Annotated in this window: 53 protein-coding genes, 1 tRNA gene and 1 pseudogene (2 of these 55 cut by a window edge); 47 read left to right on the top strand and 8 right to left on the bottom strand. The window is 38.8% G+C overall.

The window, feature by feature from the left end; all coding sequences use genetic code 11:
- The 21 genes and pseudogenes from FBF73_RS05545 to FBF73_RS05430 form a co-directional block, all read left to right on the top strand.
- On the top strand, positions 1-27 hold the 3' end of the coding sequence (locus FBF73_RS05545; protein WP_136937205.1) for a uracil-DNA glycosylase family protein. It extends 552 nt beyond the left edge of the window; only the last 27 of its 579 coding nucleotides appear in the window; the start codon falls outside the window, past its left edge; the stop codon is at positions 25-27.
- A 114-nt stretch (positions 28-141) separates the two neighbouring features.
- A complete protein-coding gene (locus FBF73_RS05535) occupies positions 142-429 on the top strand; it encodes a rhodanese-like domain-containing protein (RefSeq protein WP_136937204.1) in 288 nt (95 codons plus the stop codon).
- Between the two features lie 169 nt (positions 430-598).
- Positions 599-1,924, top strand: a complete 1,326-nt coding sequence (gene brnQ, locus FBF73_RS05530) for a branched-chain amino acid transport system II carrier protein (protein WP_169435177.1) — start codon at positions 599-601, stop codon at positions 1,922-1,924.
- Between the two features lie 96 nt (positions 1,925-2,020).
- A complete protein-coding gene (locus tag FBF73_RS05525) occupies positions 2,021-3,058 on the top strand; it encodes a M42 family metallopeptidase (RefSeq protein ID WP_136937203.1) in 1,038 nt (345 codons plus the stop codon).
- A 1-nt stretch (position 3,059) separates the two neighbouring features.
- Entirely contained in the window at positions 3,060-3,530 is a 471-nt protein-coding gene (locus FBF73_RS05520) for an HIT family protein (RefSeq protein ID WP_136937202.1), read from the top strand.
- 2 nt (positions 3,531-3,532) lie between these two features.
- Positions 3,533-4,249, top strand: coding sequence for an LD-carboxypeptidase LdcB/DacB (gene ldcB, locus FBF73_RS05515; protein ID WP_136937201.1), 717 nt, complete (start codon positions 3,533-3,535; stop codon positions 4,247-4,249).
- A 218-nt stretch (positions 4,250-4,467) separates the two neighbouring features.
- Positions 4,468-4,893, top strand: a complete 426-nt coding sequence (gene rplK, locus FBF73_RS05505) for a 50S ribosomal protein L11 (protein WP_001085807.1) — start codon at positions 4,468-4,470, stop codon at positions 4,891-4,893.
- 207 nt (positions 4,894-5,100) lie between these two features.
- Positions 5,101-5,790, top strand: a complete 690-nt coding sequence (gene rplA / locus FBF73_RS05500) for a 50S ribosomal protein L1 (protein WP_001085675.1) — start codon at positions 5,101-5,103, stop codon at positions 5,788-5,790.
- Positions 5,791-6,267: 477 nt separating this feature from the next.
- Positions 6,268-7,026 carry a class I SAM-dependent methyltransferase gene (locus FBF73_RS05495; RefSeq protein WP_136937200.1) on the top strand — a complete coding sequence of 253 codons (759 nt, stop codon included), beginning with the start codon at positions 6,268-6,270 and terminating at the stop codon, positions 7,024-7,026.
- An 86-nt stretch (positions 7,027-7,112) separates the two neighbouring features.
- Complete coding sequence (locus FBF73_RS05490) at positions 7,113-7,625, top strand: adenine phosphoribosyltransferase (protein ID WP_001049318.1); 513 nt, start codon at positions 7,113-7,115, stop codon at positions 7,623-7,625.
- A gap of 182 nt (positions 7,626-7,807) precedes the next feature.
- Entirely contained in the window at positions 7,808-8,752 is a 945-nt protein-coding gene (gene metA, locus FBF73_RS05485; protein WP_042750438.1) for a homoserine O-acetyltransferase MetA, read from the top strand.
- A gap of 8 nt (positions 8,753-8,760) precedes the next feature.
- Positions 8,761-9,438, top strand: a complete 678-nt coding sequence (locus tag FBF73_RS05480) for a DnaD domain-containing protein (protein ID WP_136937199.1) — start codon at positions 8,761-8,763, stop codon at positions 9,436-9,438.
- Between the two features lie 97 nt (positions 9,439-9,535).
- Entirely contained in the window at positions 9,536-10,294 is a 759-nt protein-coding gene (tpiA, locus tag FBF73_RS05475; protein WP_136937198.1) for a triose-phosphate isomerase, read from the top strand.
- Between the two features lie 96 nt (positions 10,295-10,390).
- Positions 10,391-11,016 (top strand): annotated as a pseudogene (locus FBF73_RS05470) (ABC transporter ATP-binding protein); the annotation flags it as partial.
- 160 nt (positions 11,017-11,176) lie between these two features.
- Positions 11,177-11,695, top strand: coding sequence for a Dps family protein (locus FBF73_RS05465; protein ID WP_136937197.1), 519 nt, complete (start codon positions 11,177-11,179; stop codon positions 11,693-11,695).
- Between the two features lie 207 nt (positions 11,696-11,902).
- Positions 11,903-12,241 carry a zinc ribbon domain-containing protein YjdM gene (locus FBF73_RS05455; RefSeq protein WP_001061584.1) on the top strand — a complete coding sequence of 113 codons (339 nt, stop codon included), beginning with the start codon at positions 11,903-11,905 and terminating at the stop codon, positions 12,239-12,241.
- A gap of 2 nt (positions 12,242-12,243) precedes the next feature.
- The gene (locus FBF73_RS05450; protein ID WP_125411028.1) at positions 12,244-12,873 is read left to right on the top strand and encodes a Pr6Pr family membrane protein; all 630 of its coding nucleotides are present in this window, start codon (positions 12,244-12,246) and stop codon (positions 12,871-12,873) included.
- A 239-nt stretch (positions 12,874-13,112) separates the two neighbouring features.
- On the top strand, positions 13,113-14,264 hold the full coding sequence (locus tag FBF73_RS05445; protein ID WP_125411029.1) for an MFS transporter: 1,152 nt from the start codon (positions 13,113-13,115) through the stop codon (positions 14,262-14,264).
- A 98-nt stretch (positions 14,265-14,362) separates the two neighbouring features.
- Complete coding sequence (truA, locus tag FBF73_RS05440) at positions 14,363-15,112, top strand: tRNA pseudouridine(38-40) synthase TruA (protein WP_136937196.1); 750 nt, start codon at positions 14,363-14,365, stop codon at positions 15,110-15,112.
- On the top strand, positions 15,102-15,875 hold the full coding sequence (locus tag FBF73_RS05435; protein ID WP_136937195.1) for a bifunctional hydroxymethylpyrimidine kinase/phosphomethylpyrimidine kinase: 774 nt from the start codon (positions 15,102-15,104) through the stop codon (positions 15,873-15,875). Before truA ends, FBF73_RS05435 begins: the two co-directional genes overlap by 11 nt.
- Positions 15,853-16,314: an ECF transporter S component gene (locus tag FBF73_RS05430; protein WP_136937194.1), complete on the top strand. Its 462-nt coding sequence runs from the start codon at positions 15,853-15,855 to the stop codon at positions 16,312-16,314. Before FBF73_RS05435 ends, FBF73_RS05430 begins: the two co-directional genes overlap by 23 nt.
- Before the next feature lie 254 nt (positions 16,315-16,568).
- Here the strand turns inward: FBF73_RS05430 and FBF73_RS05425 are convergent, their stop codons facing one another.
- From FBF73_RS05425 to FBF73_RS05410, 4 genes are all read right to left on the bottom strand, one after another.
- Positions 16,569-17,651 (bottom strand): M24 family metallopeptidase, encoded by a 1,083-nt coding sequence (locus tag FBF73_RS05425; protein WP_136937193.1) that lies wholly within the window; start codon positions 17,649-17,651, stop codon positions 16,569-16,571.
- Positions 17,652-17,778: 127 nt separating this feature from the next.
- Positions 17,779-18,561: a lipid II isoglutaminyl synthase subunit GatD gene (gatD, locus tag FBF73_RS05420; protein ID WP_112443988.1), complete on the bottom strand. Its 783-nt coding sequence runs from the start codon at positions 18,559-18,561 to the stop codon at positions 17,779-17,781.
- The gene (gene murT / locus FBF73_RS05415; RefSeq protein WP_136937192.1) at positions 18,561-19,904 is read right to left on the bottom strand and encodes a lipid II isoglutaminyl synthase subunit MurT; all 1,344 of its coding nucleotides are present in this window, start codon (positions 19,902-19,904) and stop codon (positions 18,561-18,563) included. The genes gatD and murT overlap by 1 nt, the downstream gene beginning before the upstream one ends.
- 98 nt (positions 19,905-20,002) lie before the next feature.
- Positions 20,003-21,319, bottom strand: a complete 1,317-nt coding sequence (locus tag FBF73_RS05410; protein WP_136937191.1) for an FAD-containing oxidoreductase — start codon at positions 21,317-21,319, stop codon at positions 20,003-20,005.
- Between the two features lie 192 nt (positions 21,320-21,511).
- Here FBF73_RS05410 and FBF73_RS05405 point away from each other — a divergent pair, with 192 nt between their 5' ends.
- From FBF73_RS05405 to FBF73_RS05305, 18 genes are all read left to right on the top strand, one after another.
- Entirely contained in the window at positions 21,512-22,738 is a 1,227-nt protein-coding gene (locus tag FBF73_RS05405) for an OFA family MFS transporter (protein WP_136937190.1), read from the top strand.
- A gap of 197 nt (positions 22,739-22,935) precedes the next feature.
- Entirely contained in the window at positions 22,936-24,510 is a 1,575-nt protein-coding gene (locus FBF73_RS05400) for a DEAD/DEAH box helicase (protein WP_049551343.1), read from the top strand.
- Positions 24,511-24,766: 256 nt separating this feature from the next.
- On the top strand, positions 24,767-25,555 hold the full coding sequence (gene codY, locus FBF73_RS05390; protein WP_000940721.1) for a GTP-sensing pleiotropic transcriptional regulator CodY: 789 nt from the start codon (positions 24,767-24,769) through the stop codon (positions 25,553-25,555).
- Positions 25,555-26,130 (top strand): cysteine hydrolase family protein, encoded by a 576-nt coding sequence (locus tag FBF73_RS05385; protein ID WP_136937189.1) that lies wholly within the window; start codon positions 25,555-25,557, stop codon positions 26,128-26,130. The genes codY and FBF73_RS05385 overlap by 1 nt, the downstream gene beginning before the upstream one ends.
- Positions 26,131-26,210: 80 nt before the next feature.
- Positions 26,211-26,296 (top strand) — tRNA-Leu (locus tag FBF73_RS05380).
- A 137-nt stretch (positions 26,297-26,433) separates the two neighbouring features.
- A complete protein-coding gene (locus FBF73_RS05375) occupies positions 26,434-27,711 on the top strand; it encodes an ABC transporter permease (RefSeq protein WP_136937188.1) in 1,278 nt (425 codons plus the stop codon).
- Between the two features lie 12 nt (positions 27,712-27,723).
- The gene (vex2, locus tag FBF73_RS05370; RefSeq protein ID WP_136937187.1) at positions 27,724-28,371 is read left to right on the top strand and encodes an ABC transporter ATP-binding subunit Vex2; all 648 of its coding nucleotides are present in this window, start codon (positions 27,724-27,726) and stop codon (positions 28,369-28,371) included.
- Positions 28,372-28,421: 50 nt separating this feature from the next.
- Entirely contained in the window at positions 28,422-29,801 is a 1,380-nt protein-coding gene (gene vex3, locus FBF73_RS05365) for an ABC transporter permease subunit Vex3 (protein WP_136937186.1), read from the top strand.
- A 142-nt stretch (positions 29,802-29,943) separates the two neighbouring features.
- Positions 29,944-30,600: a response regulator transcription factor VncR gene (gene vncR / locus FBF73_RS05360; RefSeq protein ID WP_136937185.1), complete on the top strand. Its 657-nt coding sequence runs from the start codon at positions 29,944-29,946 to the stop codon at positions 30,598-30,600.
- Entirely contained in the window at positions 30,597-31,931 is a 1,335-nt protein-coding gene (gene vncS, locus FBF73_RS05355; protein ID WP_136937184.1) for a sensor histidine kinase VncS, read from the top strand. Before vncR ends, vncS begins: the two co-directional genes overlap by 4 nt.
- Positions 31,932-32,065: 134 nt before the next feature.
- The gene (locus FBF73_RS05350; RefSeq protein ID WP_001018999.1) at positions 32,066-32,947 is read left to right on the top strand and encodes a class II fructose-bisphosphate aldolase; all 882 of its coding nucleotides are present in this window, start codon (positions 32,066-32,068) and stop codon (positions 32,945-32,947) included.
- Positions 32,948-33,188: 241 nt separating this feature from the next.
- Positions 33,189-33,494: a type II toxin-antitoxin system RelB/DinJ family antitoxin gene (locus tag FBF73_RS05345; protein WP_042900630.1), complete on the top strand. Its 306-nt coding sequence runs from the start codon at positions 33,189-33,191 to the stop codon at positions 33,492-33,494.
- The gene (locus FBF73_RS05340) at positions 33,491-33,823 is read left to right on the top strand and encodes a type II toxin-antitoxin system RelE/ParE family toxin (RefSeq protein WP_136937183.1); all 333 of its coding nucleotides are present in this window, start codon (positions 33,491-33,493) and stop codon (positions 33,821-33,823) included. Before FBF73_RS05345 ends, FBF73_RS05340 begins: the two co-directional genes overlap by 4 nt.
- Positions 33,824-34,173: 350 nt before the next feature.
- Complete coding sequence (locus FBF73_RS05335) at positions 34,174-35,106, top strand: alpha/beta hydrolase (protein WP_169435180.1); 933 nt, start codon at positions 34,174-34,176, stop codon at positions 35,104-35,106.
- Positions 35,107-35,585: 479 nt separating this feature from the next.
- On the top strand, positions 35,586-36,578 hold the full coding sequence (locus FBF73_RS05320; RefSeq protein ID WP_136937180.1) for an ABC transporter ATP-binding protein: 993 nt from the start codon (positions 35,586-35,588) through the stop codon (positions 36,576-36,578).
- Position 36,579: 1 nt separating this feature from the next.
- Positions 36,580-37,398, top strand: coding sequence for an ABC transporter permease (locus FBF73_RS05315; RefSeq protein ID WP_136937179.1), 819 nt, complete (start codon positions 36,580-36,582; stop codon positions 37,396-37,398).
- 1 nt (position 37,399) lies between these two features.
- Positions 37,400-38,185 (top strand): ABC transporter permease, encoded by a 786-nt coding sequence (locus FBF73_RS05310; RefSeq protein ID WP_136937178.1) that lies wholly within the window; start codon positions 37,400-37,402, stop codon positions 38,183-38,185.
- A 743-nt stretch (positions 38,186-38,928) separates the two neighbouring features.
- A complete protein-coding gene (locus tag FBF73_RS05305; protein WP_136937177.1) occupies positions 38,929-45,420 on the top strand; it encodes a S8 family serine peptidase in 6,492 nt (2,163 codons plus the stop codon).
- 73 nt (positions 45,421-45,493) lie between these two features.
- Here the strand turns inward: FBF73_RS05305 and FBF73_RS05300 are convergent, their stop codons facing one another.
- Positions 45,494-45,832 carry a helix-turn-helix domain-containing protein gene (locus FBF73_RS05300; RefSeq protein ID WP_136937176.1) on the bottom strand — a complete coding sequence of 113 codons (339 nt, stop codon included), beginning with the start codon at positions 45,830-45,832 and terminating at the stop codon, positions 45,494-45,496.
- A gap of 168 nt (positions 45,833-46,000) precedes the next feature.
- On the opposite strand from FBF73_RS05300, the gene FBF73_RS10120 reads away from it, so the two are divergent.
- The 4 genes from FBF73_RS10120 (at position 46,001) to FBF73_RS05275 (ending at position 51,824) form a co-directional block, all read left to right on the top strand.
- Complete coding sequence (locus tag FBF73_RS10120) at positions 46,001-49,270, top strand: LPXTG cell wall anchor domain-containing protein (RefSeq protein WP_240798245.1); 3,270 nt, start codon at positions 46,001-46,003, stop codon at positions 49,268-49,270.
- A gap of 3 nt (positions 49,271-49,273) precedes the next feature.
- Positions 49,274-49,915 (top strand): hypothetical protein, encoded by a 642-nt coding sequence (locus tag FBF73_RS05285; RefSeq protein WP_136937175.1) that lies wholly within the window; start codon positions 49,274-49,276, stop codon positions 49,913-49,915.
- 445 nt (positions 49,916-50,360) lie between these two features.
- A complete protein-coding gene (locus FBF73_RS05280; RefSeq protein ID WP_136937174.1) occupies positions 50,361-51,257 on the top strand; it encodes a DUF6287 domain-containing protein in 897 nt (298 codons plus the stop codon).
- A 249-nt stretch (positions 51,258-51,506) separates the two neighbouring features.
- Positions 51,507-51,824, top strand: a complete 318-nt coding sequence (locus FBF73_RS05275; protein ID WP_136937173.1) for a hypothetical protein — start codon at positions 51,507-51,509, stop codon at positions 51,822-51,824.
- 31 nt (positions 51,825-51,855) lie between these two features.
- On the opposite strand, the gene FBF73_RS05270 is transcribed toward FBF73_RS05275, so the two are convergent.
- A complete protein-coding gene (locus FBF73_RS05270) occupies positions 51,856-53,553 on the bottom strand; it encodes an N-acetylmuramoyl-L-alanine amidase (protein WP_124787783.1) in 1,698 nt (565 codons plus the stop codon).
- Between the two features lie 29 nt (positions 53,554-53,582).
- Positions 53,583-54,491: a LysR family transcriptional regulator gene (locus FBF73_RS05265; RefSeq protein ID WP_124787782.1), complete on the bottom strand. Its 909-nt coding sequence runs from the start codon at positions 54,489-54,491 to the stop codon at positions 53,583-53,585.
- A gap of 63 nt (positions 54,492-54,554) precedes the next feature.
- Between FBF73_RS05265 and FBF73_RS05260 the strand changes: the two genes are divergently transcribed.
- The 3 genes from FBF73_RS05260 (at position 54,555) to FBF73_RS05250 (ending at position 55,520) form a co-directional block, all read left to right on the top strand.
- A complete protein-coding gene (locus FBF73_RS05260) occupies positions 54,555-54,824 on the top strand; it encodes a YqgQ family protein (protein WP_169435176.1) in 270 nt (89 codons plus the stop codon).
- The gene (locus tag FBF73_RS05255; RefSeq protein ID WP_000259256.1) at positions 54,824-55,204 is read left to right on the top strand and encodes a rhodanese-like domain-containing protein; all 381 of its coding nucleotides are present in this window, start codon (positions 54,824-54,826) and stop codon (positions 55,202-55,204) included. The genes FBF73_RS05260 and FBF73_RS05255 overlap by 1 nt, the downstream gene beginning before the upstream one ends.
- Positions 55,205-55,292: 88 nt before the next feature.
- The gene (locus FBF73_RS05250; protein WP_153209014.1) at positions 55,293-55,520 is read left to right on the top strand and encodes a hypothetical protein; all 228 of its coding nucleotides are present in this window, start codon (positions 55,293-55,295) and stop codon (positions 55,518-55,520) included.
- 43 nt (positions 55,521-55,563) lie between these two features.
- Here FBF73_RS05250 and FBF73_RS05245 read toward each other — a convergent pair whose 3' ends face one another.
- A complete protein-coding gene (locus FBF73_RS05245) occupies positions 55,564-56,289 on the bottom strand; it encodes a 16S rRNA pseudouridine(516) synthase (RefSeq protein ID WP_136937172.1) in 726 nt (241 codons plus the stop codon).
- A 161-nt stretch (positions 56,290-56,450) separates the two neighbouring features.
- On the opposite strand from FBF73_RS05245, the gene typA reads away from it, so the two are divergent.
- On the top strand, positions 56,451-57,671 hold the 5' portion of the coding sequence (gene typA / locus FBF73_RS05240; protein ID WP_000164111.1) for a translational GTPase TypA. It continues 621 nt past the right edge of the window; the window shows 1,221 of its 1,842 coding nt (coding positions 1-1,221); the start codon lies at positions 56,451-56,453; its stop codon lies off the right edge, out of view.

Here is a 57,671-nt window from a genome sequence, read left to right as displayed (position 1 = left end):
AAAAAAAGAATTAAAACCATTTTATAGTCAATGAAAATCAAAGAGCAAACTAGGAAGCTAGCCGCAGGCTGTACTTGAGTACGGTAAGGCGACGCTGACGTGGTTTGAATTTGATTTTCGAAGAGTATTAGGAGAAAAAGAATGAAAGAAATAACCTTTGACGCATTTTACCAGCTTTACCAAAACGACCAACTTTCTCTAGTGGACGTGAGAGAAATGGATGAGTTTGAAACTCTGCATTTAGAAGGTGCCCACAATCTACCGCTGAGTCAATTGGCTGATAGCTATGATCAGTTGGACAAGGATCAGTTACATTATGTTATTTGTAAATCTGGAATGAGATCGGCGCGTGCTTGCCAATTCCTGTCAGAACAAGGTTATGAGGTTATCAATGTACAAGGTGGCATGATGGCTTTTGAAGAACTTTAAACATTACAATTTTCTCCTACTTGGTGTGATCTCGGTAGGGGATTTTTTTTTAGACAATTCTCATTTTTAAGAATCTTGAAAACATTCAATATTTAATTCGTGATGCTTTTTTCAGACTCCTAATCGTGGTATACTAGGTCAGTATTTTATAAATATGAAGGAGATTTTCATGGCTAAAAAAGGTGCCCTAACAGGTTTGCTCCTGTTTGGAATATTTTTTGGTGCGGGAAACTTGATTTTTCCGCCTTCTCTAGGTGCTTTATCTGGAGAACATTTTCTTCCTGCCATCGCAGGTTTTGTCTTTTCAGGCGTCGGTATCGCCGTCTTGACCCTTATTATTGGAACGCTAAATCCTAAAGGATATATTCACGAGATTTCAACAAAGATAGCGCCTTGGTTTGCGACTCTGTACCTCGTAGTTCTCTATTTGTCAATTGGCCCATTCTTTGCTATCCCACGTACTGCTACAACGGCTTACGAAGTAGGTATTAGCCCCCTTCTGTCGGATGCAAATAAAGGTCTAGGCTTGATTGTCTTTACCCTTCTTTACTTTGCGGCAGCGTATCTAATCTCGCTTAATCCATCAAAAATCTTAGACCGTATCGGTCGTATTTTAACACCAGTCTTTGCTATTTTGATTGTTATCTTGGTTGTTCTAGGAGCTATCAAATACGGTGGAACAAGCCCTCAAGCTGCGTCAGCTGCTTATCAAGCTTCTGCATTTGGTACAGGTTTCCTAGAAGGTTACAATACCTTGGACGCCCTTGCTTCAGTTGCTTTTAGTGTAATCGCAGTTCAAACCTTGAAACAGCTTGGATTTTCAAGTAAGAAAGAATACATCTCAACTATTTGGGTTGTTGGTATCGTTGTTGCCCTTGCTTTCAGCGCTCTTTACATCGGTTTAGGTTTCCTTGGAAATCATTTCCCAGTACCAGCTGAAGCGATGAAGGGTGGAACGCCAGGTGTTTACATCTTGTCACAAGCGACTCAAGAAATCTTTGGTTCAACAGCTCAACTCTTCCTCGCAGCTATGGTTACCGTAACCTGCTTCACAACAACAGTTGGTCTGATTGTGTCAACAGCTGAGTTCTTTAACGGCCGCTTCCCACAAATCAGCTACAAGGCTTATGCAACAGTCTTTACCTTGATTGGATTTGCTATTGCAAATCTTGGTTTGAGTGCAATTATCAAGTACTCAATTCCAGTATTGGTTATCTTGTACCCAATCACGATTGCTATCGTTATGATTGTCATTGTCAACAAATTTGTGGCTCTTTCAAAACCAGGTATGCAGTTGACAATTGCTGTTGTTACAGCTATTGCTATTGCAAGCGTACTAGGAAGCTCGTTTAAGGTTGAGTTTCTTGCAAACCTTGTCAACGCTCTTCCTTTTGCCAAGGCATCTCTCCCATGGTTGGTGCCAGCTATTGTTGGAATTTTGCTCTCATTGGTTCTACCAAACAAGCAAGAAAGCGATGTTTTTGAAATGGAATAATCATTAAAATCACTTTTGTAGTCAAGTCTACAGGAGTGATTTTCTTTTTTATCCGATGATAAATGTGTTATAATAGGTAGCAAAAGAGGTGAAGAAATGAATCAAACAGTAGAATATATCAAAGAACTGACAGCCATTGAGTCGCCAACAGGCTTCACTCGTGAGATTTCGGACTATTTAGTCAAGACTCTAGAAGGTTTTGGTTATCAGCCAGTTCGTACAGCCAAAGGCGGTGTCAATGTGACCATTAAAGGTCGAAATGATGAAGAGCATCGCTATGTGACTGCCCATGTGGATACGCTGGGTGCCATTGTCCGTGCTGTTAAACCAGATGGCCGTCTCAAAATGGACCGTATCGGTGGTTTCCCTTGGAACATGATTGAAGGAGAAAACTGTACCGTTCATGTAGCTAGCACAGGTCAAAAGGTATCAGGAACCATCCTTATCCACCAGACCTCTTGCCATGTCTACAAGGATGCAGGAACTGCAGAACGCACGCAAGACAATATGGAAGTGCGTTTGGACGTCAAAGTAACAAATGAAAAAGAAACTCGTTCCTTGGGGATTGAGGTAGGTGATTTTATCAGTTTTGATCCACGAACCGTCGTAACAGATACAGGTTTTATCAAGTCTCGTCATTTGGACGATAAGGTCAGCGCAGCGATTTTGCTTAATCTGCTTCGTATTTATAGGGAAGAGAAGATTGAGTTGCCTGTAACAACCCATTTTGCTTTTTCAGTTTTTGAAGAAGTGGGGCATGGAGCTAACTCTAATATCCCTGCTCAGGTAGTAGAATATCTGGCTGTGGATATGGGAGCTATGGGAGATGACCAGCAAACAGATGAGTACACAGTATCTATCTGCGTAAAGGATGCTTCAGGTCCTTATCACTATGACTTCCGTCAACATTTGGTTGCTTTGGCTAAAGAGCAAGATATTCCATTTAAGCTGGACATCTATCCATTTTATGGTTCGGACGCTTCAGCGGCTATGTCTGCAGGTGCAGAAGTCAAACATGCCCTTCTTGGTGCTGGTATCGAGTCTAGTCATTCTTATGAGCGTACTCATATTGATTCGGTGGTCGCAACAGAACGAATGGTCGATGCTTATCTTAAGAGTGCATTGGTAGACTAATATGTGTTTGATTTGCCAGAGAATTGAGCTCATCAAGAAGGGAGAAAATCCCTATTTTGTCAAAGAGTTGAAAACAGGCTATCTTGTGATTGGAGACCACCAGTATTTTGCAGGCTATAGTCTCTTTCTAGCCAAGGAACATGTCACCGAATTGCATTATTTAGAGAAGGAAACTAGAATCCGTTTTCTAGAGGAAATGAGTTTAGTCCAAGAGGCAGTTGCCAAGTCCTTTGCTGCCGAGAAAATGAATATTGAACTTTTAGGAAATGGCGATGCCCATCTCCACTGGCATCTTTTCCCTAGACGAACAGGTGATATGAATGGTCACGGTCTCAAGGGACGTGGTCCAGTCTGGTGGGTTCCCTTTGAAGAAATGACAGCAGAAACCTGCCAAGTAAAACCTGATGAGATTAAACAATTAGTCAAACGTTTATCGTCAGAAGTAGATAACCTATTAGAAATAAAGGAGTAGAAATGAAAAAAAGATACCTTGTTTTGACAGCCTTGCTAGCCTTGAATCTAGCAGCTTGTTCACAAGAAAAAGCAAAAAATGAAGATGGAGTAGCTAAGACAGAACAAACAGCTAAAGCTGATGGAACAGTCGGAAATAAGTCTCAAGAAGCCACCCAGAAAAAAGCAGAAGTGGTCAATAAAGGAGACTACTACAGTATCCAAGGGAAATACGATGAAATCATCGTAGCAAATAAACACTATCCATTGTCGAAAGACTACAATCCAGGGGAAAATCCAACAGCCAAGGCAGAGTTGCTCAAACTCATCAAAGCTATGCAAGAGGCAGGATTCCCAATCAGTGACCATTATAGTGGTTTTAGAAGTTATGAAACTCAGACCAAGCTCTATCAAGATTATGTAAACCAAGATGGGAAGGAAGCTGCTGACCGTTACTCTGCTCGTCCCGGTTACAGTGAACACCAAACTGGCTTGGCCTTTGATGTTATTGGTACTGATGGTGATTTAGTAACAGAAGAAAAAGCGGCTCAATGGCTCTTGGACCATGCGGCTGATTATGGCTTTGTTGTCCGTTATCTCAAAGGTAAGGAAAAAGAAACCGGCTATATGGCTGAAGAATGGCACCTTCGTTATGTCGGAAAAGAAGCAAAAGAAATTGCTGAGAGTGGTCTCAGTTTGGAAGAATACTATGGATTTGAAGGTGGAGATTATGTCAATTAATACTCTTCGAAAATCAAATTCAAACCACGTCAGCGTCGCCTTACCGTACTCAAGTACAGCCTGCAGCTAGCTTCCTAGTTTGCTCTTTGAGTATAGAAAATAAACTTTTCTCTTGCAATTCTAGATAAATAGTGTATAATGGATAAGTATGTGTAAAGCATACTTGTGGGAGGTAAAAATCTTTAATTACCGCCAAAACCACAAAGGAGGATTTAAAAATGGCTAAAAAAGTCGAAAAACTTGTAAAATTGCAAATCCCTGCTGGTAAAGCTACACCAGCTCCACCGGTTGGACCTGCTCTTGGTCAAGCTGGTATCAACATCATGGGATTCACAAAAGAGTTCAACGCTCGTACAGCTGACCAAGCTGGTATGATTATTCCAGTTGTTATCTCAGTTTACGAAGATAAATCATTTACTTTCATCACTAAAACACCACCAGCTGCTGTTCTTTTGAAAAAAGCTGCAGGTGTTGAAAAAGGATCAGGTACACCTAACAAAACTAAAGTTGCTACAGTTACTCGTGCACAAGTACAAGAAATTGCAGAAACTAAGATGCCAGATTTGAACGCAGCAAACGTAGAGTCTGCAATGCGTATGATCGAAGGTACTGCTCGTTCTATGGGATTCACTGTTGTTGACTAATCAATAACATAGTAGAAAATCTCACAGCAGTCTATTAGTTGCTTTTCATACTAGGCAAGTGACTGAAGCTTGTACTTGGGTACAGCAAGGGAACTTAACGAAGTAGGAAAAGAAAATTAATAGACTGATAACCCGCAAGACTTCATCATTTCGAGAAGTGACGTGGGAGATGAAAATCGATTGAACCACTTACAAGGAGAATAGAAAATGGCTAAAAAAAGCAAACAACTTCGTGCTGCTCTTGAGAAAATTGACAGCACAAAAGCATACAGCGTAGAAGAAGCTGTAGCACTTGCAAAAGAAACTAACTTTGCAAAATTTGACGCAACTGTAGAAGTTGCTTACAACTTGAACATCGACGTTAAAAAAGCTGACCAACAAATCCGTGGAGCAATGGTATTGCCAAACGGTACTGGTAAAACTTCACGCGTTCTTGTTTTCGCACGTGGTGCAAAAGCTGAAGAAGCAAAAGCTGCTGGTGCAGACTTTGTTGGTGAAGATGACCTTGTTGCTAAAATCAACGACGGTTGGTTGGACTTCGACGTAGTTATCGCTACACCTGACATGATGGCTCTTGTTGGACGTCTTGGACGTGTCCTTGGACCACGTAACTTGATGCCAAACCCTAAAACTGGTACTGTAACTATGGATGTTGCTAAAGCAGTTGAAGAGTCTAAAGGTGGTAAAATCACTTACCGTGCAGACCGTGCAGGTAACGTTCAAGCTATCATCGGTAAAGTATCATTTGAAGCTGAAAAATTGGTTGAAAACTTCAAAGCTTTCAACGAAACAATCCAAAAAGCAAAACCAGCTACAGCTAAAGGAACTTACGTAACAAACTTGACTATCACAACTACTCAAGGTGTTGGTATCAAAGTTGACGTAAACTCACTTTAATCAGTAGTTTATATCAGAGAACGAGTACGAAAGTGCTCGTTTTTTTAGGTACTATGAACATTCCGTTCATCTGAGGTGTAAGTTCTCTGCGAGGATTATATACTAGTAAACCCAAAAGTTATTCCCAAGTCTAACTATTGTGAGTAGCTTATCGAACGGCATTAGGATAGACTGTTTAAGTCTGACGCTGGAAATAAGAATCGGCAGAGGAAGAGATAGAGAAATCTTGGCTATACGAATAGGCACGTGATATATAGCGGATAAGGAGATCAGCAAATCTAAAGTACAAATATGTAGTCGTAACCTATATGCGTAAACTACGTGAGCAATTGAATTCGAATTAGAGAGGTGATTAATAGATTTATGCTATAGTCATGGCAGCTTGTGTGCTTTTGATTCTAGTTTATCAAATAATAGATTAGAATTGTCAGATAATATAATTTTATGTTATAATAAAGAAAAAATAGAGGTGTTCAAATGTCAGAAGCAGGTCATAAGTTTTTAGCAAAACTGGGGAAAAAACGCTTACGTCCAGGTGGAAAACGTGCCACAGATTGGTTAATTGCGGAAGGAGGATTTTCAAAAGAAAAGAGAATACTAGAAGTTGCTTGTAATAGGGGAACTACAGCAATTGAGTTGGCACAGCGTTTTGGTTGCAAGATAACTGCTGTTGATATGGATGCTCAAGCTCTAGAAGTGGCTAAAAAATCTGCTGAAACGGCAGGTGTTGATCATTTGATCAGATTTGAAAGAGCAAATGCAATGAAACTTCCTTATGAAGATGCTAGTTTTGATATTGTTATAAATGAAGCTATGCTGACTATGCAAGCCGATCAAGCTAAGAAAAAATGTGTAATGGAGTATCTAAGGGTTTTAAAACCTGAAGGTCTTCTCTTGACACATGATGTGCTTCTTAAGGAAGCTAAAGAGTCTGTCAGACAGGAATTATCACAAGCAATTCATGTAAATGTAGGTCCTTTAACTCAAGATGGTTGGGAACAGGTGATGATAGAATCAGGTTATCGTGATGTGAAAGTATTGACTGGTGAAATGACATTAATGAAATTATCAGGTATGATTTATGACGAAGGTTGGCTAGGAACCTTAAAAATTTGTGTAAATGCTTGTAAAAAGGAGAATAGGAAGCAGTTTTTAACGATGTATAAAATGTTCGCTAAAAATAAACAGAAATTGGGCTTTATTGCTATGGCTAGTTATAAATCGTCAAATCGTTAGATAATTATTGAAGTTAACTTTTCCTTTTTTCTTTCTTAAAAAATATGCTATAATAGAGAGTAAAAAACTTTGAAAGAAAGAAAAAGATGAATTTAAAAGATTACATTGCAACAATTGAAAATTATCCGAAGGAAGGAATTACCTTCCGTGATATCAGTCCTTTGATGGCTGATGGAAATGCTTATAGCTATGCTGTTCGTGAAATCGTTCAATATGCTACTGACAAGAAAATTGATATGATCGTAGGGCCTGAAGCTCGTGGTTTTATCGTGGGCTGTCCAGTTGCCTTTGAGTTGGGAATTGGTTTTGCACCTGTTCGTAAGCCAGGTAAATTGCCACGCGAAGTTATTTCTGCTGACTATGAAAAAGAGTACGGGGTTGATACCTTAACTATGCATGCTGATGCCATTAAGCCAGGTCAACGTGTTCTTATCGTAGATGACCTCTTGGCAACAGGTGGAACTGTTAAGGCAACTATCGAGATGATTGAAAAACTTGGTGGTGTTGTAGCAGGTTGTGCCTTCCTTGTTGAATTGGATGAATTGAACGGTCGTGAAAAAATCGGTGACTACGATTACAAAGTTCTTATGCATTATTAATGAAAAACAGTCCCTAGGGCTGTTTTCTCTACATTAGGATATAAAAATAGACTATAGCTAGTTAGAGAAAAACTATAATTGAAAACTATATCTTCTTACAGTATAATAAAGGAAACAAGTGTTTACATTTTAACTCTAAACACAAGCAATTATTCCTGAAAGAGTACAGTTAGGAGAGGGTTATGCCTATTCGAATTGATAAAAAATTGCCAGCTGTTGAGATTTTACGGACAGAGAATATCTTTGTCATGGATGATCAACGTGCTGCACACCAAGATATTCGTCCCTTGAAGATTTTAATTTTAAATCTCATGCCACAGAAAATGGTCACAGAGACCCAGTTGTTGCGCCACTTGGCTAATACACCCCTGCAACTGGATATTGATTTTCTCTATATGGAAAGCCACCGCTCTAAGACAACTCGTTCAGAGCACATGGAGACCTTTTATAAAACTTTTCCTGAAGTTAAGGACGAGTATTTTGATGGCATGATTATCACGGGTGCTCCAGTTGAGCATTTACCATTTGAGGAAGTGGACTATTGGGAGGAATTCAGTCAGGTAATCGAGTGGTCCAAGACCCACGTCTATTCGACGCTTCATATCTGCTGGGGTGCCCAGGCTGGTCTTTATCTGCGTTATGGGGTGGAAAAATACCAGATGGACAGTAAATTATCAGGTATCTATCCTCAGGATACTTTAAAAGAAGGACACCTTCTCTTTAGAGGCTTTGACGATAGCTATGTATCCCCTCATTCTCGGCACACGGAGATTTCTAAGGAAGAGGTCTTAAATAAAACCAATCTCGAGATTTTATCAGAGGGTCCTCAGGTTGGAGTTTCGATTTTGGCTAGTCGTGATTTACGAGAAATTTATAGTTTTGGGCATTTGGAATATGATCGTGATACCTTGGCAAATGAATATTTCCGAGATCGTGATGCAGGTTTAGATCCACATATTCCAGAAAATTACTTTAAGGATGATGATGTCAACCAGACACCTTGTCTTTGTTGGTCTTCATCAGCAGCCCTCTTTTTCAGTAACTGGGTGAACTATGCCGTCTATCAGGAAACACCTTTTGACTGGAGAAAAATAGAAGATGATGCATCTGCATTTGGGTATTTATAAGAGGAATTATGACATATTTAGACGCTTTTAAATCAGGGAACTTGGTTTTACCGAGTGCCCTGCTCTTGCATTTTAAGGAACTCTTTCCTTCCAGCGACGATTTTCTGGTCTGGCAATTTTTCTATTTGCAAAATACGACAGGCTTAGAAGAAATGTCCCCAAGCCAGATTGCTGAAAGGATTGGTAAGGAAATTTCGGATGTCAATCAGGCCATTTCCAATCTGACGGAAAGGGGACTGCTTCAGTATCGAACCATCGAATTGAATGGTGAAATTGAATTGCTTTTTGATGCTAGTTTGGCTTTGGAACGTTTGGATGACTTGCTTGGAGCAGTTCATTCAAGTTCAGATCAGCTGACACCTAAAAATCAGCTTAAAGATTTGGTGGAAACCTTCCAGCAGGAATTGGGACGCTTGTTGACCCCTTTTGAGATTGAGGATTTGACCAAGACGCTAAAGGAAGATGGAACCAGTGCTGACGTGATTAAGGAAGCTCTTCGTGAAGCTGTTTTGAATGGAAAACCAAACTGGAAGTACATTCAGGCGATTTTGAGAAACTGGCGCCATGAAGGTATCAAAAGTGTGGCTCAAATCGAGGCTAAACGGGCAGAGAGAGAAACAAGCAATCCTCAGTTGACACAGGTATCTGCAGATTTTAGAAATGCTATGGATCTTTGGAAAGATTAATCGTTGGAAGCAGGATTGAAATCCGAGTAAGATTTGCAAGCTGTGTTTAATTGTGATAAAATAAATAGAAAATAAATTGAAAAAAGAGGTATGTGAAATGTCACGTAAACCATTTATCGCTGGTAACTGGAAAATGAACAAAAATCCAGAAGAAGCTAAAGCATTCGTTGAAGCAGTTGTATCAAAACTTCCTTCATCAGATCTTGTTGAAGCAGGTATCGCAGCTCCAGCTCTTGATTTGACAACGGTTCTTGCTGCTGCAAAAGGTTCAAACCTTAAAGTTGCTGCTCAAAACTGTTACTTTGAAAATGCAGGTGCTTTCACTGGTGAAACAAGCCCACAAGTTTTGAAAGAAATCGGTACTGACTACGTTGTTATCGGCCACTCAGAACGCCGTGACTACTTCCATGAAACTGACGAAGATATCAACAAAAAAGCAAAAGCAATCTTTGCAAACGGTATGCTTCCAATCATCTGTTGTGGTGAATCACTTGAAACTTACGAAGCTGGTAAAGCTGCTGAATTTGTAGGTGCTCAAGTATCTGCTGCATTGGCTGGATTGACTGCTGAACAAGTTGCTGCCTCAGTTATCGCTTATGAGCCAATCTGGGCTATCGGCACTGGTAAATCAGCTTCACAAGACGACGCACAAAAAATGTGTAAAGTTGTTCGTGACGTTGTAGCTGCTGACTTCGGTCAAGAAGTTGCAGACAAAGTTCGTGTTCAATACGGCGGTTCTGTTAAACCTGAAAACGTTGCTTCATACATGGCTTGCCCAGACGTTGACGGTGCCCTTGTTGGTGGTGCGTCACTTGAAGCTGAAAGTTTCTTGGCATTGCTTGACTTTGTAAAATAATCTAAGTTATTCCAGACAGACAGTCAAAAGCACTAGGTGACTTTGACTGCCTGTCTTGTTTTTGTTTGGAGAGTTCTTGTGAAATAGGAATTTTTTCCTACAGGAGCTGGTAAGACGACCTTGATCAATCTACTCATACGTTTTTATGATGTTAGAGCAGATATAATCTTGGTTGACGGGCAGGATATTAACCAGTTGTCATGCCAAGACTACCGCCGTCAGTTTGGGATGGTCTTACAGGATGCTTGGCTTTATGAAGGTACGATCAAAGAAAACCTCTATTTTGGAAATCTTAACGCCAGTGACGAAGAAATAATAGAAGCCGCCAAAGCGGCTAATGTAGACCATTTTATCCGAACTCTTCCTGGTGGTTATAACATGGAGATGAACCAAGACTCCAGCAATATTTCCCTCGGGCAAAAACAACTCTTGACCATCGTGCGTGCTCTCTAACCAATTTTAAAATTCTTATTTTTGATGAAGCGACTTCCTCTGTTGATACCTGTTTGGAACTCTTGATTCAAAAAATCACGAAACGATTGATGAAAGGAAGGACCAGCTTTGTCATTGCACATCGCCTTTCGACCATTCAAGAAGCAAATAAGATTCTCGTTCTTAAGGATGGACAGATTATTGAGCAGGGAAATTATGAAAGCTCACTCCAAGCAAAAGGCTTTTATTATGAACTTTACCAAAGCCAATTTTCAAGCAAATCTGATTAAATCAGCTAATAAAATAATGTCAAACTTTTCTTAAATTATCAGTCTATTGCAACTTTTCTCATGTGAGTCATTTGGCTTGCTATTGGTTTTCCTTAGTAGTATACTAAGAGAGTAAACACTAAGAAGTGCTTACAAATAATAATGAATGAGGTAAAATAAAATGGTAGAATTGAAAAAAGAAGCAGTAAAAGACGTAACATCATTAACAAAAGCAGCGCCAGTAGCATTGGCAAAAACAAAGGAAGTATTGAACCAAGCTGTTGCTGATTTGTACGTAGCCCACGTTGCCTTGCACCAAGTACACTGGTACATGCGTGGCCGTGGTTTCCTTGTATGGCATCCAAAAATGGATGAGTACATGGATGCTCTTGATGGTCACTTGGATGAAATCAGCGAACGCTTGATCACACTTGGTGGAAGCCCATTCTCTACTTTGACAGAATTCCTTCAAAACAGTGAAATCGAAGAAGAAGCTGGTGAATACCGTAATGTTGAAGAAAGCTTGGAACGTGTCCTTGTTATCTACCGTTATTTGTCAGAACTTTTCCAAAAAGGTTTGGATATCACTGATGAAGAAGGTGACGATGTGACAAACGGTATCTTTGCAGATGCTAAAACTGAAACTGATAAAACAATCTGGATGCTTGCAGCAGAACTTGGACAAGCACCTGGTTTGTAATATAAATGCACCCCTTTCTATCATGAGTTTCTGTATCACTACTCATGATAAACTATCTTTTAAAAATCATGTAGCAGAAAAAGTTACATGATTTTTTCTTTACTCCTCCGGCGACTCATTTGTCAAAATGCTGATTTTAAGGTATAATAGTTGCTGTTCGAGAAATTTTGATTTTCAAAGAATAGTGAATGATGATAAGGAGAAACCATGAACAACTTACCAAATTGCCCAAAATGTAATTCAGAGTATGTCTACGAAGACGGTGCCCTACTGGTTTGCCCAGAGTGTGCTCATGAGTGGAATCCTGCTGAAGTTGCAGATGTAGAAGAGGGCCTTGTTGCTATCGATGCCAACGGAAATAAATTGGCTGACGGTGATACTGTAACCCTCATCAAGGATTTGAAAGTAAAAGGTGCGCCAAAAGATTTGAAACAAGGGACGCGCGTGAAAAATATCCGCATCGTAGAAGGCGACCACAATATTGACTGTAAGATTGATGGCTTCGGTGCCATGAAACTCAAATCAGAGTTTGTGAAGAAAATTTAAGCATGTCAAAAAACTACAAACTTACATTTTATAGCCGTATCTTCTTGTTTCTAGCGGCTTTTACGGGAGTTTATCTTGAAATCGCCAAGCATGGTGGATTTGGGATGCTTCTCTATTACACGGTTCTGTCCAACCTCTTAGTAGCGATTTTTACGCTCTATCTACTAAAGGTTATGAGCCGTTTAGGTGAAAACTGGCAAAGGCCAAGTCTCCTGCGCTTAAAAGGTGGGGTCACCATGAGTATCATGATTACCTGTGTGATTTACCATTTCCTTTTAGCGCCCATTGCGACTAATTTCTATACTCTGGAAAATTTCCTTTGCCACTATATCGTTCCCCTCTGGTTTTTAGTAGATACCCTCTTTTTTGACAAACAGGGTCAATATAAAATCTGGGATCCAGTTGTGTGGACGATTTTACCCTTGCTGTATATGATTTTTGCTCTTTTTAATGGCTTGGTACTGAAACTAGACATTCCTAATTCTAAGGTCAGTCCCTTCCCTTACTTCTTTTTGAATGTGAACAAGGGGTGGGATGTCGTGTTCAAGTGGTGTCTGATTATCTTTGTTGCCTATATGGTGGCAGGATTTATCTTCTACTTTATTAAGCAAATCAAGAGAAAGTCATCCTAATACTCTTCGAAAATCTCTTCAAACCACGTCAGTTTCCATCTGCAACCTCAAAACACTGCTTTGAGTAACCTGCGGCTAGCTTCCTAGTTTGCTCTTTGATTTTCATTGAGTATAAGACACAAGAGATTCATTTTCGAGTTTAAGAAGGAGTCTATATACCCAAGAGGCTTCTTCTTTTCTTGCCTGTTTGATAATTATCAAAAAATTAGAAGATTAAGAGAAATATAGAAAGAGATTTCATGAAACAATTTTTAGAACGGGCCAGTATTTTGGCTCTCTCCCTCGTTTTGATTACCTCCTTTTCCATCTCGAGTGCCCTGCCAGCTATGTTTGACTATTATCAGGGCTATCCTAAGGAACAAATTGAGCTCTTAGCGAGCTTGCCTTCTTTCGGGATCATGATTATGTTACTACTAAATGGTTTCTTAGAAAAAATATTTCCTGAGCGCTTACAGATTAGTCTGGGCTTGCTGATTTTATCACTCAGCGGGACGGCTCCCTTCTGGTATCAAGCCTACTCCTTTGTTTTTGGAACACGGATTCTTTTTGGTTTGGGTGTTGGGATGATCAATGCTAAGGCCATTTCCATTATCAGTGAACGTTATCAAGGAAAAACGCGAATTCAGATGCTAGGGTTACGCGGTTCTGCAGAGGTCGTTGGGGCTTCTCTCATTACCTTGGCAGTCGGCCAGTTGTTGGCCTTTGGTTGGACAGCTACCTTCTTAGCCTATAGTGCTGGATTTTTGGTGCTGACCCTTTATCTGCTCTTTGTCCCTTATGGAAAAGAAAAGAAAGAAGTCAAGAAAAAAGAGAAAGAAGCAAGTCGCTTAACTCGGGAAATGAAAGGTTTGATTTTTATCCTAGCTATCGAAGCGGCGGTTGTAGTTTGTACCAATACGGCTATTACTATTCGTATTCCAAGTTTGATGGTGGAAAGAGGACTTGGAGATGCCCAGTTATCTAGTTTTGTCCTTAGTGTCATGCAGTTGATTGGGATTGTGGCTGGTGTGAGTTTTTCTTTCTTGATTTCTATTTTTAAAGAGAAACTGCTCCTCTGGTCCGGTATTACCTTCGGCTTAGGACAAATCGTGATCGCCCTCTCTCCATCCTTGTGGGTGGTAGTGGCAGGAAGCATTCTGGCTGGTTTTGCCTACAGTGTAGCCTTGACGACGGTCTTTCAACTTGTCTCTGAAAGAATTCCAGCTAAACTCCTCAATCAAGCAACTTCATTTGCTGTATTAGGTTGTAGTTTCGGAGCCTTTACGACCCCATTCGTTCTAAGTGCAATTGGCTTACTAACACAAAATGGAATGTTGGTCTTTACAATTTTGGGAGTTTGGTTGATTGTAACTTCTATCTTTGTTATGTACCTACTTCAAAAGAGAGCTTAGGATTGGTTCCTAAGTTTTTCTTTTTAGGATTTTTGTACCCATACAGTATTTATTTTAGGGCCTTGTCTACAGACTAATTTCTTGATAAAATGGAAGTTATGACAAGATATAAAGCAACTATTTCCTATGACGGTTACGTCTTTGCTGGTTTTCAGCGCCAGCCTCATGCGCGTAGTGTTCAGGAAGAAATTGAAAAAACCTTGACGAGACTCAATAAAGGGAAAGCAATCACTGTTCACGGTGCTGGTAGGACTGATAGTGGGGTTCATGCTTTGGGACAGGTGATTCATTTTGACCTGCCTTATCAAATGGATGAGGAGAAGCTCCGTTTTGCTCTAGACACTCAGTCACCTGAAGATATTGATGTGATTTCGATTGAGCTTGTGGCAGATGATTTTCATTGCCGTTATGCCAAGCACAGCAAGACCTATGAGTTTATTGTGGATAGGGGTCGTCCTAAAAATCCCATGCGCCGTCACTATGCTACTCACTTTCCCTACCCGCTTGACGTGGAACGCATGCAGATTGCAATCAAAAAGCTAGAGGGCACCCACGATTTCACAGGCTTTACAGCCTCTGGAACCAGTGTGGAGGATAAGGTTCGCACCATCACAGAAGCTAGTCTCAGGGTTGATGAGACAGGCCAGTTTTTGACTTTCACCTTTTCAGGAAATGGTTTCTTGTATAAACAGATTCGCAATATGGTGGGGACGCTGCTCAAAATCGGAAATAATCGTATGCCAGTAGAGCAGATTGACCTCATCTTGGAGAAAAAGGACAGGCAGCTTGCAGGTCCCACTGCAGCACCAAATGGTTTGTATTTAAAGGAGATTCGTTATGAAGAATAATCGTATTTTAGCACTTTCTGGAAATGATATTTTTAGTGGTGGTGGTTTGTCCGCTGATTTGGCTACCTATACCTTGAACGGCTTGCATGGTTTTGTAGCAGTGACTTGCTTGACAGCCTTGACAGAAAAAGGATTTGAAGTCTTTCCAACTGACGATACCATTTTTCAACATGAATTAGATAGCTTGCGTGATGTCGAGTTTGGGGGAATTAAGATTGGTCTTCTACCAACTGTCAGTGTGGCTGAGAAGGCATTGGACTTTATCGAACAACGCCCAGGAGTGCCTGTAGTATTGGATCCTGTTTTGGTCTGCAAGGAAACGCATGACGTAGCTGTAAGTGAACTCTGCCAAGAGTTGATTCGCTTTTTCCCTCATGTCAGTGTGATTACGCCTAATCTTCCTGAAGCAGAATTATTGACAGGTCAGGAAATTAAAACCCTTGAAGACATGAAAACTGTAGCACAGAAATTGTATGACTTAGGAGCGCCAGCAGTCATTATCAAGGGAGGCAATCGCCTTACTCAGGACAAGGCTGTAGATGTCTTTTATGATGGACAGACCTTTACAGTGTTGGAAAATCCTGTTATCCAAGGGCAAAATGCTGGTGCAGGTTGTACCTTTGCCTCCAGCATTGCCAGTCATCTAGTCAAAGGTGATGAACTTTTACCAGCAGTAGAAAGCTCTAAGGCTTTCGTTTACCGTGCCATTGCACAAGCAGATCAGTATGGAGTAAGACAATATGAAGCAAACAAAAACAACTAAAATTGCCCTTGTATCCCTCTTAACCGCCCTTTCTGTGGTTCTAGGTTATTTCTTAAAAATTCCAACACCGACAGGAATTCTAACTCTTTTAGATGCGGGTGTCTTCTTTACGGCCTTTTACTTTGGTAGTCGCGAAGGGGCTGTAGTCGGAGGACTAGCAGGTTTCTTGATTGACCTCTTATCAGGCTATCCTCAGTGGATGTTCTTTAGCTTGGTCAACCATGGTTTGCAGGGATTTTTCGCAGGATTTAAAGGAAAAACTCAGTGGTTAGGCCTTATCTTAGCAACGATTGCCATGGTAGGGGGTTACGCCTTTGGTTCTACATTGATGAATGGCTGGGCTGCAGCCCTACCAGAAATTTTACCAAATTTCATGCAAAATATCGTGGGAATGGTTGTAGGGTTTGTGCTTAGTCAGAGTATTAAGAAAATTAAGTAAAGCGGCTGGAGAAAAGTTTTAAAAATCAGAAAAACGCATAATATCAGGTGTTGAAAAACCTTGATACTATGCGTTTTATTGTGGGAAGATTTTATACTCTTCGAAAATCTCTTCAAACCGCGTCAACGTCGCCTTACCGTAGATATGGTTACTGACTTCGTCAGTTCTATTTACAACCTCAAAACAGTGTTTTGAGCAACCTGTGGCTAGTTTCCTAGTTTGCTCTTTGATTTTCATTGAGTATTAGATGAATATTAATCAAAATAAAGCAAGTCTTTGCTGGTGCTTGTAAAGAGGTCAAAGCCATCCTTGGTAACAACACCGCAGTCTTCGATACGGACACCGACTTTACCAGGGATATAGATACCTGGTTCAACAGAGAAGCACATGCCTTCTTCGATGATCATGTCGTTTCCTTCCATGATAGATGGGAATTCGTGGACATCCATACCGATACCGTGACCAAGACGGTGGTTGAAGTACTCGCCGTAACCAGCTTTTTCGATGACCTCACGGGCAGCGCGGTCCACTTCATGGGCAGTCACACCTGGTTTGATAAAGTCAAGAGCAGCTTGTTGAGCTTCAAGAGTCAAGTTATAAATGTCTTTCTTGAATTGGTCAGGTTTGCCGACTGCGACTGTACGAGTCATATCTGACGCATAGCCGTTGACGAGAACACCCAGGTCAAAGAGGAGAAGAGAATCATTTTCAACCTTATTAGATGCTGGAATACCGTGTGGATTTGCAGCATTATCACCAGTCAAGACCATGGTATCAAAACTCATTTCATAGCCTTCACGTTTCATGGCAAAGTCGATTTGGGCGATGATATCTGTCTCAGTCTTATCAAGAGAAATATTATCAAAACCAACCTTAACAGCCTTGTCCGCATAGAGACCTGCAACCATCATTTTTTGCACTTCGTCAGCTGATTTGATGAGTCGCATACGTTGGATACGAGGAGTGAGGTTGTCAAATTCAGCAGTTTCAAAAACTGATTTCAAGCCATGATATTTGGTCAAGATGAGATTGTCAAACTCAACAGCGACACGTTTGAAGTCAAGTTGCGGAAGAGCATGTTTCATTTTTTGCCATGGATTTTCAGAATCTACATAGCCCACAACTGGGAAGGAAACAGTGCTGCTTGCACGCTCTACTTCAAGGGCTGGGACAAAGAGGAGGGGTTCCTGATTAGCTAGGATAAAAAGGAACATCTGGCGTTCATGGGGATCACTGTAAAAGCCAGTGAGGTAATTGATTGTGACGGGGTCAGATACGACAGCGACGTCTAGTTTTTCTGATTCAAGATATGTTACGATTTGTTGTAATTTAGACATATGCTACCTTCTTTCTACCCCTCTATTTTGGCAAAAAATGAGAGAAAATGCAAGGGAGAAGGGTAAAAGAATAGACAAAAAGAACTCCGACAAGATAACAGAGTTCTTTGATATAATTTCCTTTTGTTTAAGAAAAGTCAGCCTTGCTTTTGACGTCGCTGTATTCTTCAGCGATTTCTTGGCTGAGAATGTCCTCATAAGCAGGGAGTTGAATGTCCTGACCATATTTCTTCTTGAGGGCAGTAGTGACTAGGCGATAAGCTAGATTGGCATTACGAGAGAGGATAGGCCCGTGGAAGTAAGAACCAAAGACATTCTTATAATGAACCCCTTCGCCGACCTTTTCTTCGTTATTTCCATTTCCATAGACAACCTGTCCCAGCGGTTTTTGGTCATCTGAGAGGAAGGTACGTCCCTGATGATTTTCAAAACCATAGTATGTTTCATCGAAATCTTCATTGTGAATCTTGATGTCACCGATAAAACGGTTATTGGTCTGGTTGAGGGTGTAGTGGCCCATGACACCTAGCCCTTCGATACGTCTCCCTGAAGCTTCAATATAATATTGACCCAATAGTTGGAAACCACCGCAGATAGCCAGAACCACACCGTCGTTTTGGATGTAGTTGTCAATGCTTTCTTTTTTGGCAGGTAGGTCGTCTGCAATAATACTTTGTTCAAAGTCTTGACCACCACCGAAAAAGGCGATGTCATAGTGATTTTCATCAAAATCATCATGAAGTGAAACGATGTCAACCGTCACATGGGCTCCCAGTTTTTCAGCCACATACTTGAGCATGAGGATGTTTCCATTGTCCCCATAGGTATTCATGAGATTTCCGTAGAGGTGGGCAATGTTGAGCTGATAAGGGTAATTGCCATCTTTTGAGGAAAGTGAAGTATAAACCATTAGTTCATCTCCTTTCTAACAATCTGACGACTAGCCAGCAGTTCGCGGAATTCAAGCATAGCAGTATAGGTAGCTAGGATATAGGCATGCTTGCAGTCTTGGTTCTCAATAGTCTTAAGAACTTGTTCCAGATTGCTTGTTTCAGTGATTTTCTCAGCTGGATAGCCAGTCACTCGGAGACGACGTGCAATTTCAGAATGGCGAACACCGCCAGCGTTAATTTCTGGAATATCCATCTCAGTGATTTGTTCAAAATCAGCATCCCAGATCCAGCTGGTATCAATACCGTCTGCATAGTTGGCATTAAGGAGGACAGATAGGCTAAATGGATAAGGAGCTAGTTTAATCATCTCGATAGCTTGGGTCGCACCAACTGGATTTTTAATCAAGACGAGGGTGCATTCCTTATCACCGATATGGAAGGTTTCCTGGCGTCCAAAGATAGCACGGCTCTTGTCAAATCCTTGCTTGATCAGTTGTGAATCTGCACCAAGGAAACGGGCGATAGCAACCGCAGCTAGGGCGTTGTAGATATTGTAGAGACCACCGATTTGAATACCGTATTCTTGTCCGTCAATGACAAAGCGAGAGCGATTGTTGGTCAACTCAACCAATTCTGTCAAGCGATAGTCTAATTCAGGACGTTTACATTCGCAGCCTTCACAGATATAGGCACCCAAATTTGCATAAGTATTGTGCTCATATTTGAGGATGCCTTGGCAGTCAGGGCAGAGGATTCCTTCGGTATTATAGTGAGCCAGCTGGGCTGGACCTTTCTCCAAGTCAAAACCAAAATACTCTACAGGATTTGGAATAGCTGGCTTGTAGAAAAGTGGACTGTCTCCATTAAGGAGAACAGTGGCAGTAGGCACTTTACGAATGGCATCCAAAATCATCTTGTAAGTTGTGTAAATCTCACCATAGCGGTCCATTTGGTCACGGAAGATATTCGTGATAACAAATAAGCTTGGTTGGATATAGTCACAGATACGAGATAGACTGGCCTCGTCGATTTCTAGGACGGCAATATTTTTCCCAGTTTTTGAAGATTTGGCTGTTAAGAAGGTTGTCGCAATCCCTGTGATCATGTTAGCACCGCTTGGGTTGGTCAGAACCTGACCATAAACCTCTTTTAAAATGCCGACAGTGAGGGCAGTTGTCAAGGTTTTTCCATTTGTTCCAGTGACCACGACAATCTCGTAGTTCTTAGCTAGGTTTTGTAAAATATCTTTATCAAATTGAAGGGCGATTTTTCCTGGTAGCGTACTTCCACGGCCAAGACGGCTTAAAATGAAGTGGGAAGAGCGCCCAGCAAGAAGGCCCAAAGTAGTTTTTAATTTCATGTTTCTATTATATCATAAAAGAGGGAAAAGACAGATTTGAGGTTCCGCAGAAATAAAAACAGCCCACAGAGGGCTGTTCGATATGATTAAATCTCAATTTAAATCGCAAACAAGTCATTCAAGTTCTCAGCCAAGGTTGGGTGAGTGAAGATTTGTTTTGTGAAGTAAGTGTAAGGAATCTTGTTGTCCATAGCAACAGTGATGATGTTGATGATTTCTTGAGAACCTTCTGAGAAGATGCTTGCTCCAAGAATTTCTTTTGTTTCAGTATTAACAACAGCTTTGAAAGCTCCACGAAGGTCTCCATTTACGTGACCACGAGGCATTGTTGCAACAGGGATTTCCTTAACAGCGTATGGAAGTTTCAAATCAGCTGCTTGACTTTCAGTCAAACCTACTTGTGAAAGTGCAGGTGTGATGAACATAGTATTTGGTACATTGAGACGGTCTTCGAGTGTGTAGCTGCCATCTCCAGCAAGGTAGCTGTAAACAACACGGAAGTCATCAAGTGAAATGTAAGTAAATTGAAGGCCACCGTTGACATCTCCAACTGCAAAGACACCAGGAACGTTTGTTTGACAATGTTTGTCTACTTTAATAGCACCACGTTCAGTTAGTTCAATATCTGTATTTTCAAGTTGAAGTGGTTCTACATTTGGTTTGCGTCCAGTTGAGTAGAGAAGGGCGTCGAAACGGTAAGTTTCGTTTTCAGTTACAAGGAGCACTTGGTCACCATCGTTTTTGATTTCAGTAGTGCGGACATTTTGAAGCAATTCAATACCGTCTTCTTCCATATATTGCTTAGCAAGAGCTGCGATGGAAGGTTCTGCACGAGGTAGGAAAGTATCCAAGGCATCTAGAACTGTAACCTTGCTTCCAAGTTTGTTGTAAAGACCAGCAAATTCAAGACCGATATTTCCGCCACCAAGAATTCCAAGTTTTCCAGGCAATTTGTCCAAGTTTTGGATACCTGTTGAGTCAAAGACGTTTTTGCTTGTAGCAAGTCCAGGGATTGGCAAGACGTTTGAAACAGCACCAGTGTTGATGACGATTGTTTCAGCAGTCAGTTCTTTCTTTTCATCACCAGCTTGGATTTCGATGACTTTATTTGAAAGGAAGTGAGCTTCCGCATCAAAGATGTCCACGCCTGTACCAGCAACAGTAGCATAGTTTTTACCGTTGAGGCGACCAGTGATAGTGTTTTTGGTAGCAATCACTTCTTCAAAAGACAAGTCCTTCTCAGCAGCAACAAGCAAAGTCTTAGTTGGGATACAACCAATGTTGATACAAGTTCCACCATACATAGCTTTGCTACGTTCAACGAGGGCAACTTTTTTGCCAGCTGAAGCCAATTTACCTGCTAGTGTTTTACCAGCTTTACCAAATCCGATAACGATTAAATCATAAGTTAACATTTATCTTCCTCCTATTCGCATTTCATTCTAGCACAAGAGAAAAACTTTTGCACAATTCTGCTACGAAAAAGACAGAAAAAGATTAAAACGCTTTCCAGACAAAAAAATAGTAATTTTTTGACAAGCTTGATAAACTAAAATCCTATCTATTTTTATATAAGATAGAATAAATGTTCGAAAATAGGAGGTTTTATGAAATTGAATCGTTATATTATTGCCTTTGCTGGAGTCATTTTACACTTAATGCTGGGTTCGACTTATGCTTGGAGTGTTTATCGCAACCCTATTATTGAAAAAACGGGATGGGATCAGGCTTCTGTTGCCTTTGCCTTTAGTCTAGCAATCTTTTGTTTGGGATTATCGGCTGCATTTATGGGGCGTTTGGTAGAAAAATTTGGTCCGAGAGTCATGGGGAGTCTATCTGCTTTTCTATACGCAGGTGGAAATATCTTAACAGGATTTGCAATAGACCGTCAGGAGCTGTGGTTGCTGTATCTCGCTTATGGCATTTTAGGTGGGCTTGGTTTGGGAGCAGGCTATATTACCCCTGTGTCAACAATTATAAAATGGTTTCCTGATAAACGTGGTCTCGCAACAGGTTTAGCGATTATGGGGTTTGGTTTTGCTTCTTTATTGACTAGTCCCATAGCGCAACATCTCATCGCAGGGGTAGGGCTTGTAGAAACTTTTTATATTTTAGGCGCAAGTTACTTTATTATCATGCTCCTAGCTTCACAATTCATTAAGCGTCCAAATGAGAAAGAACTTGCAATTTTATCTGTTTCAGGGAAAGAAAAAACAGCCTCTTTGATGCAAGGAATGACTGCAAATCAGGCCTTGAAAAGCAATCGGTTTTATATACTTTGGATTATTTTCTTTATCAACATAGCTTGTGGTTTAGGCTTAATTTCAGCGGCATCGCCAATGGCACAGGAGATGGCTGGCTTGTCTACAAGTCATGCAGCAGTAATGGTGGGCATTTTAGGGATTTTCAATGGTTTTGGTCGTTTGCTCTGGGCGAGTTTATCTGACTATATCGGTCGCCCTCTAACCTTTAGTATATTGCTGCTTGTCAATCTTTTCTTTTCTCTCTCACTTTGGCTCTTTACAGATTCCGTTTTATTTGTAGTCGCTATGTCTATTTTGATGACTTGCTATGGAGCTGGTTTTTCATTGATTCCGGCTTATCTCAGTGATATTTTTGGGACCAAGGAATTGGCCGCTCTGCATGGATATATTTTAACAGCTTGGGCAATGGCTGGTTTAGCAGGGCCTATTTTATTAGCAGAGACTTATAAAATGGCTCATTCTTACACACAAACCTTGTTCGTTTTTCTCATTTTATATAGTATAGCCTTGGCTTTGTCTTATTATCTAGGTCGTTCAATCAAAAAGGAAAGCCAAAAACCGCTTACATGATTTTCTAGAGAAATTGGGCTATCTTTTGCGCTGGTCTTGTGTTATACTAGATAGGTTGCAAAGAAAACAGTACTTTTCTTTTGTGGAAAAGAAGCAACACGATTTTATATCCAGTATATGAAAATACGTCATAAAAAGAAAAGTATAAACTAAGCCCTATAGGGTGGCTTCGCACCACCTTTAGAAAGAAGAAGAACGTGAAATTTAATGAATTAAACTTGTCTGCTGATTTGCTAGCAGAGATTGAAAAAGCTGGTTTTGTAGAAGCCAGTCCTATCCAAGAACAAACTATTCCCTTGGCTCTTGAAGGTAAGGACGTTATCGGTCAAGCTCAGACTGGTACAGGAAAAACTGCAGCCTTTGGCTTGCCTACCCTTGAAAAAATCCGTACAGAAGAAGCGACCATCCAAGCTTTGGTTATCGCTCCAACACGTGAACTTGCTGTCCAAAGTCAAGAAGAACTCTTCCGCTTTGGTCGCAGTAAGGGAGTCAAAGTCCGTTCAGTATATGGCGGATCAAGCATTGAAAAGCAAATTAAGGCTCTTAAATCTGGTGCCCATATCGTGGTGGGAACTCCAGGTCGCCTCTTGGACTTGATTAAACGCAAGGCCTTGAAATTACAAGATATTGAAACTCTTATCCTTGACGAAGCGGATGAAATGCTTAACATGGGCTTCCTTGAAGACATTGAAGCTATCATCTCCCGTGTCCCTGAAAGCCGTCAAACCTTGCTTTTCTCAGCAACTATGCCAGATGCCATCAAACGTATCGGTGTTCAGTTTATGAAAGAACCTGAGCATGTGAAGATTGCTGCTAAGGAATTAACAACAGAATTGGTTGACCAGTACTATATTCGTGTTAAAGAACAAGAAAAATTTGATACCATGACTCGTCTTATGGATGTGGAACAGCCTGAACTTGCTATCGTATTTGGTCGTACAAAACGCCGTGTAGATGAATTGACTCGTGGTTTGAAAATCCGTGGCTTCCGTGCAGAAGGAATTCATGGAGACCTAGACCAAAACAAACGTCTTCGTGTCCTTCGTGACTTTAAAAATGGCAATCTTGATGTTTTGGTTGCGACAGACGTTGCAGCGCGTGGCTTGGATATTTCAGGTGTGACCCATGTCTATAACTACGATATTCCACAAGATCCTGAAAGTTATGTTCACCGTATCGGTCGTACAGGTCGTGCTGGTAAGTCAGGTCAGTCTATTACTTTCGTATCACCAAATGAAATGGGCTACCTCCAAATCATTGAGAATTTGACCAAGAAACGCATGAAAGGTCTCAAACCTGCAAGTGCAGAAGAAGCCTTCCAAGCTAAAAAACACGTAGCTCTCAAGAAAATCGAACGTGATTTTGCAGATGAGACTATCCGTGCCAACTTTGAGAAATTTGGTAAGGATGCTCGTAAGCTAGCTGCCGAATTTACTCCAGAAGAATTGGCAATGTATATCTTGAGTCTGACTGTTCAAGATCCAGATAGTCTTCCTGAAGTGGAGATTGCACGTGAAAAACCACTGCCATTTAAACCATCAGGTAATGGATTCGGTGGTAAAGCTAAGGGAGGTCGTGGAGGCCGTCGTGGGGACGACCGTCGAGACCGTGATCGCCGTGGCAATGGTCGTCGTGATGATTTCAAAAAAGGAAGTCGTGGCAATGATCGTTTTGATAAGGAAAAACGTTATCGTAAGGATAATAAAAAACCACGCAATACTTCAAGTGAAAAGCAAACAGGCTTTGTTATTCGTAACAAGGGCGATAAATAAGAAAAAGCGGTTCAAAATGAATCGCTTTTTTATATAAGGAGACCGAATGGAAAAAGAAAGATAAATAAAATAGATATATTATCTTCTTGTAATATTATAATACACAAAAATAGGGAGCTTGTCAATAGAAAAGAAGCAATTTAATTAAAAATATTCTTGTTTTTTTAAATTGCAATTAAATAAGCAATTTTCAGATAATAATTGAAAATTCAAGCTGTTTATGTTATAATGATAGCGATTAAATTCGAGGTGAAAAATGGCACATTTATTAGAAAAAACTAGAAAAATTACTTCTATCCTGAAGCGCTCAGACGAGCAGTTGCAGGAAGAACTTCCCTACAATGCGATTACCCGTCAATTGGCAGATATTATTGACTGTAACGCCTGTATCGTCAATAGCAAGGGACGTCTCCTTGGCTATTTTATGCGTTACAAAACCAATACAGATCGTGTAGAGCAATTCTTCCAAACTAAAATTTTCCCAGATGACTACATTCAAGGTGCGAACATGATTTACGATACAGAAGCCAATCTGACAGTTGATCATGATTTAAGCATTTTTCCTGTGGAAAGTCGTGCCGACTTTCCAGATGGTTTGACGACTATTGCACCGATTCATGTATCAGGGATTCGACTTGGTTCTTTGATTATTTGGCGCAATGATAAAAAATTCGAAGACGAGGACTTGATTCTTGTTGAGATTGCGAGTACCGTTGTTGGGATTCAACTCCTTAATTTCCAACGTGAAGAAGATGAGAAAAATATTCGCCGCCGTACTGCTGTTACCATGGCGGTTAATACTCTGTCTTACTCCGAACTCCGTGCTGTTTCAGCAATTTTAGGGGAATTAAATGGAAATGAAGGGCAGTTGACTGCGTCTGTGATTGCAGACCGTATCGGAATCACCCGTTCTGTGATTGTCAATGCCCTTCGTAAACTTGAGTCTGCAGGGATTATTGAAAGTCGCTCACTTGGAATGAAGGGAACCTATCTTAAGGTCTTGATTTCAGATATTTTTGAAGAAGTGAAGAAAAGAGATTACTAATGGCTAAGGCTTTAATTTCGATTGATTATACAGAAGATTTTGTTGCTGATAGTGGAAAATTGACAGCAGGTGCTCCAGCTCAGGCGATTTCGGATGCCATCAGCAAGGTAACTCGATTAGCTTTTGAACAAGGAGATTACATCTTTTTTACAATAGATGCTCATGAAGAAAACGATTGTTTCCATCCAGAAAGCAAGCTATTTCCTCCTCACAATTTGATTGGGACTAGTGGACGGAATTTATACGGAGATTTGGGGACCTTTTATCAAGAGCATGGTTCAGACAGTCGTGTCTTTTGGATGGATAAACGTCATTACTCAGCTTTTTCAGGGACTGACCTGGATATTCGTTTGAGAGAGCGGAGAGTGTCTACCGTTATCTTAACAGGTGTCTTGACGGATATCTGTGTCCTGCATACAGCTATAGATGCCTATAATCTAGGATATGACATCGAGATTGTTAAACCAGCTGTTGCTTCCATCTGGCCTGAAAATCATCAATTTGCCCTAGGTCATTTCAAAAATACACTTGGAGCTAAGTTAGTAGATGAAAATCTAAATGAACTTTCTGAGTAATTTGGTTGATGAAATGAAAAAAATTGAAAAAAAGTGTTGACAAGCATCCTAAAAGTTGATATACTAGTAAAGTAATCGACGCGGGGATGGCGGAATTGGCAGACGCGCAGGACTAAGGATCCTGTGACCGCTTTAGGTCGTGAGGGTTCAAGTCCCTCTCTCCGCATAGGATAAGAGTCAGCTTAGGCTGGCTCTTTTTTTCATCTAATTCAAGTAGAGCAAAAAATTTTTGCTCTTTTTTTATATTTCATAAACATTTCATATTTGGATTTTATAATAGTCTTATAAATATGGAGGTGACAAATGAATCCAATCCAAAGAGCTTGGGCTTATGTCAGCAGAAAACGACTGAGAAGTTTTATTTTATTTCTGATTTTATTGGTACTGTTGGCTGGAATTTCAGCCTGTTTGACTCTGATGAAGTCCAACAAGACAGTGGAAACCAATCTATACAAATCACTCAATACCTCTTTTTCTATTAAGAAGATAGAAAACGGTCAGACCTTCAAGTTGTCGAACTTATCATCCGTGAGCCAGATTAAGGGGCTGGAAAATGTCTCTCCCGAACTCGAAACGGTCGCAAAACTGAAAGACAAGGAAGTAGTGAGTGGTGAGCAGAGCGTAGAACGTGATGATTTGTCAGCAGCGGACAAGAATTTGGTCAGCTTAACGGCTCTTGAGGATTCATCCAAGGATGTGACCTTTACTAGCTCGTCTTTCAACTTAAAAGAAGGGCGACACCTTCAAAAAGGGGATTCCAAGAAAATTCTTATCCACGAAGAGTTGGCTAAGAAGAATGGTATTTCGCTTCATGACAAGCTTGGCTTTGATGCTGGACAGTCTGAAGCTGGTAAAGGACAAACTGTCGAGTTTGAAATCGTCGGAATCTTCTCTGGTAAAAAACAAGAGAAATTCACAGGCTTATCTTCCGACTTCAGTGAAAACCAGGTCTTTACAGACTATGAAAGTAGCCAAACCCTTTTAGGAAATAGTGAACCTCAAGTCAGTGCTGCTCGCTTCTATGTAGAAAATCCTAAGGAAATGGACGGGCTCATGAAGCAAGTGGAAAACTTGGCTTTAGAAAGTCAAGGCTACCAAGTCGAGAAGGAAAACAAGGCCTTTGAACAAATCAAGGACTCAGTAGCAACCTTCCAAACCTTCCTCACCATCTTCCTTTATGGGATGTTGATAGCAGGAGCTGGGGCCTTAATTTTAGTCTTGTCTCTCTGGTTGAGAGAAAGGGTCTACGAAGTGGGGATTCTTCTGGCACTTGGAAAAGGCAAGAGTTCAATCTTCCTACAGTTCTGTTTAGAGGTAGTTTTGGTATCTCTCGGTGCTTTGCTTCCAGCATTTGTTTCAGGAAACGCCATCACCTCTTATCTACTCCAAACTGTCCTAGCCAGTGGAGATCAGGCAAGCTTACAAGATACACTAGCCAAAGCAAGCAGTCTATCAACCAGCATCCTATCTTTTGCAGAATCCTATGTTTTTCTAGTTCTGCTTAGTTGCTTATCTGTAGCCCTTTGTTTCCTATTCTTATTTAGAAAATCGCCTAAAGAAATTTTATCATCTATTAGTTAAGAAGGAGAAATCATGACTTTATTACAATTACAAGACCTTACCTACCGTTATAAGAACACTGCTGAAGCAGTCCTATATCAGATCAATTATAATTTTGAACCCGGGAAATTTTACAGTATTATTGGGGAGTCAGGAGCAGGAAAATCCACTCTCTTATCCCTACTGGCTGGTCTAGATAGTCCTGTTGAAGGTTCTATCCTTTTCCAAGGAGAGGACATTCGTAAGAAGGGGTATTCCTACCATCGTATGCACCATATTTCCCTGGTCTTTCAAAATTATAACTTGATAGATTATCTTTCTCCACTGGAAAATATCCGCTTGGTCAATAAAAAGGCAAGCAAGGATACACTGCTTGAACTTGGTTTGGATGAAAGTCAGATTAAGCGGAATGTTCTCCAGTTATCAGGTGGTCAACAGCAACGTGTTGCCATCGCTCGTAGTCTGGTCTCAGAAGCTCCAGTCATTCTAGCAGATGAGCCAACAGGAAATCTGGACCCTAAAACTGCTGGAGATATTATCGAACTGCTCAAATCACTTGCCCAGAAAACAGGTAAATGTGTCATCGTCGTAACTCACAGCAAAGAAGTGGCACAAGCGTCAGATATTACACTTGAGTTGAAAGATAAGAAATTGACTGAAACTCGCAATACTACTAAATAATATGAGCTTATTTTGATAGAATTATTAAATCAAATCTAGAAAGGGAACCTATGTTACACAACGCATTTGCCTATGTTACAAGGAAGTTTTTCAAATCGATTGTCATCTTCCTGATTATTCTCCTCATGGCGAGCTTGAGTTTGGTCGGCTTGTCGATCAAGGGAGCTACTGCCAAGGCTTCTCAGGAGACCTTTAAAAATATTACCAATAGTTTTTCCATGCAAATCAATCGTCGCGTCAATCAAGGGACGCCACGTGGTGCTGGGAATATTAAGGGTGAAGATATCAAAAAAATCACCGAAAACAAGGCCATTGAGTCTTATGTTAAACGCATCAACGCTATCGGAGATTTGACTGGATATGAACTTATCGAAACTCCAGAAACCAAGAAAAATCTGACACCTGATCGTGCCAAACATTTTGGAAGTAGCTTGATGATTACAGGTGTCAATGACTCTTCCAAAGAAGACAAGTTTGTCTCTGGTTCTTATAAGCTGGTCGAAGGAGAACACCTAACCAACGACGACAAGGACAAAATCCTCATGCACAAGGACTTGGCAGCCAAACACGGCTGGAAAGTAGGGGATAAGGTTAAACTAGACTCTAATATCTACGATGCAGACAATGAAAAAGGTGCCAAGGAAACAGTTGAAGTGACAATCAAGGGACTCTTTGATGGCCACAATAAGTCGGCAGTCACCTACTCACAAGAGCTTTACGAAAACACAGCTATCACAGATATCCATACGGCTGCTAAACTATATGGTTATACAGAAGAAACGGCCATTTATGGGGACGCAACCTTCTTTGTAACAGCAGACAAGAACTTGGATGACGTCATGAAAGAGTTGAATGGCATCAGTGGTATCAACTGGAAGAGCTATACACTGGTGAAGAGCTCCTCTAACTACCCAGCTCTTGAGCAATCCATCTCTGGTATGTACAAGATGGCCAACCTCCTCTTCTGGGGTAGCTTGAGCTTCTCAGTTCTTCTCCTAGCCCTCTTGCTCAGCCTTTGGATTAACGCTCGTCGCAAGGAGGTGGGAATTCTCCTCTCTATCGGTCTCAAGCAGGCAAGTATCTTGGGTCAATTTATCACCGAATCTATCTTGATTGCCATCCCTGCTCTTGTCTCTGCTTACTTCCTAGCTACTTACACTGCCCGTGCAATCGGAAATACTGTTCTTGCCAATGTCACTTCAGGTGTTGCCAAACAGGCTAGCAAGGCTGCTCAAGCCTCTAACCTTGGTGGCGGTGCAGAAGTAGATGGCTTTAGCAAGACCTTGTCGAGCCTAGATATTTCCATTCAGACATCAGACTTTATCATCGTCTTTGTCCTAGCCTTGGTTCTAGTGGTTATCGTTATGGCGCTTGCTTCAAGCAATCTCCTTAGAAAACAACCAAAAGAACTTCTGCTAGATAGCGAATAACAAACTTGCTACCTATTCTCTCCTAAATGGGGTATAATATAGGTAGCATTTTTATCTATTTTATCTTGATAAGGCCTCTTCCTTTCAGGATGAAATTGAGATGATTTACAAGAAATTTAAAGGAATGTGAAACGTTTTTTCTATGAAAATTTTAATTGTAGAAGATGAAGAGATGATCCGTGAGGGGGTCAGTGATTATTTGACGGATTGTGGTTATGAAACCATTGAAGCAACGGACGGTGAGGAAGCCTTAGAAAAATTTTCCAGCTATGAGGTGGCCTTAGTTTTACTAGATATCCAGATGCCCAAGCTCAATGGTCTAGAAGTCCTAGCTGAGATTCGCAAAACCAGCCAAGTCCCTGTCTTGATGTTAACAGCCTTTCAGGATGAGGAATACAAGATGAGTGCCTTTGCCTCTCTGGCAGATGGCTATCTGGAAAAGCCCTTCTCCCTCTCCCTCTTAAAAGTGAGGGTAGACGCGATTTTCAAGCGCTATTATGATACGGGACGAATCTTCTCCTATAAGGATACCAAGGTGGACTTTGAGAGCTACAGTGCCAGCCTAGCAGGTCAAGAAGTGGCTGTTAATGCTAAAGAGTTGGAAATTTTGGACTATCTGGTGAAAAATGAAGGACGAGCCTTGACTCGATCTCAGATAATTGATGCGGTCTGGAAAGCGACAGATGAGGTTCCCTTTGACCGTGTCATTGATGTTTATATCAAGGAACTGCGGAAAAAGCTAGACTTGGATTGCATCCTCACTGTGCGCAATGTTGGTTATAAATTGGAGCGAAAATGAAACGAACAGGTTTATTTACAAAGATATTTATCTACACCTTCTCGATTTTTAGTGTTCTGGTTATTTGCCTTCATTTAGCTATTTATTTTCTTTTTCCTTCGACTTATCTGAGCCATCGTCAGGAAACCATTGGTCAGAAAGCGACAGCCATTGCCCAGTCCCTAGAAGGTAAGGATAGGCAGAGCATCGAGCAAGTGTTAGACTTGTATTCCCAGACTAGTGAGATTAAGGGGGGGGTCAAGGGAGAGATGACCGAGGACAAGTTAGAAGTCAAGGACAGTCTTCCTCTGGACACGGAACGTCAGACAACCTCTCTTTTTATCGAGGAGCGCGAGGTGACAACGCAAGACGGTGGTACCATGACTCTCCAGTTTCTAGCTTCCATGGATTTGCAAAAGGAAGCAGAGCAAATCAGTCTCCAGTTTCTTCCCTATACCTTTCTGGCATCCTTTCTGATTTCCCTCTTGGTGGCTTATATCTATGCTCGGACCATTGTTGCTCCGATATTGGAAATCAAGCGGGTGACCCGTCGGATGATGGATTTGGATGCCCAAGTGCGATTACGTGTGGATTCTAAGGATGAGATTGGTGATCTCAAGGAACAAATCAATAGCCTTTACCAGCATCTTTTGACTGTTATTGCGGACTTGCATGACAAGAATGAAGCTATTCTTCAGCTGGAAAAGATGAAGGTTGAGTTCCTACGTGGAGCTTCTCATGAATTGAAAACACCTCTGGCTAGTTTGAAAATCCTGATCGAAAACATGAAAGAAAACGTTGGGCGTTATAAGGATAGAGACCACTATCTGGGAGTTGCCTTAGGAATTGTGGATGAGCTTAATCACCACGTTCTCCAGATACTTTCTCTCTCGTCTGTACAGGAATTACGAGATGATAGGGAACAAATTGACTTACACCAGATGACGCAAAGTCTGGTTAAAGATTATGCCTTGCTAGCTAAGGAAAGGGAACTCCAGATAGACAATAGTTTGACCCATCAGCAGGCTTATCTAAACCCATCAGTTATGAAGTTGATCCTATCTAATCTCATCAGCAATGCCATTAAGCACTCTGTTCCAGGTGGCTTAGTTGGCATTGGAGAAAGAGAAGGGGAACTTTTTATCGAGAATAGCTGTAGCCCAGAAGAACAAGAAAAACTAGCCCAGTCTTTTTCTGACAATGCTAGTCGCAAGGCTAAGGGTTCTGGGATGGGGCTCTTTGTGGTCAAGAGTCTATTGGAACATGAAAAATTAGCTTATCGTTTTGAGATGGCGGAGAATCGTTTAACCTTCTTCATAGCTTTTCCAAAAGTCGCCCAAGACTATAGATAGAAAGGGTTTACATAGATGAAGCTAGAAGAAATTCAATCGAAACTACGGGAAAAACTAGATTTTTTTGTCAAAAAGTGATAAAATGAACAATGTAAATGGGATGACCCATAAAAATATACAGGAGGCCTGATAAAATGGCAATCGTTTCAGCAGAAAAATTTGTCCAAGCAGCTCGTGACAACGGTTATGCAGTTGGTGGATTTAACACAAACAACCTTGAGTGGACTCAAGCTATCTTGCGTGCAGCAGAAGCTAAAAAAGCTCCAGTTTTGATCCAAACTTCAATGGGTGCTGCTAAATACATGGGTGGTTACAAAGTTGCTCGCAACTTGATCGCTAACCTTGTTGAATCAATGGGTATCACTGTACCAGTAGCTATCCACCTTGACCACGGTCACTACGAAGATGCACTTGAGTGTATCGAAGTTGGTTACACTTCAATTATGTTTGATGGTTCACACCTTCCAGTTGAAGAAAACCTTAAATTGGCTAAAGAAGTTGTTGAAAAAGCACACGCTAAAGGTATCTCAGTAGAAGCTGAAGTTGGTACTATCGGTGGTGAAGAAGACGGAATCATTGGTAAAGGTGAATTGGCTCCAATCGAAGACGCTAAAGCAATGGTTGCAACTGGTATCGACTTCTTGGCAGCTGGTATCGGTAACATCCACGGTCCTTACCCAGCAAACTGGGAAGGTCTTGACCTTGACCACTTGCAAAAATTGACAGAAGCTCTTCCAGGCTTCCCAATCGTATTGCACGGTGGATCAGGTATTCCTGATGAGCAAATCCAAGCAGCTATCAAACTTGGTGTTGCGAAAGTTAACGTTAACACTGAATGCCAAATCGCATTCGCTAACGCAACTCGTAAATTTGCTCGTGACTACGAAGCAAACGAAGCAGAATACGACAAGAAAAAACTCTTCGACCCACGTAAATTCTTGGCTGACGGTGTAAAAGCTATCCAAGCATCAGTTGAAGAACGTATCGACGTATTCGGTTCAGAAGGTAAAGCTTAATCTAGCTGAACAGTACAGATGAAACCTGCCCATTGGGTGGGTTTTTTGTTTACACATAGGGGTTAAGATTACGAGAGCGTTTCATGGTCAATAGTTTTCTGTGTTACTGCTTTTTATCGGATAGGCTAATCTAATCTTTCAACAGTGTAATAGTGGTATTTCGTTTTCAAAAAACATTTAATTGACAAGTAATGTAAATTGCTGTACAATTACAGTACAAATCGTAAGTGAGGTGATAAGAATGGGAAAAACAGCTACAATTAGTGTTCGAGTTGATGAATTAGATAAACAATCAGCTGAACAGGTTTTGAAGCAGCTTGGTATGCCGATATCAACATTAGTTACACTATTATTGAAACAAGTATCATTAACGAAGAAGATCCCTTTTGATATTGCATTGCCAGATGTACCTTCATCAATGAATGTAGAGGAAATGACAGCTGAACGATTTGGACAAATGATGGTTGAAGCTTATCATGAAGCAGAAAATGGTCATGTTCGATCTGTCAATGAGTTCTTTAAAGAATTTAAGGAACGGAACGTATGACTAAAATAACCATTAATATTTTAAAAAGAGCTGAAGGAGATATGGAAGCTATTTATCATTATATCGCAGATGAGCTTCAATCGCCGGAAACTGCTATGAGTCATTTTGAAGCTATTGCAGAAGGGATTAAAACTTTAGAAATATTTCCTGAAAGATGTGCTATTGTAGAGGAATTGCTCAGTTTAGATATTAAAGTTAGACGACTACTAGTAAAAAATTATTCAGTGTTTTATCGTTTTGATAAGGATACAGTTACTATCTTGAGAGTGTTACATCAATCAAGTAGCTTGGACAGATTACTGTTTGAAATCGGGAACAAATCCGATTGACATATACGTATTTAGTCCGATTATATTCTATTTCATGGCACTTATATATAGTAGATTGAATCTAAAATAGTACACTGCGACTGCTAAAAATATTTCCAGAAATTAGATTGACTTTCCTAAGCGAGTTGTTCATACCTTATTCAATCTACTATAAAATCATAATTAAAGCTTTTTAAGAAATATGGAAAAACTATTCATTATGCTCCAGATGCTAAATCTTAATCTAGCTGAACAATACATACAGAACCTGCCCATTGGGTGGGTTTTTTGTGTTTGGATTTATAGAGGTTATATACTAGAAGAACCATCCTTAAGTTGCGAAAAGGTTCTATTTTTTGTACAATAATGCTATGAAAATACTAAAACAATGTAGTCTTGCCTTCCTTAGTTTCATTCTTTTGTTTTTACTAGCTACATTCATCTTTCACCGTATCTGTTTGGAAAAGGAACAAGCCTTACTGACACTTATGGGGCAACTAGTTCCCGTCAATGAACATCAAATAAATGTTTACGTTGAAGGGACTGGTCCTGAAACCATAGTAATTCTCTCGGGTGCTGGAATTGCTTCTCCAATCTTGGATTTTAAGGATTTATCAGATTCCTTAGCAAAAAGATATAAGGTAGTAATTGTGGAGCGAGCGGGGTATGGTTATAGTGATGATAGCAATCATTCAAGAGATGTGATGGAGGTTTTGTCTGAGACGCGTCAAGCTCTTTCACAAGCAAATGTCAAAGGTCCTTTTATCATTTTGTCTCATTCCATGGCTAGTCTTGAGAGTTTAGCTTGGCAGGAAAAATATCCTGATGAAGTGAAAACCTTGGTTGGGTTAGATTGGGCACTGCCAGCTAGTTATGAGAATTTAAAGCAAAATCAGGCCTTAATCACTGTGGCATTTTGGAGCAGCAAGATTGGTTTATTACGCTACTTCCCTGAGTCCTTCTATATAAAAAATTCAACTCTTACTGAAAATGAACGAAAACAATATAAAATTTTAGCTTATAAGCAGTTGATGTCACAAGCTATGCTAAATGAATCTCGTTTAGTAAAGGAAAATGCCAAGAAAGTTCCCTCAAGCATCAATCTGAAAATTCCTACCTTATTACTGGTTTCTAATGGTGATGGTACTAGCTTTAGCCAATCAGAATGGCAGCATTTTGCAGAGAAATTTGCTAGTGAACAGTCTAATGTGAAAGTCATATATATGGATGTACCACACGACCTTTATCATTATCAAAATCATGAGGTTGTTTCTCGTATTGAAGATTTTTTAAAGAGTAGTTGAGGGGTTAGAAATCATTTTAGACTGATGACAATAATTAAATGCTGAAGGATGAACAGTAGAATCGTGAGTTTTTTCGATTAAAAAAATTCTTTTTCTTATCCACCAGCCTACCCATTGGGTGGGTTTTTTGGTGTTTTAAGGAGACTATTAATCCAAAATTTTGGACTAATACTCTTCGAAAATCTCTTCAAACCACGTCAGTTTTATCTGCAACCTCAAAGCAGTGCTTTGAGCAACCTACGACTAGCTTCCTAGTTTGCTCTTTGATTTTCATTGAGTATAAAAGTCCCACTTTAAGAGAAAAATTTTCAATTTCATAAGCTTTAGGCAAACGCTTGCATTCTAATTTTTATTGGATTATAATAGGTTGGTATAAAGCCTTTTGTAGTAATAAAATGTAGAAGGTTTAGAAAGTAAGGATTTAGAATGTTAGTAGTCAAAAATACAATGTTGCTATTCCTTACCATAGGGAGATAGATATGGCAATGATAGAAGTGGAACATCTTCAGAAAAATTTTGTGAAGACTGTTAAGGAACCGGGCTTGAAGGGGGCATTGCGCTCTTTTATTCATCCTGAAAAGCAGACCTTTGAAGCGGTCAAGGATTTGACCTTTGAGGTGCCAAAAGGGCAAATTTTGGGCTTTATCGGTGCTAATGGTGCTGGGAAGTCGACAACCATTAAAATGCTGACAGGGATTTTAAAACCGACATCTGGTTTTTGTCGGATTAACAGCAAGATTCCTCAGGACAATCGCCAAGATTATGTCAAGGATATTGGAGTGGTCTTTGGGCAAAGAACCCAGCTATGGTGGGATTTGGCTCTGCAAGAGACCTACACGGTTTTAAAGGAGATTTACGATGTGCCAGACTCGCTCTTTCATAAGCGTATGGACTTTTTGAATGAAGTCTTGGATTTGAAGGACTTTATCAAGGATCCCGTGCGAACTCTTTCACTGGGTCAAAGGATGCGGGCGGACATTGCAGCTTCCTTGCTTCACAATCCCAAGGTTCTCTTTTTAGATGAGCCTACCATTGGTTTAGACGTTTCGGTCAAGGATAACATTCGTCGGGCTATTACCCAGATCAATCAGGAGGAAGAGACTACCATTCTCTTGACCACTCACGACTTGAGTGATATTGAGCAACTTTGTGATCGGATTTTTATGATTGACAAGGGGCAGGAGATTTTTGATGGAACGGTGAGCGAGCTCAAGGAAACCTTTGGCAAGATGAAGACACTCTCCTTTGAACTGCTACCAGATCAAAGTCATCTCGTCTCTCACTATGAAGGCCTGCCTGATATGATTATTGATAGACAGGGAAATAGTCTCAACATTGAATTCGATAGTTCCCGCTACCAGTCAGCTGACATTATCAAACAAACCCTTTCTGATTTTGAAATCCGCGATTTGAAGATGATGGATACGGATATTGAGGATATTATCCGCCGCTTCTATCGAAAGGAGCTCTAAAATGGTCAAATTGTGGAGACGTTATAAACCCTTTATCAATGCAGGTGTTCAGGAATTGATCACCTATCGAGTTAACTTTATTCTTTATCGGATTGGGGATGTCATGGGGGCTTTTGTGGCCTTTTATCTCTGGAAGGCTGTCTTTGATTCTTCGCAAGAGTCTTTGATTCAGGGCTTTAGTATGGCAGATATCACCCTCTACATCATCATGAGTTTTGTGACCAATCTTCTGACTAGGTCGGATAGCTCCTTTATGATTGGGGAGGAGGTCAAGGATGGTTCCATTATCATGCGTTTGTTGCGACCGGTGCATTTTGCGGCCTCTTACCTTTTCACTGAGCTTGGCTCCAAGTGGCTGATTTTTATCTCTGTTGGCCTTCCATTTTTAAGTGTCATCGTGTTAATGAAAATCATATCTGGGCAAGGGATGGTAGAAGTACTGGGATTAACTGTCCTTTATCTTTTTAGCTTAACGCTAGCCTATCTGATTAACTTTTTCTTTAATATCTGCTTTGGATTTTCAGCCTTTGTGTTTAAAAATCTTTGGGGTTCCAATCTACTCAAGACTTCCATAGTGGCCTTTATGTCTGGAAGTTTGATTCCCTTGGCTTTCTTTCCAAAGATTGTTTCAGATATTCTGTCCTTCTTGCCTTTTTCATCCTTGATTTACACTCCGGTCATGATTATCGTTGGGAAATACGATGCCAATCAGATTCTTCAGGCGCTCGGTTTGCAGTTTTTCTGGCTCTTAGTGATGGTAGGCTTGTCTCAGTTGATTTGGAAACGAGTCCAGTCATTCATTACCATTCAGGGAGGTTAGTATGAAAAAATATCAACGCATGCATCTGATTTTTATCAGACAATACATCAAACAAATCATGGAATACAAGGTGGATTTTGTGGTTGGAGTACTGGGAGTATTTCTGACTCAAGGCTTGAATCTCTTGTTTCTCAATGTCATCTTTCAACACATCCCATCCCTAGAAGGTTGGACTTTTCAAGAAATTGCCTTTATCTATGGTTTTTCTTTGATTCCAAAGGGATTGGACCATCTCTTTTTTGATAATCTCTGGGCGCTAGGGCAACGCTTGGTGCGAAAAGGAGAATTTGATAAGTATCTGACACGTCCTATCAATCCTCTCTTTCACATCCTAGTTGAGACCTTTCAGATTGATGCCTTGGGTGAACTTTTGGTCGGAGGCCTTCTGCTAGCGACAACAGTATCTAGTATTGATTGGACTCTTCCCAAATTCCTGATTTTTCTAGTCTGCATTCCTTTTGCGACCTTGATTTATACTTCCTTGAAAATTGCGACAGCCAGCATCGCTTTTTGGACCAAGCAGTCAGGCGCCATGATTTACATTTTTTATATGTTTAATGACTTTGCCAAGTACCCGATTTCTATTTACAATTCTCTTCTACGATGGTTGATTAGCTTTATCGTGCCATTTGCCTTTACGGCCTACTATCCTGCTAGCTATTTCTTGCAGGACAAGGATATAATCTTTAACATCGGAGGTTTGATGTTAATTTCTCTGCTTTTCTTTGTCATTTCCCTTAAACTTTGGGATAAGGGCTTGGATGCCTACGAAAGTGCGGGTTCGTAAATAATAGAATACCAAAGCCTTGTCTCATGACAGGCTTTTTCTGATAGAGATGAAAATTTCTTGACACCTATTCTCAGAGCGCTATACTGTAAGTGTAATCACCGATTTAGCTCATACTCTTCGAAAATCTCTTCAAACCACGTCAACTTCCATCTGCAACCTCAAAACAGTGTTTTGAGCTGACTTCGTCAGTTCTATCAACAATCTAAAAGCAGTGCTTTTAGCAACCTGCGGCTAGCTTCCTAGTTTGTTCTTTGATTTTCATTGAGTATTAGTTGCTAGAGCAAGACACTCGTAAAGTCTAGGTTACAGGTGAACATATGACTGAGGATTTGAAAAATTAGATATGTAGAAAATAACCGTTAAGCCTAGTTCTTATCGGTTATTTATGTTCTTTAATGGTGTTGACATTGCACTAATGGTATCTATCTTTGTGATTCTGGTAGTGGTTCAACTTGATTGCTACCATTTTTGATGGTGTGAATGTGCTGATAATGTATTTCAGTTAAGTACGAAATTTTTATATCATTTTTAACACACCTTAAAAATAAAATTAACACACCTTAATTTTCCTTGACTTAAATTTTTTTAATTGATATACTATTTTTCAGAGAGCTAACAATTATATATAAATGTACTACTCTATTTCCTAGATAATACTTAGTAAAACTTTTTATAACAAAGGCTAGCAAAGTTAAAGTTTACTATCTATTGGAAATTAAATAAATATGTAAGGAATTAAAATGAAAAAAAGTACAGTATTGTCATTAACCACAGCTGCAGTTATTTTAGCAGCATATGTCCCTAATGAGGTAGTCTTAGCAGACACATCTAGCTCTGAAGATGCTTTAAATATCTCTGATAAAGAAAAAGTAGTAGGTAAACAAAAAGAAAACAAAGAAAAACATGAAGATATTCATAATGCTATAGAAACTTCAAAGGATACTGAAGAGAAGAAAACAACAGTTATTGAGGAAAAAGAAGTTGTTAGTAAAGAATCTGTGATAGACAATAAAACTAACAATGAAAAAACAACAATCAAAAAAGAAGATTCCAATCAATACAAAGGAGATAATGCAGACTCGTCTGCAAGTAAAGACACAGAAAATCATCAAAAAGAAGATAAACTTGTCTATATTGCTGAATTTAAAGATAAAGAATCTGGAGAAAAAGCAATCAAGGAATTATCAAATCTTAAGAATACAAAAGTTTTATATACTTATGATAGAATTTTTAACGGTAGCGCTATTGAAACGACCAAAGATACTCTGGACAAAATTAAACTAATAGAAGGTATTTCATCGGTTGAAAGGTCACAAAAAGTCCAACCTATGATGAATCATGCTAGAAAAGAAATTGGAGTTGAAGAGGCAATCGATTACCTAAAATCTATCAATGCACCATTTGGGAAAAATTTTGATGGTAGAGGTATGGTCATTTCAAATATCGATACGGGGACAGATTATAGACATAAGGCTATGAGAATCGATGATGATGCTAAAGACTCAATGAGATTTAAAAAAGAAGACTTAAAGGGTACTGATAAAAATTTCTGGTTGAGTGATAAAATTCCTCATGCTTTCAATTATTATAATGGTGGTAAAATTACTGTAGAAAAAGCTGATGATGGAAGCGATTATTTTGATCCACATGGGATGCATATTGCTGGGATTCTTGCAGGAAATGATACTGAAAAAGATATCAAAAACTTTAATGGAATAGATGGAATAGCGCCTAATGCACAAATTTTCTCTTATAAAATGTACTCTGATGCTGGATCTGGATTCGCAGGTGATGAAACAATGTTTCATGCTATTGAAGATTCCATCAAACACAATGTCGATGTTGTTTCGGTATCATCTGGCTTTACAGGAACAGGTCTTGTAGGTGAAAAATATTGGCAAGCTATTAGAGCGTTAAGAAAAGCAGGCATTCCAATGGTCGTAGCTACAGGTAACTATGCGACTTCTGCTTCAAGTTCTTCGTGGGATTTAGTGGCAAATAATAATCTGAAAATGACCGACACTGGAAATGTAACACGAACTGCAGCACATGAAGATGCGATAGCAGTTGCTTCTGCTAAAAATCAAACAGTTGAGTTTGATAAAGTTAAGATTGGAGGAGAAAGTTTTAAATACAGAAATATAGGGGCTTTTTTCGATAAGAATAAAATCATAACAAACGAAGATGGTTCAAAAGCTCCTAGTAAATTGAAATTTGTATATATAGGCAAAGGTCAAGACCAAGATTTGATAGGTTTGGATCTTAAGGGCAAAATTGCAGTAATGGATAGAATTTATACAAAGGATTTAAAAAATGCTTTTAAACGAGCAACGGATAAGGGTGCACGCGCCATTATGGTTGTAAATACTGTAAATTACTACAATAGAGATAATTGGACAGAGCTCCCAGCTATGGGATATGAAGAGGATGAAGGAACTACTAGTCAAGTTTTCTCAATTTCAGGAGATGATGGTGTAAAGTTATGGAACATGATTAACCCTGATAAAAAAACTAAAGTCAAAAGAAATAATAAAGAAGATTTTAAAGATAAATTGGAGCAATACTATCCAATTGATATGGCAAGCTATAATTCTAATAAACCGAATGTAGGTGATGAAAAAGAAATTGACTTTAAGTTTGCACCTGACACCGACAAAGAACTGTATAAAGAAGATATTATAGTCCCAGCAGGATCCACATCTTGGGGACCGAGAACAGATTTACTTTTAAAACCTGATGTTTCAGCACCTGGTAAAAACATTAAATCCACTCTCAATGTCATTAATGGGAAATCAACTTATGGCTATATGTCAGGGACTAGTATGGCAACTCCAATCGTAGCAGCTTCTACTGTTTTGATTAGGCCAAAATTAAAGGAAATGCTTGAAAGACCTGTATTGAAAAATCTTAAGGGAGATGACAAAATAGATCTTACAAGTCTTACAAAAATAGCCCTACAAAATACTGCACGTCCTATGATGGATGCAACGTCTTGGAAAGAAAAAAGTCAATACTTTGCATCACCTAGACAACAGGGAGCAGGGCTAATTAATGTTGCCAATGCTTTGAGAAATGAAGTCGTAGCGACTTTTAAAAACACGGATTCTAAAGGCTTGGTAAACTCTTATGGTTCTATTTCTCTTAAAGAAATAAAAGGAGATAAAAAATATTTTACAATTAAGCTTCACAATACATCAAACAGACCTTTGACCTTTAAAGTTTCAGCATCTGCTATAACTACAGATGCTCTAACTGACAGATTAAAACTGGATGAAACATATAAAGATGAAAAATCTCCAGATGGGAAGCAAATTGTTCCAGAAATTCACCCAGAAAAAGTCAAAGGAGCAAATATCACATTTGAGCATGATACTTTCACCATAAGCCCAAATTCTAGCTTTGATTTAAATGCGGTTATAAATGTTGGGGAGGCTAAAAACAAAAATAAATTTGTAGAATCATTTATTCATTTTGAGTCAGTGGAAGAAATGGAAGCTCTAAACTCCAACGGGAAGAAAATAAACTTCCAACCTTCTTTGTCGATGCCTCTAATGGGATTTGCTGGGAATTGGAACCACGAACCAATCCTTGATAAATGGGCCTGGGAAGAAGGTTCAAAATCAAAAACAATGGAAGGTTATGATGATGATGGTAAACCAAAAATTCCAGGAACCTTAAATAAGGGGATTGGTGGAGAACATGGTATAGATAAATTTAATCCAGCAGGAGTTATACAAAATAGAAAAGATAAAAATACAACATCCCTAGATCAAAATCCAGAATTGTTTGCTTTTAATAACGAAGGGATCAACGCACCATCATCAAGTGGTTCTAAGATCGCTAAAATTTATCCTTTAGATTCAAATGGAAATCCTCAAGATGCTCAACTTGAAAGAGGATTAACACCTTCTCCACTTGTATTAAGAAGTGCAGAAGAAGGATTGATTTCAATAGTAAATACAAATAAAGAAGGAGAAAATCAAATTGACTTAAAAGTCATTTCGAGAGAACATTTTATTAAAGGAATTTTGAACTCTAAGAGAAATGATGCAAAGGGAATCAAATCTTCTAAACTAAAAGTTTGGGGTGACTTGAAGTGGGATGGACTCATCTATAACCCTAGAGGTAGAGAAGAAAATGCACCAGAAAGCAAGGATACCAAAGATCCTGCTACTAAGATAAGAGGTCAATTTGAACCGATTGCAGAAGGTCAATATTTCTATAAATTTAAATATAGATTAACCAAGAATTACCCATGGCAGGTTTCCTATATTCCTGTAAAAATTGATAACACAGCTCCTAAGATTGTTTCGATTGATTTTTCAAATCCTGAAAAAATTAAGCTGATCACAAAGGATACTTATCACAAGGTAAAAGAGCAATACAAGAATGAAACTTTATTTGCGAGAGATCAGAAAGAACATCCTGAAAAATTTGACGAGATTGCCAACGAAGTTTGGTATGCAGGAGCTGCTCTGGTTAATGAAGATGGAGAGGTTGAGAAAAATCTTGAAGTAACTTATGCAGGTGAGGGTCAAGGAAGAAATAGAAAACTTGACAAAGACGGAAATACCATTTATGAAATTAATGGTGCAGGAGATTTAAGAGGAAAAATCATTGAAGTCATTGCATTAGATGGCTCTAGCAATTTCACAAAGATTCATAGAATTAAATTTGCTGATCATGCTGATGAAAAGGGGATGATTTCCTATTATCTAGTAGATCCTGATCAGGATTCATCTAAATACCAAAAGCTTGGAGAGATTGCCGAATCTAAATTTAAAAATTTAGAAAATAGAAAAGAGGATAGTCTTAAAAAAGATACAACTGAGGTAGAAAATCATCAAGGAAATGAAGGGATTACCGAAGAAAAATCTAGCTTGACTATTCATAAAACAATTTCAACAATTAGAGACTTTGAAAGCAAAGATTTAAAGAAACTCATTAAAAAGAAATTTAGAGAAGTTGATGACTTTACAAGTGAAACTGGTAAGAGAATAGAGGAATACGATTATAAATACGATGATAAGGGAAATATCATTGCTTATGACGATGGTAGTGCCTTAGAATATGAAACTGAAAAACTTGACGAAATCAAATCAAAAATTTATGGTGTTCTAAGCCCGTCTAAAGATGGACACTTTGAAATTCTTGGAAAGATAAGTAATGTTTCTAAAAATGCCAAGGTATATTATGGCAATAATTATAAATCAATAGAAATCAAAACGACTAAGTATGATTCACATTCAAAAACGATGACATTTGATTTATACGCTAATATTAATGATATTGTGGATGGATTAGCTTTTGCAGGAGATATGAGATTCTTTGTTAAAGATGATGATCAGATAAAAGCTGAAACGAAGATTAGAATGCCTGAAAAAAATAAGGAAACTAAAGCAGAATATCCCTATGCATCAAGTTATGGGAATGTAATAGAATTAGGAGAAGGAGATCTTTCAAAAAACAAACCAACCAATTTAACGGACATGGAATCTGGTAAAATCTATTCTGATTCAGAAAAACAACAATATCTATTAAAGGATAACATCATTCTAAGAAAAGGCTATGCACTAAAAGTGACTACCTATAATCCTGGAAAAACGGATATGTTAGAAGGGAATGGAGTCTATAGCCAGGAAGATATAGCAAAAATACAAAAGGCCAATCCTAATCTAAGAGTCTTATCAGAAAAAATAATTTATGCTGATAGTAGAAATGTTGAAGATGGAAGAAGTACTCAATCCGTATTAATGTCGGCTTTGGACGGCTTTAACATTGTAAGGTATCAAGTGTTTACATTTAAAATGAATGATAAAGGGGAAGCAATCGATAAAGATGGAAATCTTGTGACAGATTCTTCTAAACTGGTATTATTTGGTAAGGATGGTAAAGAGTACACAGGAGAGGATATGTCCAATGTAGAAGCTATAAAAGAAGATGGCTCTACGTTATTTATTGATGCAAAACCAGTAAATCTTTCAATGGACAAGAACTACTTTAATCCATCTAAATCTAATAAAATTTATGTACGAAATCCAGAATTTTATTTAAGAGGTAAGATTTCTGATAAGGGTGGTTTCAACTGGGAGTTGAGAGTTAATGAATCAGTTGTAGATAATTATTTAATCTATGGAGATTTACACATTGATAACACTAGAGATTTTAACATTAAGCTTAATGTTAAAGACGGTGACATCATGGACTGGGGGATGAAAGACTATAAAGCAAACGGATTTCCAGATAAGGTAACAGATATGGATGGAAATGTTTATCTTCAAACTGGCTATAGCGATTTGAATGCGAAAGCGGTTGGAGTACACTATCAATTTTTATATGATAATGTTAAACCAGAAGTAAACATTGATCCTAAGGGAAATACTAGTATCGAATATGCTAAGGGAAAATCTGTAGTCTTTAATATCAATGATAAAAGAAATAATGGATTCGATGGTGAGATTCAAGAACAACATATTTATGTAAATGGAAAAGAATACAAATCATTTGATGATATTAAACAAATAGCAGATAAGACACTAAACATTAAGATTGTTGTAAAAGATTTTGCAAGAAATACAACCGTAAAAGAATTCATTTTAAACAGAGATACGGGAGAGGTAAGTGAACTAAAACCTCATATGGTAACTGTAACCATTCAAAATGGAAAAGAAATGAGTTCAACGATAGTGTCGGAAGAAGATTTTATTTTACCTGTCTATAAGGGTGAATTAGAAAAAGGTTATCAATTTGATGGCTGGGAAATTGCTGGTTTCGAAGGGAAAAAAGACACTGGCTATGTTCTTAATCTATCAAAAGATACCCTTATAAAACCTGTATTCAAGAAAATAGAGGAGAAAAAGGAGGAGGAAAATAAACCTACTTTTGATGTATCCAAAAAGAAAGATAACCCACAGGCAAATCCTAGTCAATTAAATCAAAGTCATAGAAAAGAGGACTTACAAAGAGCAAATCATTCACAAAAATCTGATTCAACGAAGGATGTTACAACTACAGTTCTTGATAAAAACTTTGAAAATAAGAAGGAAGTCCATCTTAATGAACTAGAGAACATAGCTAATAAACATACTAACATTGATAGTAAGTCGGATACTAACCATTCTGATAAGTTGCCAAAAACCGGAACGGTTAGAGCAGCTCTTACACCATTCCTTGCTGGAATATTGTTTATAGTAGGAGCGCTTCTTGGATTGAAGAGAAAAGATCAAGATTAAGACAAAAGCTGTAGATGAGAAAATGACTGAAGAGTTGAGAAACTAGATATGTAAAAACAGCCGCTAAAAATTTTTAGCGGCTGTTTATATTATTTAATAGGATTGCTATTGCATCAATTATATCTGTTTTTTGTGGTTCTGGTAGTTGTTCAAGTTGATTGATGATATTTTCAATTTCTTTGCTTTTTTCTGGAAACTCGAAATTAAAAAATGTTTTTTCATCTACTTCAAGAGCCGTGATAATTTTGTTTAACGTTTGTATTTGAAAATTATATTTTTCATTTTCTATGTTATGGATATGTTTCGAACCTAAGCCAGCCAGTTCTGAAAGTTTTTCTTGGCTAATTCCTTTTGATAGTCGTAAATATCTAATTCTTTTTGCGATAAAAGTTTGTAAGTTGTTTTGATTCATAGTTTTTACCTTTATTTATTATTTTAAAGATAAAAATTATAAATAATAAGTAGTATAAATTACACTTGTATAATATAAAAGTGTTGATTATTACACCTTATAATGATAAAATAGTGTAGTAAAACTATAAAAATAAGCTCACTTTATCAGTCATTAAAGGAGAAAATGATGAAGAAACTGAAAACTTTAACAACTTCAACAGCTATTGCGCTTGCGTCTGTTGGTGGAACTGCATTTGCTCAAGAAGCTCAAGCGACTCCAGTACCTTCTAACACTGCTGTCAATGAACCTGCTCTTGTTACGAAACCACAAGTGAAACCACTTGAAAAGAGTGAAGTTCCTGCGCCTTCTACAGTGAAACCTGCGCTTGACGCTCAAAAAGCTGTTGTGAAAGAAGCTGAAACTAAGATTGACACAGCTAAAGCTGATGTTAAAGCAAAAGAAGCTACTGTTGCTTCAACTGAAAAAGAAGTAAAAGACGCAACTCAAGCTGTCAAAGATGCTGAAGCAACTGCTTCTCAAGCAACATCTGAAAAAGTTGCTCAAGTAAAAGACGCTCAAGCTAAGAACCTTGAAGCTCAGACTGCTAACCAAAAAGCAACTGAAGCAACAAATGAACAAATCAAAGCTGAAACTAAAGCTCTTGCCGAAGAACAATCAGACGTGGCAACTGCTCAAGCAAATCTTGACCAAGCTACTAAAGATGTCCAAACAGCTGAAAAAGCCGTAGCAAGCGCACAATCTGCTCTTGACGGAACTGGACTTGCGTCTGCTCAAAAAGACTTGAAACAAGCCCAAGCAGATGTCAAAGACGCAACTAAATCAGTCGCTGACGCTAAAACTGCAAAAGAAAACGCATCTAAAGCAGACTCTAACCGCGCCCAAGCTATCAAATCAGCTCAAACCGATGTTAATACTAAAAACGCTGCTGTTAAACTCGCTAAAGAAAAACTAGCAAGCGCTAACCAACATGCTGACTCAGTTGAAAGCAAATTGCAAACAGCTCAAGCTGAATTGCAATCCGCTCAAGCTGCATTAAAGAATGTTGGCAAACCAACAAATATCTATGAAGCTATCAATGCTGAAATTATAGATAAAACAGGTTCTATTTACTTTAAAGATAAAACTTTTGATCTTACAGCTAAAATGAACGAGTTCAGAAAATTGATAAAAGAAGATAAAAATATTGAAGCTCAACAATACGCTGAAGAAAATCTACTTAGTAGTATGTTGAATCTTTATATTGACGATGCTTCACAACAATTTGTCAAAGCTCTAATTGGAGATGAAGCGTTTAACAAGACATATAATTTAAAAAATGGTAAATTAATCTTGTCGCGAGAGGATTATAAAGCACTAAACATCGCATTCGCATCACAACTAAATGCTTTTCGAAAAATCAGTGGGCTAGAGCCAATAAATAAAGTTACAGAAAATAGTATTGATTTGGGAATGAAAGCTATTGATGCTTGGAATGATTTTGCTAACAAACCTGAAAATGTAAATAAATATGGTTCTGAACTAGGTCATAATGGGTTTTCAAATGTTCAAAAAGCTACAGGCGCATTTACAGAAAATATTTATCCTACAGCTGGATTTAAGAAAAGTAGAATGACATTTACGGAATTGAACACTTTATTTGTGTATCACATGTTAGGTTTTGCTTTCAAGGATGCTCATTCTAATTGGGGACATTATTTTAACCTTCTATCTGGAGATAACGTTCATATGGGGTTATACCAAAATAGGTCTGATTCGACAAATGCTGGAGGTGCATATTTCACACACTCGTTTCCTAATGCAAAAGTTAATGATACAATTATTTATAGTCAATATGGGGAAACTAAGCTATCAAAAATAGAAAATTCGATAGCCGAGTATAACAGTAAGGTTGATGAACTTGTTAATTACGCTGTTAACCATCCGCAGTATATTTATCTACTCCAAGAATATAACAATTATTATGCTTCTATTCAAAATGAGTATCGTAGAACAAATGTAATTGATCCCACAAAACAGGCTCAACTCGATGGTAAAGCGAAGGAGTTGGATGATTATGAAAAAGAACATAAAGTTCCAAGCATCAATTTCACAGGTTCATCTGGGGGATTCACTGTTAGTGAAACTTTTAAATTAAGGAACATCGCACCTTTCAATGGTTGGAGTACGTACTGGCTTAAGAAAAATGATGATGGTACTTTTAAATATTATTCAAGTTCAACAGATGACTCTGGAACTTTAGAAGATTATAAGAAAGCGATGGCCATTGAGGTTAATGATTTAGTCAAAAACAAGTTGAGCTCAATGCAAAAACAAATTGCTGAGACAAAACAGCTATACGCACCATTTTTTGAAAAATTGTCTCAAGCTGGGACAAAAAATAATGTTAACCAACTTCAAGCTAAAGTAATCAAGTCCCAATCAAACTTTGAACAAGCAACTACTGCATCAGAAAATGCTAAGAAAGCTTTGACAAAAGCTTCAACTGATTACGCAAGCGCACTTAGCTTGAAAACTGAAGCTGAAAAAGTTTTAGCAGATGCAATGGCTACGCCATTGCAAGCCCAAGTTGCTGAAAACAATCTACGTTTGGCAAACATTGCACTTGAAAACGCTAAAACTCGTGAAGCTAAAGCTACTGAAGCGGTTAACAACTTCTCAGCAAGTCTAGCTGACAAGAAAGCTACTCTTCTTAAAGCTCAAGACGCACTCAAAGAAGCTAAAGGTGTTCAAACAACTGCGTCACAATCTCTTGCAGATGCTTCAGCTAAACTAAAAGCTCAAGAAGATAAAGTAAACACTTTGAACAAACAAAGTGCTAAACTTCTTGAAGAAAAAGATGCTCTTGTCAAAGAAGCTAAGAAATTGGCTGAACAATTGCAAGCATATTTGGACGCACCTGCTAAACTAGCAACTGCTCAAGATATGAAAGCAAAAGCTGAAGCTAAACTTGAAACAGCAAAAGCTGAACTCAAGACTGCACAGTCTACTCTTGAAAACTTGTTGTCTGCATACCGTACAGAACACGCTAAGTTGGTAGACTTGCAAACAGAATATGAAGCACTCGTTGACCTTGCAGAAAAAGCTCAAGAAAACGTTGTTGCCAAATTGCCAGACGGAACAGTCATCGCTGTCCCTAAAGTAGCTCCAACAGCTGAAGCACTTCCTGAAGTCAATATTGACGAATTGCAAAAAGCTCTTGCAACTGGTAAAGAAGTAACTTTGGATGCACAAGGAAATGTTGTTGTGAAGGAAAAACGTGAAATATACTCAGCTCCAGCTGTTAAAGCAGTAGAAAACGAAAAAATGAGTTACTCACGAGTAGAAAAAGCAAAAACTTTACCAAATACAGGAACAAAAGAAAGTAATACAACTTTGCTTGTTCTAGCAATTCTGTCAGGATTTGGAATATTATTAAAGAAAAGACAAGGAAAATAAAAGATGGGATTATTTACAGATTCATTAAAAGTTAGTTCTGGTTTAACACTTGGACATGCAGCAACAAAAATTGGTATCCAGAAAACATTGTCAGCGGCTGAAGAGAGAGCAGCAACAAAGTTTAAAACTTATCAAGCTAGATTTTTTGACCCTATTGTACGTGAAGATTTGTGCCATTTAGAAGTTGATGGTCATTTAAAAGAAAAAAACTACCCTTTCCCTGAAAAAGCAAGTGTAATAAATATTTCAGTACTACAAAAGGATATTCAACACTTAACGAAAGAATTTAATATGGAAAAATTAGTAAACTTTATTAAAAGTCATCCATTATTTACAGCTTTTATTATTTTGTTATTAAGTGTTCCAATTGGTTTATCAGATATTGGTTCAGTATTAAGTTTTTCAGCGATTGTTTTTGTAGTTAGATTGATATTTGCACGACCTAAAAAATTTAAAAAAGTATTAATAGAAGACGCTAAACAATACTGGAAAGTTAGGGAGTACATAAGACATGCATTAGAAATGGGAGAATTAACTCCACAAGCAAGTTTGAAAAAATTATTAAATGCTAAATTAGTACAACGTTTTCCAGATACTATTGAAGAAATTGAAGCTCATGCATTTAATTATAAGCATGGACTGTAATTAAACAAAAAAATCTTCTTATTAAAAATAGGAAGATTTTTTGGATTCTACTGATTTCACAAAATACGGTATCGAACTATATATTCAAAATTGTGCTTTTTACAATTATAGTAAAAACTCAAGACTTATTTGATGAAGTACAGTCTATATGAAATATGATAAGTAAATACGCCTATTAGATTTTTTATAAACATAATATAAGTGAATAATATGAAAGGATAGCTCCTTTTCATTATCATAGTTAGACTATAAAAATATATAAAATTATTAAAAATTATGGTATAATTTGTTTTAATAAACTAAATATAGAGTTTAATGGATGATTCTATTGATGCCAATATTTTAGGATTAGCTGATTGGTTTTCTTTTGAAAGTGCATCCATTCATGGATACTGACAAATTTTGTGAATTTGTTTAAAATATAGTGAAAAATGGGAGGAATACTATGACTAAGAAAAATTTTGAAGAGGGAAATGATCCTAAATCAACTGTCTCGAAGGGAGTGAAAGGATCTTCTCCAGCTACAATTAGGAGCAAGGTATTTAAAATAAAAGTCTATATTGGCATTGCCATTAGTCTTTTGGTTGTTGCAATCCTAGCAAGTATCTTCTTATTCTCATCTAATAAGGCAAATAAAGAGTCAAGTCTAGCATCGTCTGTAACTTCAACTAAAGAGTCAACAAGTCAGACATCTACAAACCAAGGAAAAACAGATGAGACTGATAAGGATAAGCAAGAGAAAATCCAGAAACTCAAGGATCAACTGACTGATTTAGATACCAAGATTACTGAAGCAGAAGCACTTGTTAGCAAGCTAAAAGAAGAAACTGCAGTTCCGAAACTGGATATTGAAGCACTAAGAAATAATGATTTATCAAGTTTGAAAGGTACATGGCGTAGTCAATCTGGCAATGAATACATTATTAAGAATTCTGGAGAAGTAGATGCCACTTGGTTTACAAATGATCAAAAGTACGAATCTGTAGTTGAATTAAAGATATCAAAAGGTCAAGATAGTCGTAACCCTGAGACAGCTTCTCTCAGTGCATGGGTAAAAGATTCTGTTGCTGGAGGATTTGTAGTAGTTGCTGTTCCAAGTGGAGTTGTTATGAAACCTGGTGATGATGGAAAACTAACAGATAAAAGCAATCATGACGAGGAGAGACTGTTTGCAGGACAGCAGTATGAAGCGATGTTGTCGAGACCAGAAGATGTTTACTATCGTGTAAAACCAGATACTAGTAAACTTGAGGAAGAGGAGAAGAATTTAGCTCAACTACAGGCTGAACGCGAAGCAATCAAAACTTCTCTAGAATCTAAGGAAAAGAAAAATACGAACTAGAAAAAACTAGTTTAGAATCTAACTTTCGATTGTTTTAGTTCGGAAATACTGTTAAATAGCTAGAATGAAGAAGCTCATTAGGGCTTCTTTTCTTTTATCTTAACTATTGAACCACTTAGACTGAGATAGAGACCAGATAGGCAACAGAGCTTGTTCTTGAAACTGACCTCTGATATAATAATTTTTGTAAGAGATGCGAGCGTCGACATCAGACAAGTCAAGTTCATAAAAAAGTAATGGGAGATAAAAATGAAAAAATTATTAGGTATTGGATTCTTGCTAGTTTCAGCTTTGATTTTGTATTTTGGTTCTGTTGGATGGCCAAATTTAGACATTAATCTTTGGTCATTGTTTCCTATTGGTTTGTTTCTCTTTTTCACTCTAGAGAATTTTTTAAAAAAAGATTACAAGGCTAGTCTGATGTGTTTGATTATTGCCTTTATCATCGCCAATGCAATTTTGGACCTTTTACCAATTTCAAGTGGCTTGGTAATTGGAGCGGGCGTACTAGCTTGCATTGGTATTGGATATCTCTTTCCTGATAAAGATAAAAAAGAAGACAAATAGAAAAGGCCTCGAGATTTCTCGAGACCCTTTTTTACTTACCAGCGTAATATTTTTGAATTCCTTTCACGATACCTGCTACAAGCTTATCTTGATAGTGGCTATCTCGAATCTGTTGATTTTCAGCGAAATTATCTATATAACCTAGCTCTAGGAGGACGGCTGGTTTAGCAGTTTCTCGAAGAACGGCAAAGCTTCTTTCCAATAAACCAGCATCTTTAGCACCAGTTTCAGCTAACAATGAAGAATGGATAGCTGCTGCGAGGCGCTTGCTTTCGCTCATACGGTCAGGATGGTTATGCCAGTATGGGTTGATTTTGCTTGGATAATCAGGTTCATCACTGTAGGAATAGGTTTGAATTCCACTAGATTTTGAGTATGCACTGCCAGTCGCATTGAAGTGAATACTGATAAAGATGTCAGAGTTAGTCTTGTTAACCATACGAGAACGTTCTGTTATGAAGTCTACATCAATATCGCTATCACGTGAAGTGAGAACTTTGTAGCCCAGTTCTTCTAACTTTTTGCGTAATTTACGATAAACCTGCATGTTGAGGTCTTTTTCAGCGACATTGTAATAGTATGCACCTGAGTCTCTTCCCCCATGTCCAGGATCTAAAAAGATGGTTTTACTGTATTGGCCTTTTACAAACCCCTCAGGAACTTCACTAACCCATCTACCATCATTTTTAAAGATATGATCTTTTCCAGATATTTTATAAATATTAGTGACATATTGTCCGTTTTCTTTTAGATAATACCAAGAATTATAGTACTTATCAAAAATCCACTCACTTTTAGCCATATAACCACCAGATTTGAGATAGTAAGTTCCAATCCATTCTCGGTTTGCAAATGTTCCATTCTCTTTTAGGTAGAACCAGCTATTGTAGGTCTTATCAAAAACCCATTCTTTTTCAGCCATGGCACCACTTGATTTTAGATAATAATTACCTTGCCATTGGTTACTGAACATAATACCTGTTTTGTCAAAATAGTACCAAATACCATTAATTTTTTCCCATTTATTCTGAGAAATTTTTCCAGAGGATGTTGCATAGTACCAATTTTGGTCGATTTTTGCCCAGCCGTTTGTGGCCATTGCTCCATTATTTGTCAGCAAGTAGCTGTTAATAGTTGTATTACTAAGCATGATCCCATCTTTGTCGAAGTAATACCAAGAATCAGCAATTTTTTCCCATTTATTTTGAGAAATTTTTCCAGAAGAATTAGCGAAGTACCACTTTCCATGGATGAAGTTCCAACCGTTCTCAGCCATTACTCCATCTTTATTGAATACATAACCATCAAAGGTTGTATTGCTTAGTCGATTTCCATCTTTGTTGAAGTAGTACCACTTTCCTTGGATTTTTTTCCAGTTGGTAACAGGTTTATTGTGTTCGTAAAAGCGCCAGTTATTATTTTCTTCTTGCCAACCTTCTTTGATTTTTTCAACTTTTGTTTCTTCTTTTTTTACTTCAGACTTCTTCTCTTCTGTAGCAGGAGTTTTTTTCTCTATTTTTTCTTCTTTATCGTCAATTTTAGAAGAATTGTCTGGTTTTTCGACCTTCTCTTTCGGTTTTTCTTGGTTTTCGATTTTTGAAGTACTTGAATGAGGAATTGTTACATTTTCTCGTACTGACTCTGCTTTATTTTCTTGAGCCTGGACAGTTGCTTGAGTGAACCCTAAAATAGATAGGACAACTGTACTCGCAAGTATAAGCTTTTTCATTTTTGTCTCCATATATCTCAATACTATTCTCAACTATCAAACTGGACTTCTTCTAGGAGATAGTCGATAAAGCGTTCGCCCATCTTAGATAGGCTGGTTTTTTCATGCTGGATATAGACCAGCTCAATTGGGTCATCAATGTCCAGTGGGATAGAAACAATATTGTCTCCGTTGAGGTTGCTGTTCAAAATCCCTGTTGCGATCGTGTATCCATCCAGACCAATCAAGAGGTTAAAGAGGGTAGCACGGTCGCTGACTACGATAGATTTTTTGTGGTATTCCTGCGAGAGAATCTCTTCAGAGAAGTAGAAGGAGTTGTGAGTTCCTTGATCATAGCTGAGGTAAGGGAAGTTTTCCAAGTCTTCTAGTTTGACCTTGTCTTTCTGTGCCAGAGGATTGGTCTTGCTGACAAAGATATGCGGTTGGGCGGTAAAGAGATGATGAGCCAGCAGGTGGTTGTCATCCAGCATTTTGGTTAAAACATCACGGTTGTAGCTGTTAAAAAATAGGACACCGACCTCACTACGGAAGTTCTTGACGTCGTCGATAATCTCCCAAGTCCGAGTTTCACGAAGGAAGAGCTCGTATTTCTCCATATCACTTTTCTTGAGCAGAGAGACAAAGGCATTGACCACAAAGGCATAATGCTGGGAGGAAACGCTAAAGAGTTCGCGGTGGGCGACAGGATTTTTATAGCGTTCCTCCAAAAGCTGGGTCTGCTCGACAACCTGACGGGCATAAGAGAGAAACTCCATCCCATCACGGGTCAAGGTGATGCCCTTGGGATTGCGGATAAAGATTTCAATGCCCATTTCATTCTCCAAATCTCTTACTGCGTTGGAAAGACTAGGTTGAGTGATAAAGAGTTGCTTGGCTGCCTCATTCATGGAGCCAGTTTCGACGATTTTGATAATATAGTGTAATTGTTGAATTCTCATGTTTTTATTGTACCACACTTGCGTCAGAATCGCCAAAGATGATAGGAAAATCAGGGGCATTGTGTGATTCTCTTCTTGAAAAAAACACAAAAATTTGCTAGAATGAGTCTTATGAAAACATTCTATGATGTGCAGCAATTCCTCAAACGATTTGGTATCATTGTTTACATGGGAAAACGCTTATATGATATTGAACTGATGAAGCTGGAACTCTCACGGATTTACGATGCAGGGTTGATGGATAAATTAGACTATCTAGAGGCAGAAGCAGTTCTTCGCAGAGAGCACAAGGTGGAATTGGATTATATTGAGAAAAATGGAGAAAAGAACTAATGGTTACTTGGATTTTGTGGGCACTTATACTGGCAATGTTGGCGTGGATGGGCTTTAACTATCTTCGTATTCGACGTGCAGCTAAAATTGTAGACAATGAGGAGTTTGAAGCCTTGATTCGTACGGGTCAATTGATTGATTTGCGTGATCCAGCAGAATTCCACAGAAAACATATTCTTGGGGCTCGCAATATTCCTTCAAGTCAGTTGAAAACTAGTCTTGCAGCCCTTCGTAAGGACAAACCTGTCCTTCTTTACGAAAACCAACGTGCGCAACGAGTTACAAATGCAGCTCTTTACTTGAAAAAACAAGGTTTTTCTGAGATTTATATCCTTTCTTATGGTTTGGATTCTTGGAAAGGGAAAGTGAAGACTAGCTAACCTTATTTCCAAATTAGTCGAATGATAGGATGAAGCTATTGTTTTATAGTATAATTAATTTGTATAAAATTTAAGGAGTTCTTAGAACATGAAAGAAAAGAAGAAAAATCCACTTTTTGTGGGTATTTTGTCGATTATTCTTGGTTTGTTATTTCCAATTGTAGGCCTGATTTTGGGGATCATAGGATTGGTCTTGGCTTTTTCATACCAAAAAGAATCTGGACTAGACTATAAAACAGAAAAAATTATAGCTATTGTAGGGATTGTAGTTTCCGTAATTAATTGGGTTTTAGGATTGATTCTTTTTATGAATTAACTAGTGTAAAACAAAAAAAGCTTTATTTGAAAGCTTTTTTGTTTTATCCACTTTTCTCTAAGTAGTTTTTTATGATTTTCAATTCCTCTTGGTTCAAGGGACGGTATTGACCTTCTGCTAGTTCTGGGTCTAATGTAAACTCACCGAACTGAACTCGTTTGAGGGAGGTTACCTTGACACCAACTGAGAGGAACATTTTTTTAACCTGATGAAATTTCCCCTCTGAAATGGTAATAGAGGCTTGACTGTGGGAAGGACTTGCAGATAGAATTTCTAGGCTTGCAGGTTTACAGATAGTACCATCTAAAAAGACAATTCCTTTTTGAAAGGCTTGGATATGGTCAGGTGTTAGAAGTCCATTAACCTCAACTTGATAAGTCTTATCGACATGATATTGGGGATGGAGGAGCTGAAAGCCCAAGGGACCGTTGTCAGTCAAGAGAAGGAGGCCAGTCGTATCTCGGTCCAGTCGGCCGACGGCATAGAGCTTATCAGACTGGATGTCAGGCGGAAGGAGGTCCATGACGGTTGGAAGTTTCTTGTCTTTGTTGGCTGTAACGACACCAGTAGGCTTATGAAGCATCAGATAGGTGTGCTCATAGCCTTGAATGATACGGTCCTGAAAAAGGAGTTCTTGTAGTCCTGTATCGATATTTTGAGCTAGGGAGCGGGCTGGGCGACCATCGACTAGAATTTCCTCTTTGAGTAAGGCTTGTTTCATGGCCTTTCGGCTAACTTTTTCTTGGGCTAATAAATTATCTAAACGCATACTGTGCCTATCTTATCATAAGTCGCTTGCTTTGAAAAGGCTTGACGTGAAAAGAAAAGCAGAGTGAAAACATTTACACTTGCTTGAGTTATGTTATTTACTTGAAATTATGGTATAATCGTTCAGTTAGAAAATAAATTTTGAATATTATAGAGGAAATCATGACAAAATTAAGAGAAGATATCCGTAACATTGCGATTATCGCCCACGTTGACCACGGTAAAACAACCCTCGTTGACGAATTATTGAAACAATCAGAAACGCTTGATGCACGTACTGAATTGGCTGAGCGTGCTATGGACTCAAACGATATCGAAAAAGAGCGTGGAATTACCATCCTTGCTAAAAATACAGCCGTTGCCTACAACGGAACTCGTATCAACATCATGGACACACCAGGACACGCGGACTTCGGTGGAGAAGTTGAGCGTATCATGAAAATGGTTGACGGTGTTGTCTTGGTCGTAGATGCCTACGAAGGAACCATGCCACAAACTCGTTTCGTTTTGAAAAAAGCTTTGGAACAAGACCTTGTCCCAATCGTTGTTGTTAACAAAATCGATAAACCATCAGCTCGTCCAGCAGAAGTAGTGGACGAAGTCTTGGAACTTTTCATAGAGCTTGGTGCAGATGACGACCAGCTTGATTTTCCAGTGGTGTATGCTTCAGCGATCAACGGAACTTCTTCATTGTCAGATGACCCAGCTGACCAAGAAGCGACTATGGCACCAATCTTTGACACGATTATCGACCATATCCCAGCTCCAGTAGATAACTCAGATGAGCCTTTACAGTTCCAAGTATCACTTTTGGACTACAATGACTTCGTTGGACGTATCGGTATCGGTCGTGTCTTCCGTGGTACTGTTAAAGTTGGGGACCAAGTTACCCTTTCTAAACTTGATGGTACAACTAAAAACTTCCGTGTTACAAAACTCTTCGGTTTCTTTGGTTTGGAACGTCGTGAAATCCAGGAAGCAAAAGCAGGTGACTTGATTGCCGTTTCAGGTATGGAAGATATCTTTGTCGGTGAAACTATTACTCCGACAGATGCAGTAGAAGCTCTTCCAATCCTACACATCGATGAGCCAACTCTTCAAATGACTTTCTTGGTCAACAACTCACCATTTGCTGGTAAAGAAGGTAAATGGGTAACTTCTCGTAAGGTGGAAGAACGCTTGCAGGCCGAATTGCAAACAGACGTTTCCCTTCGTGTTGACCCAACTGATTCACCAGATAAATGGACTGTTTCAGGACGTGGAGAATTGCACTTGTCAATCCTTATCGAAACAATGCGTCGTGAGGGCTATGAACTTCAAGTATCTCGTCCAGAGGTTATCGTAAAAGAAATCGACGGTGTTAAATGTGAGCCATTTGAACGT

Origin of the sequence: Streptococcus mitis, assembly GCF_005144795.1 — a bacterium.
GTDB classification, from domain to species: domain Bacteria; phylum Bacillota; class Bacilli; order Lactobacillales; family Streptococcaceae; genus Streptococcus; species Streptococcus mitis_BB.
The sequence above is the reverse complement of the archived record's forward strand: the minus strand, read 5'-3'. Positions and strand labels throughout refer to the sequence as shown.

What these genes read in the sequence shown, in the direction of transcription:
- FBF73_RS05535 (WP_136937204.1), top strand. Translation starts at nt 142, where the DNA reads ATGAAAGAAATAACCTTTGACGCATTTTACCAGCTTTACCAAAACGAC.
- brnQ (WP_169435177.1), top strand. Translation starts at nt 599, where the DNA reads ATGGCTAAAAAAGGTGCCCTAACAGGTTTGCTCCTGTTTGGAATATTT.
- FBF73_RS05525 (WP_136937203.1), top strand. Translation starts at nt 2,021, where the DNA reads ATGAATCAAACAGTAGAATATATCAAAGAACTGACAGCCATTGAGTCG.
- FBF73_RS05520 (WP_136937202.1), top strand. Translation starts at nt 3,060, where the DNA reads ATGTGTTTGATTTGCCAGAGAATTGAGCTCATCAAGAAGGGAGAAAAT.
- ldcB (WP_136937201.1), top strand. Translation starts at nt 3,533, where the DNA reads ATGAAAAAAAGATACCTTGTTTTGACAGCCTTGCTAGCCTTGAATCTA.
- rplK (WP_001085807.1), top strand. Translation starts at nt 4,468, where the DNA reads ATGGCTAAAAAAGTCGAAAAACTTGTAAAATTGCAAATCCCTGCTGGT.
- rplA (WP_001085675.1), top strand. Translation starts at nt 5,101, where the DNA reads ATGGCTAAAAAAAGCAAACAACTTCGTGCTGCTCTTGAGAAAATTGAC.
- FBF73_RS05495 (WP_136937200.1), top strand. Translation starts at nt 6,268, where the DNA reads ATGTCAGAAGCAGGTCATAAGTTTTTAGCAAAACTGGGGAAAAAACGC.
- FBF73_RS05490 (WP_001049318.1), top strand. Translation starts at nt 7,113, where the DNA reads ATGAATTTAAAAGATTACATTGCAACAATTGAAAATTATCCGAAGGAA.
- metA (WP_042750438.1), top strand. Translation starts at nt 7,808, where the DNA reads ATGCCTATTCGAATTGATAAAAAATTGCCAGCTGTTGAGATTTTACGG.
- FBF73_RS05480 (WP_136937199.1), top strand. Translation starts at nt 8,761, where the DNA reads ATGACATATTTAGACGCTTTTAAATCAGGGAACTTGGTTTTACCGAGT.
- tpiA (WP_136937198.1), top strand. Translation starts at nt 9,536, where the DNA reads ATGTCACGTAAACCATTTATCGCTGGTAACTGGAAAATGAACAAAAAT.
- FBF73_RS05465 (WP_136937197.1), top strand. Translation starts at nt 11,177, where the DNA reads ATGGTAGAATTGAAAAAAGAAGCAGTAAAAGACGTAACATCATTAACA.
- FBF73_RS05455 (WP_001061584.1), top strand. Translation starts at nt 11,903, where the DNA reads ATGAACAACTTACCAAATTGCCCAAAATGTAATTCAGAGTATGTCTAC.
- FBF73_RS05450 (WP_125411028.1), top strand. Translation starts at nt 12,244, where the DNA reads ATGTCAAAAAACTACAAACTTACATTTTATAGCCGTATCTTCTTGTTT.
- FBF73_RS05445 (WP_125411029.1), top strand. Translation starts at nt 13,113, where the DNA reads ATGAAACAATTTTTAGAACGGGCCAGTATTTTGGCTCTCTCCCTCGTT.
- truA (WP_136937196.1), top strand. Translation starts at nt 14,363, where the DNA reads ATGACAAGATATAAAGCAACTATTTCCTATGACGGTTACGTCTTTGCT.
- FBF73_RS05435 (WP_136937195.1), top strand. Translation starts at nt 15,102, where the DNA reads ATGAAGAATAATCGTATTTTAGCACTTTCTGGAAATGATATTTTTAGT.
- FBF73_RS05430 (WP_136937194.1), top strand. Translation starts at nt 15,853, where the DNA reads ATGAAGCAAACAAAAACAACTAAAATTGCCCTTGTATCCCTCTTAACC.
- FBF73_RS05425 (WP_136937193.1), bottom strand. Translation starts at nt 17,651, where the DNA reads ATGTCTAAATTACAACAAATCGTAACATATCTTGAATCAGAAAAACTA.
- gatD (WP_112443988.1), bottom strand. Translation starts at nt 18,561, where the DNA reads ATGGTTTATACTTCACTTTCCTCAAAAGATGGCAATTACCCTTATCAG.
- murT (WP_136937192.1), bottom strand. Translation starts at nt 19,904, where the DNA reads ATGAAATTAAAAACTACTTTGGGCCTTCTTGCTGGGCGCTCTTCCCAC.
- FBF73_RS05410 (WP_136937191.1), bottom strand. Translation starts at nt 21,319, where the DNA reads ATGTTAACTTATGATTTAATCGTTATCGGATTTGGTAAAGCTGGTAAA.
- FBF73_RS05405 (WP_136937190.1), top strand. Translation starts at nt 21,512, where the DNA reads ATGAAATTGAATCGTTATATTATTGCCTTTGCTGGAGTCATTTTACAC.
- codY (WP_000940721.1), top strand. Translation starts at nt 24,767, where the DNA reads ATGGCACATTTATTAGAAAAAACTAGAAAAATTACTTCTATCCTGAAG.
- FBF73_RS05385 (WP_136937189.1), top strand. Translation starts at nt 25,555, where the DNA reads ATGGCTAAGGCTTTAATTTCGATTGATTATACAGAAGATTTTGTTGCT.
- FBF73_RS05375 (WP_136937188.1), top strand. Translation starts at nt 26,434, where the DNA reads ATGAATCCAATCCAAAGAGCTTGGGCTTATGTCAGCAGAAAACGACTG.
- vex2 (WP_136937187.1), top strand. Translation starts at nt 27,724, where the DNA reads ATGACTTTATTACAATTACAAGACCTTACCTACCGTTATAAGAACACT.
- vex3 (WP_136937186.1), top strand. Translation starts at nt 28,422, where the DNA reads ATGTTACACAACGCATTTGCCTATGTTACAAGGAAGTTTTTCAAATCG.
- vncR (WP_136937185.1), top strand. Translation starts at nt 29,944, where the DNA reads ATGAAAATTTTAATTGTAGAAGATGAAGAGATGATCCGTGAGGGGGTC.
- vncS (WP_136937184.1), top strand. Translation starts at nt 30,597, where the DNA reads ATGAAACGAACAGGTTTATTTACAAAGATATTTATCTACACCTTCTCG.
- FBF73_RS05350 (WP_001018999.1), top strand. Translation starts at nt 32,066, where the DNA reads ATGGCAATCGTTTCAGCAGAAAAATTTGTCCAAGCAGCTCGTGACAAC.
- FBF73_RS05345 (WP_042900630.1), top strand. Translation starts at nt 33,189, where the DNA reads ATGGGAAAAACAGCTACAATTAGTGTTCGAGTTGATGAATTAGATAAA.
- FBF73_RS05340 (WP_136937183.1), top strand. Translation starts at nt 33,491, where the DNA reads ATGACTAAAATAACCATTAATATTTTAAAAAGAGCTGAAGGAGATATG.
- FBF73_RS05335 (WP_169435180.1), top strand. Translation starts at nt 34,174, where the DNA reads ATGAAAATACTAAAACAATGTAGTCTTGCCTTCCTTAGTTTCATTCTT.
- FBF73_RS05320 (WP_136937180.1), top strand. Translation starts at nt 35,586, where the DNA reads ATGGCAATGATAGAAGTGGAACATCTTCAGAAAAATTTTGTGAAGACT.
- FBF73_RS05315 (WP_136937179.1), top strand. Translation starts at nt 36,580, where the DNA reads ATGGTCAAATTGTGGAGACGTTATAAACCCTTTATCAATGCAGGTGTT.
- FBF73_RS05310 (WP_136937178.1), top strand. Translation starts at nt 37,400, where the DNA reads ATGAAAAAATATCAACGCATGCATCTGATTTTTATCAGACAATACATC.
- FBF73_RS05305 (WP_136937177.1), top strand. Translation starts at nt 38,929, where the DNA reads ATGAAAAAAAGTACAGTATTGTCATTAACCACAGCTGCAGTTATTTTA.
- FBF73_RS05300 (WP_136937176.1), bottom strand. Translation starts at nt 45,832, where the DNA reads ATGAATCAAAACAACTTACAAACTTTTATCGCAAAAAGAATTAGATAT.
- FBF73_RS10120 (WP_240798245.1), top strand. Translation starts at nt 46,001, where the DNA reads ATGAAGAAACTGAAAACTTTAACAACTTCAACAGCTATTGCGCTTGCG.
- FBF73_RS05285 (WP_136937175.1), top strand. Translation starts at nt 49,274, where the DNA reads ATGGGATTATTTACAGATTCATTAAAAGTTAGTTCTGGTTTAACACTT.
- FBF73_RS05280 (WP_136937174.1), top strand. Translation starts at nt 50,361, where the DNA reads ATGACTAAGAAAAATTTTGAAGAGGGAAATGATCCTAAATCAACTGTC.
- FBF73_RS05275 (WP_136937173.1), top strand. Translation starts at nt 51,507, where the DNA reads ATGAAAAAATTATTAGGTATTGGATTCTTGCTAGTTTCAGCTTTGATT.
- FBF73_RS05270 (WP_124787783.1), bottom strand. Translation starts at nt 53,553, where the DNA reads ATGAAAAAGCTTATACTTGCGAGTACAGTTGTCCTATCTATTTTAGGG.
- FBF73_RS05265 (WP_124787782.1), bottom strand. Translation starts at nt 54,491, where the DNA reads ATGAGAATTCAACAATTACACTATATTATCAAAATCGTCGAAACTGGC.
- FBF73_RS05255 (WP_000259256.1), top strand. Translation starts at nt 54,824, where the DNA reads ATGGTTACTTGGATTTTGTGGGCACTTATACTGGCAATGTTGGCGTGG.
- FBF73_RS05250 (WP_153209014.1), top strand. Translation starts at nt 55,293, where the DNA reads ATGAAAGAAAAGAAGAAAAATCCACTTTTTGTGGGTATTTTGTCGATT.
- FBF73_RS05245 (WP_136937172.1), bottom strand. Translation starts at nt 56,289, where the DNA reads ATGCGTTTAGATAATTTATTAGCCCAAGAAAAAGTTAGCCGAAAGGCC.